This window comes from Streptomyces sp. NPDC048196 (assembly GCF_040652715.1).
In the GTDB taxonomy this organism is placed as follows: domain Bacteria; phylum Actinomycetota; class Actinomycetes; order Streptomycetales; family Streptomycetaceae; genus Streptomyces; species Streptomyces siderophoricus.
On the sequence record NZ_JBEZMM010000061.1, the window covers coordinates 1 to 40,454 of the forward strand.

Here is a 40,454-nt window from a genome sequence, read left to right on the forward strand (position 1 = left end):
CCTCCACACCTACAACCACCACCGCAGCCACACCGCACTCGGCGGCAAGCCACCCATCAGCCGCGTGAACAACGCTCCAGGTCAATACACCTAGGTGCCCCGGCCCCGCCCCCTCAGGGCCCGCCGTCCCCCGGCCCCGACCGGCCATCCCGCCCCGGCCGGCCCCGCCCCTCACCTCCGCTTCAGCAGCAGCTCGACATTGCGGTCGCGGGCCGTGCCTGCCAGGTCCGTGCGGGCTTCCGGGGCGTTGAAGGACAGTTCGCGGTAGAGGGCGGCCAGGCCGGTCTGGGAGAGGTCGGTGAAGTCCGTGCGGTGCGGGGCGGCCGACTCGACGAGGGTGGCGATCAGCGACAGCGTGCCGTCGTGGTTGTCGACCAGCTCGATGACCCGGGCCAGCTGCGGGAAGTCGATGTGCGAGGCGGTGGAGACCTCCCAGAAGGTGCCGTGCGCGACGATCTCGTTCTTGTGGCTGTGGCCGTTGATCCAGCCGACGACCCGGGGGTGCGCGGCCAGCAGCTCGACCAGTTCGGCGCCGCCGTGCCGCTTCTCGTGCGGGTGGGCCGGGTCGGGCCGGGTGTTGGTCATGGTCTTGCCGGTGTGGTGGCTGAAGACCAGGACGTGCGCCTTCTCGCCCCGGTCGTTCGCCTTCAGGGTCCGCTCCAGCCAGCGCAGTTGGGTCTCGCCGATCGAGCCGGTGTAGTGGCCGCCCGGGTCCGTGGTGTCCAGGCTGATGCCCAGTACGTCGTCGGAGACCCGGAAGGTGTAGTAGAGGCGGTTCTCCTCCAGGGCCGCGGCGGTGTAGCCGTGGCCGTGCGGGCCGTGGCCGGTGTGCGCCGGGTCGAGGTGGGCGCGGAGGTACTCGGCACGGGTGAAGGGGGCGCGGCGCTCGTCGGGGGTGACCGTCCTGGCCTGCTTCGCGTGCGCCTTCAGCAGCCGCTTGAAGTCCGCGCCCTTGGGGTCGAGGCCGTCCTTGACGGCCTTCCAGACCTTGGCGGCCTCGGCGGCGGGCAGCGTCTCCAGTTTGCGGTGCCCGGTGGCGATCTCCGTCCAGAACGGGTCGCCGGGGGCGTAGCAGCCGCCGGGCAGCGAGTCGTGGTTGCCGACCGTGGAGTACCACGGCAGCCGCAGCCCGGGGCTGTGGACGGTGCGGATCGCCGCGTCGAGGAAGCCGTGCAGGCGCGGGAAGCCGAGCTTCTTGTCGGCGTCGTGCAGCGGGCTGTCCGGCTGCCAGTAGAGGGTGAGCCCGCTGTCCTGGACGCCTTCGTAGCGGCGCGGGTCGCCGGAGTTGGGGGTGATCCGGCCGCCGCTCATCGCGGTGAGGAACCACTCCAGTTCCAGCTTGGAGTTGTTGTCGGTGTTGTCGCCGGTGGTCATCACGAACGCCAGCGGCGCGCCGGTGGCCGGCCCGCCCGGCAGGGCGTTGACCCGCTCGATCAGCGAGACGACCCCGGCCACGGACAGCGCCTCCTGCGGCCGCCAGGCGCTGGCCGTCTGGGCGCGCAGGTACTCGTAGCGCAGCGGGTTCTGGACGTCGACCAGGTGGAGGTCGGTGAGCTGTACGAACGACGCCAGGGCGGTCCGGCGCCGCTCGCGTCCGCCGTGGGCGCCGGCCAGCTCGGTGCGGACCACCCGGCCCCAGCCGGGCCCGTCGGCCAGCCGCCGGTACCCTCCCCTCCCGCGCGGGGTGGCCACGCCGCCGAGGGTGGTGCCCTTGGTGTACGGGACGCGCGGGACGGCCGGGGCCTCCACGGCGATCGGTGCGGCCGGGGCCGGCCCCGGGGTGACGGTGGTGGCGGCCTGGGCGGCCCGGTCGGGGCCGATGCCGAGGGTGAGGCCGAGTCCGGTCGCGGCGCCGGCGGCTCCGGTGGCGGCGAGGAACGTGCGGCGGTCGATACTGGCGGTGGCGGACCGGATGCGGGACATGCGCGGGCTCCCCGGGTGCGAACGCGAAGGCGGCCGGGACCGGTGACCGGCGGGGTGGGACTCCCCGCGGCCCTCCGGCGGCACAACTGCCCTGTCACCAGGGATGGTTGGCAGCGGGAATGACCTGCGCGTGAACGCCACCGCAACGCCGGGAACGCATCACCGCACAGGGATCTGCCGGTCACGGAACCGCCACGGGCCCCTGTCCGGGGGTGCGACCGCCGGCCACCGCGCGTTCACCGCGCGGGGTATCACCGTCCGGCGCCGCCACGCAGCGCAGGTGATCGTCACCGTGCGTGAGCACCGGACCCGCCCCGCGTGCCGCACGCTGGGTAGTCGCATACGCACCGCGCGGTGCGTATGCGTTCCGTCACGCTCCCCGTCCCTCCACCGCCACAGAATGGAATGGATTGGACAAGGCGACGGGTGTCACACACATGATGGAGGCACTACTGAGCAGGTGTTCCGAACAGACACCTAAGTCAGGTCAGAAAGAAGGAGTCCCATGAGGGTCGGAATCGTCGGAGCCACCGGACAGGTCGGCGGCGTGATGCGGGGCATTCTCGCCGAGCGGAACTTCCCGGTCGAGCAGCTGCGGCTGTTCGCTTCGGCCCGGTCCGCCGGACGGACGCTGCCGTGGCAGGACACCGAGATCACGATCGAGGACGCGGCGACCGCCGACTACTCGGGGCTGGACATCGTCCTCTTCTCGGCCGGCGGTGCGACGTCCAAGGCGCTGGCGGAGAAGGTCGCCGCCGCCGGTCCCGTGGTGATCGACAACTCCTCGGCCTGGCGTCGTGACCCCGAGGTGCCGCTGGTCGTCTCCGAGGTCAACCCGCAGGCGATCACCGACCGCCCCAAGGGCATCATCGCCAACCCGAACTGCACGACGATGGCCGCCATGCCCGTGCTGCGCCCGCTGCACGACGAGGCCGGCCTGGTCTCGCTGGTCGTCGCGACGTACCAGGCGGTGTCCGGCAGCGGCCTGGCGGGTGTGGAGGAGCTGGACGGGCAGGTCCGCAAGGTCATCGACCAGGACGCCACCAAGCTCACCCACGACGGCTCGGCGGTGGAGTTCCCCGAGCCGGACAAGTACGTCCGTCCGATCGCCTTCAACGTGCTGCCGATGGCCGGCTCGATCGTCGACGACGGTCTGGGCGAGACCGACGAGGAGCAGAAGCTCCGCAACGAGAGCCGCAAGATCCTGGAGATCCCGGACCTGAAGGTGTCCGGCACCTGCGTCCGCGTCCCGGTCTTCACCGGCCATTCGCTGCAGATCAACGCCCGTTTCGCGCGGCCGCTCAGCCCGGCCCGGGCGCAGGAGCTGCTGGCCGGCGCCCCCGGTGTGACCCTCTCCGAGGTCCCCACCCCGCTCCAGGCCGCCGGACAGGACGCGTCCTTCGTGGGCCGGATCCGCGCCGACGAGACCGTCGAGAACGGCCTGGCGCTGTTCGTCTCCAACGACAACCTCCGCAAGGGCGCGGCGCTGAACGCCGTGCAGATCGCGGAGCTGGTCGCCGCGGAGCTGCGCGGCTGACCCGCCTGCTCGCGGGCCGGGGCCCGTACGGAGTTCTCACCCTCCGTACGGGCCCCGGCCCGTTGCGTTGCCCGGGTCGCTTCGCCCCCGGGGCGGGTCAGCCGCGCCGCACCTCGAACTGGAAGCACCCGTACTCCACGGCCCGGACGTGCACCAGCGCCACTTCCGGGTCGGCGAACGCCTCGGCCAGGGCGGCGTCGAAGCCCGCCGTGGCGTCCTCGGGGATCTCGAAGAGCCGCCCGCCGACGATCCGCCCGGCCTGGTCGTAGCGGCGCAGGGTGCGCAGGGCGCCGGGCCGGTCGAAGGGGTACCGGTCCGCGCCGGGGTCCGGGCCCTGGCACTCCTCCGCGTGCAGAAACACCGGCCCCTGCTCGTCGTACGCCCCGGGCCGGGCCCCGGTCTCCGCGGCCCACCGCCGCAACGGCGCGTACGACACCAGCGCCACCCGCTCCCCGGCCCGGATCCCGCGCAGACAGCACCGCAGCGGACTGCCGACACAGTCCACGGGGACGCCGTCCTCCCGGGCGGTGTACGGCTCGACGGCCCGCCCGGCGTCATCGGTCACGCGGAGTTCCTTCAGCGCGGCGGGCGGGACGGGCAGCAGGGTGTAGGTCGTCATGCGTCCACGGTCCCCCGCCGCATGCGCCCGGCACTGGCGGGTATCGGACGACGTGGTCCGCGGCGGCCGGAGCGGACGTGGTGCGGAGCGGACGCGGTCCGCCGCGGTCAGAGCGCCAGATGCCGCCGGAGCGCGACGTCGATCTCCGCCATGCGCCGGCGGGGCACCGAGCCGATGTGGCGGAGCAGCCGGGCCACGGGCTCGTGGTCGACCAGGTAGATGTCACCACGCCTCATCGGAGATGCCGTCCCCCGCAAACCGATCCCAGAACGCGGCGTCCTCGCTCGCCTCCCATTCGGCGAATGCGGCGTCATAGTCGGCCGCCAGCCAGGAGGCGCGAAGCAGCTCGATGGCGGCGTGTAGCGCGGCCGACCGGGACCCCGCCTCCGTCCGGGCGGCGTACTCGTCGACGAAGGCGACGTCCTCCGGCGGAAGACTCACACTGACCTCCCCACCCTCGACGCTACCGAGCGTAGCCACACCCTCGCCACCCCGATGCATACCCATCCGGCACCTCAGCCCCACGTGGAAGGATGGCCGAAGAGTCCGATGCGTTGATCAATGCGAAGGAGATGAACGGGTGCCTGGCACGAATCTGACCCGCGACGAGGCGCAGCAGCGGGCGCAGCTGCTGAGTGTGGACGGGTACGAGATCGATCTCGATCTCTCCGGCGCGCAGGAGGGTGGTACGTACCGGTCCACGACCACGGTGCGGTTCGACGTCGCCCGGGCGGGCGCGGACTCGTTCATCGATCTGGTGGCGCCGACCGTGCACAAGGTGGCGCTCAACGGCGAGCTGCTGGACCCGGCCTCGGTGTTCGAGGACTCGCGGATCGTGCTGCCGGGGCTGCGGGCCGGCCGCAACGAGCTGACCGTGGTCGCGGACTGCGCCTACACCAACACGGGCGAGGGCCTGCACCGGTTCGTCGACCCGGTGGACCAGCAGGCGTACCTGTACACGCAGTTCGAGGTGCCGGACGCCCGGCGGGTGTTCGCCTCGTTCGAGCAACCGGACCTGAAGGCCACGTTCCAGTTCACCGTGAAGGCCCCGGAGGGCTGGACGGTGATCTCGAACTCGCCGACGCCGGAACCGGCCGACAACATCTGGCGGTTCGAGCCGACGCCGCGGATCTCGACGTACGTCACCGCGCTGATCGTGGGCCCGTACCACAGCGTGCACAGCACGTACCAGAAGGACGGGCGGACCGTGCCGCTGGGCATCTACTGCCGTCCGTCGCTGGCCGAGCACCTCGACGCGGACGCGATCTTCGAGGTCACCCGGCAGGGCTTCGACTGGTTCCAGGAGAAGTTCGACTACGCGTACCCGTTCGCGAAGTACGACCAGCTCTTCGTGCCGGAGTTCAACGCCGGCGCGATGGAGAACGCGGGCGCGGTGACCATCCGCGACCAGTACGTCTTCCGCTCGAAGGTGACCGACGCGGCCTACGAGGTGCGCGCCGAGACGATTCTGCACGAGCTGGCGCACATGTGGTTCGGCGACCTGGTCACCATGGAGTGGTGGAACGACCTGTGGCTGAACGAGTCGTTCGCCACCTACACGTCGATCGCCTGCCAGGCGTACGCACCGGGCTCGAAGTGGCCGCACTCGTGGACCACGTTCGCCAACTCCATGAAGACCTGGGCGTACCGGCAGGACCAGCTGCCGTCCACCCACCCGATCATGGCCGAGATCCGTGATCTGGACGACGTGCTGGTGAACTTCGACGGGATCACGTACGCGAAGGGCGCCTCGGTCCTGAAGCAGCTGGTCGCGTACGTCGGGATGGAGGAGTTCTTCAAGGGCGTACAGGCCTACTTCAAGCGGCACGCCTACGGCAACACCCGGCTGAGCGATCTGCTGGGCGCGCTGGAGGAGACCTCCGGCCGGGACCTCGCGACCTGGTCGAAGAAGTGGCTGGAGACCGCGGGGATCAACATCCTGCGGCCGGAGATCGAGGTGGGCGCGGACGGCGTGATCACCTCGTTCGCGGTCCGCCAGGAGGCCCCGGCGCTGCCGACCGGCGCCAAGGGCGAGCCGGTGCTCCGGCCGCACCGGATCGCGATCGGCGCCTACGAGCTGGACGGCTCCGGCAAGCTGGTCCGCACCGAGCGGATCGAGCTGGACGTGGACGGCGAACTGACCGCCGTCCCGCAGCTGGTGGGCAAGCGGCGCCCGGCCGTGGTCCTGCTCAACGACGACGACCTGTCGTACGCGAAGGTGCGGCTCGACGAGGAGTCGCTGAAGGTGGTCACCGAGCACCTCGGGGACTTCACCGAGTCGCTGCCGCGGGCGCTGTCGTGGGCGTCGGCGTGGGACATGACGCGGGACGGCGAACTGGCCACCCGTGACTATCTGTCGCTGGTCCTGTCGGGCGTCGGCAAGGAGTCCGACATCGGCGTGGTGCAGTCGCTGCACCGCCAGGTGAAGCTGGCGCTGGACCTGTACGCGGCGCCGGAGTGGCGCGAGACGGGTCTGGCGGCCTGGACCGAGGCGGCGCTCGCTCACCTGCGGGCGGCCGAGCCGGGCAGCGACCACCAGCTGGCGTGGGCCCGGGCGTTCGCCGCGGCGGCGCGCACGGACGAGCAGCTCGCCCTGTTGCAGGGTCTGCTGGACGGTAGCGAGGAGGTCCCCGGGCTGGCCGTGGACACCGAGCTGCGCTGGTCGCTGCTGCACCGGCTGGCGGCGACCGGCCGGGCGGACGAGAAGGCGATCGCGGCGGAGCTGGAGCGGGACCGGACGTCGGCGGGCGAGCGGTACGCCGCTTCGGCGCGCGCGGCGCGGCCGACGGCGGAGGCGAAGGCCGAGGCCTGGGCGTCGGTCGTGGAGTCGGACAAGCTGCCCAACGCCGTGCAGGAGGCCGTCATCGGCGGCTTCGTGCAGACTGACCAGCGGGAGCTGCTGGCGCCGTACACCATGAAGTACTTCGCCGCGGTGAAGGAGATCTGGGAGGCCCGCAGCCACGAGATGGCCCAGCAGATCGCGGTCGGCCTCTACCCGTCGCTGCACGTCTCGCAGGAGACGCTGGACGCCACGGACGCCTGGCTGGACGCGGCCGAGCCGAGCCCGGCGCTGCGCCGGCTGGTCACCGAGTCCCGGGCCGGGATCGAGCGGGCGCTGAAGGCCCAGGCGGCGGACGCGGCGGCCGGCGCGGCGTAACCGGCCGGAGCCACCAACCGATGCCTCCAACTCCCCCTAGTGTGCGGGAGTTGGAGGCACAGCGGTGGGAACGCCCGGTGGACGGCGCCCGTTTGCGCTGCCGTCCGCCGGGCGGGCCGTGGCCACCGGGCCCGTTCCCCTCCTGCGGGCCCGGTGGGCGGAAGAGGTGCGGCTCAGCCGTTGAGCGCGTCGAAGCGGCGGCCGAGCTCGGCGCGGCCGGCCTCGGTGAGGCTGCCGTGCACGCGCATGCGGGCGAGGCCGCCGTCGGGGAAGACGTCCAGGCGGATGTGGGTGGCCGTCACCGTCTGCGGCAGCTTGAAGCGGTGCGGGGTGTCCGGCTGGAGCTTGGTCTTCGGCAGGATCTCGAACCAGGAGGACTCGTCGGCCGGGTCGCCGTCGCAGCCCGACAGGGCGGCCCAGCCCGCGGAGTTGCCCTTGAGGTACGCGGTGTCGATCTCCACCGCGCGTATCTCGCCCTGTGCGGCGAGGCGGAAGCGCACCCAGTCGTTGGTGCCCTTGACCCGGCGGCGGCGGTTCTCCCAGCCGTCGTCCATCTTGCGGGACAGGTCGGGCTGGATGATCTGGGTGGGCGAGGAGTAGAAGCGGTCCGAGGCGTCCTCGACGGTGCCGCCGTGCATCACGGAGGCCAGATCGAGCGTGCCGAGCACGTCCAGCCACTCCGGGTCCGGTACGACCTCGCCGTGGACCCGGAGGCGGGCTATGCCGCCGTCGGGGTGCTGCTTGAGGCGGAGGTGGGTGAAGCGGCGCTCGACGCCGACCTCGAAGCCGTTGGCGGCGTGCCCGCGGACGGGGGTGCGCGGGACGAGCTCCTCCCACTTCACGTCGGGGGCGAGCAGGTCCTCGGGGCCGGGGCTGCCGGGGAGCGAGGTGGCCTCGACGGTGACCTGCTGGGGGTAGTTGCCGCGGAAGTGGGCGGTGTCGACGATGATGCCGCGGATCACGCCGGGGGCGGCGAGGCGGATCAGCGCCCAGTCGTGCTCGTCGTCGGTCGGGAAGGGGTGGTCGCCGTCGGCTCCGCGCCGGCGCCGGGTCTCCCAGCCGTCCATGATCTTGCCCTTGTGGCCGAAGTGCTCGGGGTCGAAGACCGCCGGGGTGGATTTCAGCAGGTTCTCGCGCTCGGCGAAGAACTCGTCGTTCGCGGCGATCACGCCGGCGCCGAAGCGGCGGTCGGCGAGGTCGACGAGCGAGGTGAAGGCGAAGTCGCCGCCGCGGTAGTCGGCGTACGGGTCGCCGCCGGCGTACGGCTGGGCGTCGTTGGCGTGCGGATCAGTGGAGTGGGCGGCCGGGGTGGCGGTCATCATTGCCCTTCGTGGTCGTCAAGGTGCGGACCACTCCACGGTCGCAGCGGCCACTCCACAGGTCCATCGAAAGTTTTTGAGGAATATATTCAGCTCGGCTGAATGGTCTGGGTGTGCCATCCGGAACCATGGCCGCCCGCCTCGCCCGGTGCCTGGTCGACCGCCGCCTGGCGCAGCGCGGCCAGCACCCGGGCCAGCCCCGGCGCCCCTTCGGAGCCGCGCCGGACGGCGGCGACGACATGGCGGCGCGGCTGGTCCCCGGAGAGCACCCGCAGCGCGACCCCGGGGCCGGGCCCGCCCCCTTCCCGTTCACCGGGGCCGCCCCGCTCCAGGGCGCCAATGCCGCCCGCCATCGCCATCCGGGGCACCAGCGCGACCCCCATCCCTGCCGCGACCATCGCCCAGATCGCGTTCCAGTCGGCCGCGGCGTGCGCCCGCTCGGGCACGAATCCGGCGTTCTCGCAGGCGGTGGTGGTGATCTGGGACCAGGGCCCGCTGCTGCCGAAGATCCACGGCTCGCCCGCCAGGTCGGCGAGGCGCAGCCCGGGCTCGCCGGCCAGCGGATGCCCGGCCGGCAGCGCCACGTCCAGCGGGTCGGCGAGCAGCGCGACCCGGCTGAACTTGGGATCGCGCGGGGTGGGCGCGTGCGCCGCCAGTGAGAGCGCCAGGTCGACGCTGCCCTCCGCCAGCAGCTCGTACGCGGCCTCGGCCTCCGCCTCCCGTACGACGACCGACAGTCCCGGATGCGTACGGCGCAGCTCCTGGACGGCGGGGACCACCAGCGCGGGGATGGCGGTGGAGAAGGCCCCGACCCGCACCTGTCCGGCGTCGCCCTGGAGGTAGCCGAGCAACTCCGCGTCGGCGCGCTCCAGTTGGGCGAAGACCGCTTCGGCGTGCCGCAGCACCAGCTGGGCGGCGCCGGTCAGCCGCACCCGTCGGCCGTGCGCCTCCAGGAGCGTCACTCCGAGCGCCTTGGCCAGCCCGGTCAGCTGCTGGGAGACCGCCGAGGGCGTCATGTGCAGCGCCTCGGCGGTCGCGGTGACCGTGCCCTGCTCCTGGAGGGTCCGCAGGATCCGCAGCTTCTTGATGTCCCAGTCGGCCATGCCGGCAGCGTACGCAGTCAGCGGCGGCCGCCGGCACCGAGCGCGACGCCCGCGACGATCAGGACCATGCAGAGCAGTTGCACGGGCGTCACGGCCTCACTCAGAACGGCGAACGACAGCAGCGCGACGCAGACCGGCTGGAGGTAGTAGACGACCCCGGCCCGCGCGGCGCCTATCAGGGCGATGGCCTTGTTCCAGGTGAAGTAGGCGACGGCGGACGAGAAGACGCCTATGTAGAGCAGCGGTCCGACGGTCTGCGCGGTGGGTGCGAAGCCGCCCTCCGCGGCGAGGCTGACGCCGTACGCGGGCAGCAGCATCGCGGCGCCGAGCGCGAACGTCATGAAGAGGAACGACATCCCGCCGATCCCCTCGGCGCGGCGGCGCAGCAGGACGCTGTAGCCGGCGAAGGTGGCCGTCGCGGCGAGCATCCACAGGTCGCCGCCGGCGAAGTCGAGACCGAGGACGGCGGCCGGCGAGCCCTTGCCGACCAGCGTCACCACGCCGGCCAGCGCGAGGGCCATCCCGGCGGCCCGCCGCCCGCCGAGCCGTTCCCCGCCGCGGGCGAACAGGGCGATCAGCACCGGCGAGGCGGCCGCGATCATGGCCATGTTGGTGGCCGAGGTGGAGCGTCCCGCTTGGTAGATGAGGGTGTTGAAGAGGGTGACTCCGAGCAGCGCGGCCAGCGTGAGGAAGCCGAGGTGGCGGCGGATGACCGGCCACTCGCGGCGGACCCGGCCGGCGGCGAACGGCGCGACCGCGAGCAGCGCGATGACCCACCGCCAGAAGGCGGTCTGGACGGGCGGGACGGTGTCGTGCAGGGCGCGGGCGATGACGAAGTTGCCGGACCAGACGACGGTCGCCGTCAGGGCGAGCGCCAGCCCGGCTCCCTGCGCGGACAGCGGCGTGCGACGGTCGCGGACCCGTTCCAGAACTGCCACGGTTTCCTCTCCTCGGGGGTGGTGGATCTCCACCGTGACAGCCCCAGAACCATCAGGTCCATCGAATATTTCCCAGCACTCCTTGCAGAAAATCTGAAAGGTTTGCCTCGCCCAGGGCCCCGGCCCTCGTCCCTCGACCGGCTCGCCTCAGCGGCGGGCCTCGCGGCGGGCGCGGATGGCCGCCTGCCGCTCCTCGAACTTGCGGGCCTGGCCGTCGAGGCCGTCCATGAAGAGCCCCAGCTCCTCCTGGGCCGCCAGACCGGCCGGCCCCAGGCCGCCGATCTCCAGCACCTTCAGGAAGCGCAGGACGGGCTGCAGCACGTCGTCGTGGTGGATCCGGAGGTTGTAGATCCCGCCGAGGGCCATCCGGGCGGCGGCCCGCTCGAAGCCGGGGATGCCGTGGCCGGGCATCCGGAAGCCGGTGACCACGTCCCGTACCGCGCACATGGTCTGGTCGGGGGCCATCTCGAAGGCCGCCCCGAGCAGGTTGCGGTAGAAGAGCATGTGCAGGTTCTCGTCGGCGGCGATCCGGGCCAGCATCCGGTCGCAGACCGGGTCACCGGAGTGGTGGCCGGTGTTGCGGTGCGAGATCCGGGTGGCCAGCTCCTGGAAGGCGACGTAGGCCACCGAGTGCAGCATGCTGTGCGAGTTGTCGGCCTCGAAGCCCTCCGACATGTGGGCCATGCGGAACCGCTCCAGCTCGTCCGGGTCGACGGCCCGGCTGGTGAGCAGGTAGTCGCGCATCACGATGCCGTGCCGGCCCTCCTCGGCGGTCCAGCGGTGCACCCAGGTGCCCCAGGCGCCGTCGCGCCCGAAGAGGGTGGCGATCTCGTGGTGGTAGCTGGGGAGGTTGTCCTCGGTGAGGAGGTTGACCACCAGGGCGGTCCGGCCGATGTCGCTGACCTTGGACTGCTCGGGCGCCCATGCCTCGCCGTCCTCCAGCACACCGGGGAAGTTCCGGCCGTCGCTCCAGGGGACGTACTGGTGGGGCATCCACTCCTTGGCGACCTTCAGGTGCCGGTTGAGCTCCTTCTCGACGACCTCTTCGAGTGCGTAGAGAAGCTTGGCGTCGCTCCACGCGGCCTGGCCGAGCTCTCCGTTGTGGGCGGGGGCAATGGTCACGGGGAACTCCTGGGGACGATGAGCTACGGGACCGTAGGTTGAACCTACGGCTGCGTAGGTTACGTCATCGTAGGTGTGCTCCGGTTAAGTGATCCGTTCGCGCAAATCGGCCGAAAATTGCGCGATAGCCGCCTCGCAACCCGTTTTTCACCTGCGGAAATAGCCGGGTACGACAAAGGGCGCCACTCGGTTGTTGTCACCGAGCGGCGCCCTGGAAGGTCGCCGGGGCCCGTGCGGGCCCGGGGGTACGGCCGGGGCTCAGCCCTGGGACTTCGTCTTGCGGGACTTGTCGGTCAGCATGACCAGTCCGGCGATGACGAGGAAGATCACGATGGGGGCAGCGACATAAAGGCCGAGCGTCTGGGCGACGTTCAGACCGGGACCCGGGTCGTCACCATCGTCGCGGGTGAGCGCAAACGCGGGGGACGACATCAGCAGCATCAGCGCGGTGCCGGCAGTGACGGTTCCGGCGCGCAGGGCATTCTTCTTGACCTTGTTGCTCACGAACATCAACGTATCGGACGCCCCGCCGCCCCGCGCGCCCGGGGTGGGCATCGGCAACGCAGCGGCTCCCCCGGCCCCGGCTGCGGCGCCGGGTGACGGCGGCGACGGCAACGGCAACGGCAACGGCAACGGCCCGGCGGCAACCCGGCTACCGCTTGCCGTCGGCCAGTTCGCGCATCAAGGCGTGCAGCCGTGGGGAGGCGGCCAGCTCCTCCAGGGTCTGCGGCCGTCCGTCCGGACCGGCCACCGGCAGCCGCCAGTTCGGGTATTCCTCCCAGGTGCCCGGGAGGTTCTGCGGGCGCCGGTCCCCCACCGCGTCCGGCAGCCAGACCCCGACCAGCTGCGCCGGGGTGCGCAGCAGGAAGCGGTGCACGGCCTTGACGACCGCCTCCTCGTCGCCGGTGCCCTCGGGCAGCAGGCCGCGGCGGGTCAGCTCCCCGAACCAGGCGGCGAGCTCGCACTTCGCGCGGGACCGTTCGCGCTCCGGGGGCCCGGCGAGCAGGCCGAGCCGTTCGCGCAGGGCGAGGTCGTCGCCGGTCAGCCGGGCCGCGGTGCTGGGCAGGTCGTGGGTGGTGACGGTGGCGAGGCAGTCGCCGCGCCACTCGTCGGGGGCCAGGATGCGGGCCTCGCCGCCGGTCGCCGGGTCCACACCGGCGTAGTCCCGCTCGAACCACAGGACCGAGGTGCCGAGGACGCCCCGCTCGGCGAGCGCCTCGCGCACGCCCGGTTCGACGGTGCCCAGGTCCTCGCCGATCACCGCGGCGCCGGCCCGGTGCGCCTCCAGGGCCAGTACCGAGAGCATCGCCTCCCCGTCGTAGCGCACGTAGGCGCCCTCGGTCGGCGGCCGGCCCTCGGGGACCCACCACAGCCGGAACAGTCCCATGACGTGGTCGATGCGCAGGGCGCCGGCGTGCCGCAGCAGTCCGCGCAGCAGCTCGCGGTAGGGGGCGTAGCCGGTGGCGGCCAGCGCGTCCGGGCGCCACGGCGGCAGGCCCCAGTCCTGCCCGCGGGCGTTGAAGGCGTCCGGCGGCGCCCCGATGGACATCCCGGCGGCGAACGCGTCCTGCTGGGCCCAGGTGTCGGCGCCGGAGGGGTGCACGCCGACGGCGAGGTCGTGCACCAGCCCGACGGGCATCCCGGCCTCCTCGGCGGCCCGTTGGGCGGCGGCGAGCTGCTGGTCGGTGAACCAGGCGAGCCGGCAGTGGAAGTCGATCCGGTCCATCAGCCGCGGCCGCAGCCGGGCGGTGTCGGCGGACCGGGGGTCGCGCAGCCCGGCCGGCCAGGTCCGCCAGTCGGGGCCGTGCCGCTCGGCGAGCGCGTACCAGGTGGCGTGGTCCTCCAGCGCCCGGCCCTGCTCGGCGAGGAAGTCGCAGTACGCGGCCCGCCGGCCCGGTGAGAGCGGGAGGGCACAGAGCAGCTCCAGGGCCTCGCGCTTGAGCTCCCAGACCGCGTCCCGGTCGATCAGCGCGCCCCGTTCCAGTACGCCGTCGCGCAGTGCGTGGGCCCGCGCGGCCAGCTCGTCGGCGCGTAACCGGGCGGCGCCGGTCAGCTGGGCGTACTCCGGGATCTGCTCGATCCGCAGGTGGACCGGGTCGGGGAAGCGGCGCGAGGAGGGGCGGTAGGGCGAGGGGTCGGTGGGTGGGCCGGGGACGGCCGCGTGCAGCGGGTTGAGCTGGACGAATCCGCTGCCCAGGGCGCGGCCGGACCAGGCGGCGAGATCGGCGAGGTCGCCGAGGTCGCCCATGCCCCAGGAGTGCCGGGACAGCAGGGAGTACAGCTGCACCAGGAAACCGTGACTACGGGCGGGTGGTGCGGGCACCCGATCGGGAGCGACGATCAGCCGGGCGCGGGCGGCGCGGCCGTCGGGCGCCTCGGCGTGCAGGGTGTGCAGGCCCAGCGGCAGCCGGGCGAGCGCCGGTCCGGCGCCCTCGTGCGGCCCGCCGTGGGGCTGGTGCGGTACGTCGTGGAACTGCCCGTCCTCGGCCTCCACCCGCAGGGCGGTGCCTTCGGGGAGGCCGGTGAGGTCGGGCGGCCGGCCCGGGCGGGCGACGACGGAAGGGGGGAGCAGGGCGCGGCCCGCGGTGTCCTCGTACGCGGCGAGTGCGGCGCGTACGGCGTGCGGGGTCGAGGCGTCGACCCCCAGTGCGGCGAGCACGGCGACGACGGTGTCGTCGGTGATCTGGACGCTTCTGCCCGGTGCCGGTTCGTACGACGTGGCGACGCCGTGCAACCGGGCGAGCCGCGCGCGGCCCATGGGTCGTCAGACCTCCATGGACTCCGTCCCCAGGCCGGCGGCTGTCGGCTCGCTGGTCAGCGGCAGCTCGGCGGCGATCGGGACCTCGCTGGTCAGGGGCGCGGCGTCGGCGAGCGGCGGCTCGCTGGTGAGGGGCGGCTCGGCGAAGCTGTAGGAGCCGGAGCCGTCGAGGCCGGAATCGGGGTCGGAGACCCCGGCGAACAGATCGCGCTCCACGGTCGCACCTCCCGGTTTGGAGGACAGGGCGTCGAGGAGCAGCTGAGCGGATGCGGCCACGAGGGCCTCCCGTTCATCGGTAGTGGGACACGTGGGCCCTACCCAGTCGGCACGATCGCAGACGCAATCTCCCACGAAACGTGACTCACGTCACAGTATGCCGTACGCAGGCGATTTCCCCGCGCACGCCGCCGCGGTGCGCGAAGAACGCGGTGCGAGCGGGCCCGGCGCAGGAAGTTCTGCGGACCGGCGACCCTTGCGGATCCGTCCCGCGGCAGCCGCCGTGACCGGCCCGGAGCCGCCCGTCCCAGGCCCCCGCCATCGCCCGGTTGACACCCTCACCGCCACAATGGTGGGCTCACGGCCGAAGGTCTGTCCGAACGGACCTCGGCGGGGGAGACCAGCGGATTGTTCAGGGGACATACGGGGGGCCGGCGCGAGCCGGCGAGCAGCGGACGCGGACGAGGAGCAGCCGTGCGAGGCCGGGGCGTGTGGGGCGTCGGAAGAATCGGTAGGAACGGCAGGGGGAGCGGCGCGGGCACCCGGGCACGGGTGGCGGGGACCACCGCACTGGCCGCCGCCGTCATCGGGGGCCTGCTCGGCGGGGTGCCCAGCGCCCAGGCGGCGCCGGCCGACCCGGCCGTCGGCAGTCCCGACCAGCCGGACCGGCCGGCCGGGGCGGGGCAGCTGCCCGCCGTCTGGCCGCGCCCGCAGTCGCTGCGCGAGCTCGGCGACCCGGTCCCGCTCGGCGACGCGGCCGTGGTGGTCGCCGCCCCCGGCACCGACCCCTACGCACTGGACGTGGTGCGCGGTCTGCTGCGGGACGCCGGGGTGCGCACGGTGCACCAGGTCGCGCCCGGTGAGCGGCTGCCCGCGGCCGGGCCGGTGATCCGGATCGGCGGCGCCCAGGCCGAGGACGCCCTGCGGGCCCTGCGCGCACCGGCCCGCGGCGACCTACCCGCCGGCGGCTACCGCCTCGCCGTGGGCCAGGTCGACGGCCGCGACACGGTGGCGCTGGACGGCGTCGCCCCGGACGGCCTCTTCCACGCCGCGCAGACCCTCCGGCAGCTCGTCACGGACGGTACGGGCGGCCACCGGCAGCTGGCGTCCGTGGTCGTGCGGGACTGGCCCGGCACGGCCGTGCGCGGCACCACGGAGGGCTTCTTCGGGCAGCCGTGGAGCCAGGCGCAGCGCCTGGCCCAGCTGGACTTCATGGGCCGCACCAAACAGAACCGCTATCTGTACGCGCCCGGCGACGACCCGTACCGCCAGGCGCGCTGGCGCGACCCGTACCCGGCGGAGGAGCGCGCCGCGTTCCGGACGCTGGCCGAGCGGGCCCGCGCCAACCACGTCACGCTCGGCTGGGCCCTCGCCCCCGGGCAGGCGCTGTGCTTCTCCTCACAGGAGGACCTGCGGGCGCTGCGCCGCAAGGTGGACGCGATGTGGGCACTGGGCGTGCGTTCCTTCCAGCTCCAGTTCCAGGACGTCGCCTACGACGAATGGCACTGCGGCGCCGACGAGGACGCCTTCGGCACCGGGCCGGGGGCCGCCGCCCGGGCCCAGGCCAAGGTCGCGAACGCGCTCGCCGACCACCTCCACGAACGGCACCCGGACGCCGCGCCGCTGTCGCTGATGCCGACGGAGTACTACCAGAACGGCTCGACGGCGTACCGCGACGCGCTCGCCGAGGCGCTCGGCGGCCGGGTCGAGGTGGCCTGGACCGGCGTCGGCGTGGTCCCGCGGACCATCACCGGCGGGGAGCTGGTGACCGCCCGCCAGGCGTTCGGCCACCCCCTGGTGACCATGGACAACTACCCGGTCAACGACTACGCCCAGGACCGGATCTTCCTCGGCCCGTACCGGGGCCGCGAACCGGCCGTGGCCACCGGGTCGGCGGCGCTGCTCGCCAACGCGATGGAACAGCCGCTGGCGTCCCGCATCCCGCTGTTCACCGCCGCCGACTACGCCTGGAACCCGCGCGCCTACCAGCCGGCGGAATCCTGGGACGCGGCCATCGACGACCTGGCGGGCGGCGCCCCGCGGGGCCGGGCGGCGCTGCGCGCCCTGGCCGGGAACGCCGCGTCCTCGCTGCTGAACACGAGCGAGTCCGGCTATCTGCGGCCGCTGATCGACCGCTTCTGGGAGACCCGCGAGACCGCGGTCAACACCGGCCGGCCGGGCGACGACGCGGACTACGCCAAGGCGGCGAAGGCGCTGCGGGCGGCCTTCCACACCATGAGCACCGCACCCGACGACCTCCGTTCCGACCTGGCCGCCGAAGTCCGGCCCTGGGCCGCACAGTTGGCCCGCTACGGACAGGCCGGCGAGCAGGCCGTGGACACGCTCCTGGCGCAGGCCCGGGACGACGGGGACGCCGCCTGGTCGGCACAGCGGGAGGTGCAGCGACTGCGCAAGGAGATCGCGCACAGCCCGGCGACCGTCGGCAAGGGGGTGCTCGCCCCGTTCCTGGACCGGGCGATGACCGAGGCCGACGCCTGGACCGGCGCCCGGCGCGACACCCCGCGCCCCGATGAGGGCGCCGACCCGACCGCGCTGACCGTGCCGTTCGGCCGGGTCCGCCCGCTGGCCGCGGTCACCGCACTGACCGAGCCCGGCCCGGCCGCGGGCGCCGTCTCCCTGGAGGCCCATGTCCCCGGCGAGGGCTGGCGCCGCCTCGGCCGGCTCTCCGCGACCGGCTGGACGGAGTCCGCCACGCCCCGGCTGCGGGCCGACGGGGTCCGGCTGACCTGGGCGAACGGCGCCGAGGCACCGTCCGTGCACGCCCTGACCCCGTGGTTCGCGGACACTCCGGCAGCCGGTCTGGAACTGTCCCGTACGGAATCGGACGCGCAGACCGGCGGCAGTGCCCGGGTGGACGCCCGGATCTTCTCCCGGCGCCCCGGCGACGTCCGCGGCAGGCTGACGGTCAAGGCTCCCAAGGGCTTCACCGTGCACGCGCCCAAGGAGGTCACCGCGCCGCGCGGCGGCACCACGACGGTCCCGCTCACCGTCGACGTCCCCGAGGGCACGCCCTCCGGCACGTACCGGATCCCGGTGGAGTTCGACGGCGCCGAGCAGACCCTGACCGTACGGGCCTATCCGCGCACCGGCGGGAAGGACCTGGCGCGCGGCACGGTCGCCACGTCCTCCGGCGACGAGACCCCCGACTTCCCGGCGTCCGCGGCCACCGACGGCAATCCCGGGACCCGCTGGTCCTCCCCCGCCGAGGACGGCGCCTGGCTGCAGTTCGCGCTGGCCCACCCGACGCGCCTGGGCCGGCTCGTCCTCCACTGGCAGGACGCCTACGCCGCCCGCTACCGCATCCAGGTCTCACCGGACGGCCGCAGCTGGCGTACGGCCGCGACCGTACGGGACGGCAAGGGCGGCCGGGAGTCGATCAGGATGGACGCGAAGGATGCCCGCTTCGTCCGCATCCAGGGCGACAAGCGGGCGACCCGGTTCGGGTACTCGCTGTGGTCGGTGGAGGCTTACGCGGTCGAAGACCGCAGATGACTGTCGAAGACCGCACATAGCTGTCGAAGACCGCACGTAACTGCCGAAGCCCGCAGACCGCACATAGCTGCCGAAGACCGTAGATGACTGCCGAAGCCCGCGGGTGACGGCCGAGGCCCGCGGCCGGCTGCTCGTCGTGTCCGGGCGGACGGAACCAGGTTCCTCCCGCCCGGACACGACAAAGGCCCGGTCTATGCCGACACGGCATCGATCCGGGCCAAGGCGTCGTCCGCGCCGTACGGCTGCAAATACGGCAGCCAGCGCGGATCACGATGCCCCGTGCCGATGATCCGCCACGCCAGCCCTGACGGCGGGGCGGGCTGATGGCGCAGCCGCCAGCCGATCTCGGCGACATGGCGGTCCGCCTTGACGTGGTTGCAGCGCCGGCAGGCGGCGACGACGTTCTCCCAGGTGTGCTGACCTCCGCGGCTGCGCGGGATGACGTGGTCGACGCTGGTTGCGACGCCACCGCAGTACATACATCGCCCGCCGTCACGCGCGAAGAGCGCCCGGCGGGTCAGTGGCACGGGGCCACGAAAGGGCACCCGCACGAACCGCTTCAGGCGGACCACACTGGGGGCCGGAACAACACGGGTCGCGCTGTGCATCAGGGCGCCGGACTCCTCAAGGCTGACTGCCTTCTCATTGAGGACGAGGATGAGCGCGCGGCGGAGCGGTACGACGCCGAGCGGCTCGTACGACGCATTGAGGACCAGGACATGCGGCACGGGTGCCTCCTTGTACGCCGGCGGCGCGTGGCTCGCGCCGGGACGATCTCTCCACAGTGTCCCCCGGTGCCTGGTCGGAGCGCCACCATGACCGGGTAACGGCCCTGAGGTGTTTTCCACCACACCCCCGCCGGTCCCGTCGGATACGGCTCATTACGGCCTTCCGCGGACGTGACCGGTCGAACACGGGCGCGGGCCACCCAGGTTGCCCCGTTAGTGTGGTTGGCCAGCCCGGTCGCCGGCACCCACACCGGCCCGGGTCTGCTGTCCCATACGGAAGGTTCGACTGTGTTCTGGTCCGCTTCGACGGTTGCCGCCGCGCATCTGCGCGCCGCCCCCGCCGGCTCCACCGGCTCGTCCTCGCTCGACGACGCCACGGAGAAGGCCACCAACGCCGCCGGCTGGGTTCAGGAGAACTGGGGGACGTGGCTCACGTCCGGCCTGCAGATCCTGCTCATCATCGTGATCGCGGTCGTGCTGCGGCATGTGATACGCCGCACGATCACCAAGCTCATCGAGCGGATGAACCGCACCGCGGCCGCCGCCCAGGGCACCGCGCTGGGCGGGCTGCTGGTCAACGCCGAGCGCCGCCGGCAGCGGTCCGAGGCGATCGGCTCGGTGCTGCGCAGCGTCGCCTCCTTCGTGATCATGGGCACGGCCGCGCTGACGGTCCTGTCGGTCCTGAAGATCAACCTGGCGCCGCTGCTCGCGAGCGCGGGTGTGGCGGGCGTCGCGATCGGTTTCGGTGCCCGCAACCTCGTCACGGACTTCCTCTCCGGCGTCTTCATGATCCTGGAGGACCAGTACGGCGTCGGCGACGAGATCGACGCGGGGGTGGCCACCGGTACGGTCATCGAGGTCGGCCTGCGGGTCACCAAGCTGCGCGGCCCGAACGGCGCGATCTGGTACATCCGCAACGGCGAGGTGAAGCGGATCGGCAACCTCAGCCAGGGCTGGTCCACCGCCGCCGTGGACGTCGTCCTCGCCGCCGACCAGGACCTCCAGCGGGCCCGCGACACGATCACCGCGGCCGGTGCGGAGATGTCGAAGTCCGAGCCGTGGAACGAGCAGCTGTGGGAGCCGGTGGAGGTGCTCGGCCTCAGCGAGGTGCACCTCGACACGGTCACCCTCTCGGTCGCCGCCAGGACCATGCCGGGCAAGGCCGCGGGCGTGGAGCGCGAACTGCGCTGGCGCATCAAGCGGGCCCTGGACGCCGCCGGCGTCCACCTCGCCCCGCGTCCGGCCCCCGACGAGGAGGAAGAGCTCCCCGCCGCCGACGCCGCCGCCACCATCGCCGCCCCCTCGGCGCTCAACAACCCCACGTCGCCGCAGGCGCAGGCCGTGGAGCCGCTGACGGCGGCGCCGAAGTCGGTGTAGCAGGCCGCCACTCGCCGTACAGGAAAGGGAGGGGCGTGCCGCCGTTGCGCGGTGCGCCCCTCCCTTCCGTGTACGCCGGCCCCGTTCCGCGTGCGCCGCCCGCTGCCCGCGCGCCCTCCGGTGACGACCTGTGCGCCGGCTGCGTTCGGCCAACTCACCCCGCCGCACCCATTGACGCCGCCCGGTGCGCCGCCTACCTTCCTGTTCATCGATTGGAAGGTTTCCTAACAGATAGGGTGGCCGGGCCGGCCACCGTGAACGGGGTGACGGTCTTGGCCGGTGGGCAGCAGACGCAGGGAACGCCCGGAACGCCGCGGGTGTTGCGCGCCATGAACGACCGGGCGGCGCTCGACCTGCTGGTGTCGCAGGGCCCGCTGACCCGTACCCAGATCGGCGAGCTGACCGGGCTGTCGAAGCCCACCGCCTCCCAGCTGCTGGCCCGGCTGGAGGCGGCCGGACTGGTGCGCACGACCGGCAATGTGACCGGCCGACCGGGGCCCAGCGCCCAGCTGTACGAGGTCGATCCGGCGGCCGCGCAGGTCGCGGCGCTGGCCGTGGACCAGCTGGGGATCACCGCCGCGGTCGCCGACATCACCGGGCAGGTGCTCGGCGAGGAGCGGGTCGGCACCGACGCCGTCGGCGCGGACGTACCCAACCGCACGGCACGGCTCGTCGCCAAGGCCGTCGACGGGGCGCTGGCCAAGGCCGGACTGGACCGCGAGCAGCTGCACGGGACGGTGATCGGCACGCCCGGCGCCCTGGACCCGCAGACCGGCCGGCTGCGCTACGCCCCCCACCTGCCGGACTGGCACTCGCGCGCGCTGAAGGAAGAGCTCGCCGAGGTGCTGGGCACGCCGATCACCATCGAGAACGATGTGAACCTGGCCGCGGTCGCCGAGCAACACGACGGCGTGGCACAGGACTTCGACGACTTCGTGCTGGTGTGGGCCGACGAGGGCGTGGGCGCCGCCATCGTGCTCGGCGGCCGGCTGCTGCGGGGCGCCACCGGAGGCGCGGGCGAGATCGGCTACATGCCGCTGCCGGGCGCACCGCTGTCCCGGGGCGGCGACCGCAGCGCCGCACGGCCGGACGCCGGCGGCGGCTTCCAGCGGCTGGTCGGCTCCCCCAGCGTCATCGAGCTGGCCCATACGTACGGGGCGCCCGAAGTCCGCACCGTCGCCGAGGCGCTGGCCCGGGACGACGTACGGCAGGAGGTCGCGCGGCGGCTCGCCACCGGTCTGGCGGCCGTGGTGGCGGTGGTCGACCCGCGGCTGGTGGTGCTCTCCGGGGAGGTCCCGCAGGCCGGCGGGGAGGCGCTGCGCGCCCTGGTCGAGGACGAATTCGACGGACTCGCGCTGCCCCGCCCGGAATTGCGGCTCAGCGACATCGACGGCAATCCGATTCTCATCGGCGCGCTGCGCACGGCACTCGCACAGGCCCGCGATGCGGTGTTCGACACGACGGGCTGACCCGCCCGGCCGGGCCATTCCCCAGGAAGTCTCCGCCGCAAAGGAAGTCCTCTCGCCGTAAAGGAAGTCCGCCATGCCGCTTTCCCGTCTGCGCAACCGGCTTTCCGTGGCGCTGGCCGGTGCCGGGCTGCTCCTTTCCGGCTGCGCCCACCCGAGCATCGGCAGTGACCGCGACGACCCGACCAAACCGGTCACCCTCACCTTCTGGCACGGCTGGTCGACACCGGGCGAAATGAAGGCCATCAACGATTCGGTCGCCCGGTTCGAGGAACGGCACCGCAACATCACGGTGAAGGTCGTCCCGAACGTCACCGACGAAACGATGAACCAGGCCCTGCGGGCCGGCGGGGACGACGCACCGGACGTGGCCTCCTCCTTCACCACCAACAACGTCGGGCAGTACTGCTCGTCGGGAATGTGGGCGGACCTCGACCCGTTCCTGCAGAAAACCGGAGTGGTGAAGGAGAAGGTCTTCCCGAAAACCCTGCTGGATTACACGAGTTACCGCGGAGAGCAGTGCGCACTGCCGCTGCTCGCCGATTCCTACGGGCTCTACTACAACAAGGACGCCTTCAAGGAAGCGGGCCTCACCCGGCCCCCGCGGACCATGTCCGAACTGAAACGGGACGCCGTCGCACTCACCCGGCGCACCAAGGACGGCTCCTACCGGCGGGTGGGAATCATGCCCGACTTCCGCCTCTACCAGAACAGTCCGGACCGGCTGTTCGCCCAGTGGGAACCCCGCTATTTCGACGCCCACGGGAAGTCCCGGCTGGCGAAGGACCCGGCCACCCGGCAGTTCCTCACCTTCCAGCGGGACCTCATCGAGGCCCAGGGCGGCTACCGGCCGCTGGAGAAATTCCGCACCACCTTCGGCGACGAGATGTCCTCGCAGAACGCCTTCCACACGCAGAAGGTGGCCATGCACATGGACGGGGAATGGCGCGGACTGATGCTGCGGCAGGCCAAGGTCCCGTTCGGCTGGGACACCGCGCCGATGCCGGTGCCCGACAACCAGGCCGACACCTACGGCAAGGGATATCTGACCGGCACCGTGATCGGTATCGCCCACAGCAGCACCCACCAGAACGCCGCCTGGGAACTGGTGAAATTCCTGACCACCGACACCGATCAGGTGGTCCGGTTCGCCAACGCCATCCACAACGTGCCGTCCACGAAAGCGGCCCTGACATCCCCGGAGCTGGACGCCGACCCGACGTTCCGCACCTTCCTCCGCATCGCGCGGAACCCGCACAGCGTCGCCCTTCCGCCGTCCGCCAACGGCGGGCAGTACGTCACCGCCCTGCAGGACTTCAGTTACGACGTCGAGGCCGGAAAGGTCCCCGATCTCGGCAAGGGCCTGCGCGCACTCGACGCCCAGATCGACGCCGACACCCTCCAGTCCGAGAACTGACGGCCGGCACCCTCCGGTCCGCGCAATGACGGCCGGGAACGACGGCCGGTGAACCGACGGAGAACCGCCATGGCACCCACGACCACCGCCCCCGCACCGGCGCCTGCCCTCCGGCGCAGACGCGCCCGCGAACGCCTGCGCATCCTCGGCTTCCTCTCCCCGTGGCTGGTCGGATTCTCGGTGTTCTTCGGCTATCCGCTGCTCGCCACCGGCTATTTCTCCGTCATGCACTACAACCAGATCGAACCGCCCGAATTCGTGGGCCTGCGGAACTGGAAATACGTCCTCACACAGATGCCACTGCTCGGCCCGGCCCTGTGGAACACGCTGTGGCTGGTCGTCGTGATGGTCGCCCTGCGGGTGGTGTTCGGCCTGGGCATCGGCCTGCTCGTCACCAAAATCAAAACCGGCGCCGGATTCTTCCGCACCGCCTTCTACCTGCCCTATCTGGCGCCGCCGGTGGCCGCCACCGTCGCCTTCGTCTTCCTCCTCAATCCCGGCACCGGACCCGTCAACGAGATCCTCGGCACGCTCGGCATTCCCGCACCGTCCTGGTTCAACGATCCCGACTGGGCCAAACCCTCGCTGGTGATGCTGTCGCTGTGGGGCATCGGCGACCTGATGGTGATCTTCATGGCGGCGCTGCTGGACGTGCCGAAGGAGCAGTACGAGGCCGCCGAACTGGACGGCGCGGGCGCCTGGGGGAAGTTCCGGTACGTCACCTGGCCGTCGATCACCCCGATCGTGCTGTTCGCGGTGGTCACCGGCGTCGTCCAGACCATGCAGTACTACACCCAGGCGCTGGTGGCCGGAAAGCTCGCCTCCGGGGTCTCCATCGGGCCCGGCACCGTCATCCAGCCCGGCTACCCCGACCACGCCACCCTCACCGTCCCGCAGCTCGTCTACTCCCTCGGCTTCCAGAACTTCAACACCGGCGCGGCGTGCGTGCTCTCCCTGGTGCTCTTCGTCCTCGCCATGGCCGTCACCACCCTGCTGATGCGCAAGCGCGCCGGCCTGCTCCCGGCGGAGGACTGACCGATGACCACCACCCTCAGCGCCCGCCCCGCCCCGGTCCGGACCGGCCGCACCGGCGACGGCACCGCCCGCACCCGCGCCCGCCGCACCCGGCTGCTGCACTGGATCGCGGTGCACACCGTCGCCGTCGCCGCCGCCCTCTTCTTCGTGCTCCCCTTCGTCTTCGTGTTCCTGACGTCCGTGATGAGCGACGGCCAGGCCATGAGCGGCGAGCTGTGGCCGGACCGCTGGCACTGGTCCAACTACCTGACGGTCTTTGGGACCCCCGGATTCCTGGACTGGTGGAAGAACTCCCTCATCTACGCGGGCCTGGGCACCCTCTTCACGGTCTGCTCGGCCGTGCCCGTCGCCTACGCACTCGCCAAGTTCCGCTTCCGCGGCCGCCGCACCGCGCTCGTCCTCGTCCTCGCCACCATGATGCTGCCGCCACAGGTCGTCGTGATCCCGATGTACCTGGTGTGGGCCCAGCAGTTCCACCTGGCCGGCTCGCTGTGGCCGCTGATCATCCCGATGGCGTTCGGCGACGCGTACTCCATCTTCCTGCTGCGGCAGTTCCTGCTGACCGTCCCGCAGGAGTATCTGGAATCGGCGAAGGTCGACGGCTGCGGGGAACTGCGCACCCTGCTGAGGATCGTCGTACCGATGGCCCGACCGGGCATCGCCGCCATCGCCCTCTTCCAGTTCTTCTTCTGCTGGAACGACTACTTCGGCCCGCAGATCTACGCCGCGCAGAACCCCGCCGCCTGGACGCTCTCCTACGGACTGGAGTCCTTCAAGAGCGCCCACAGCGTCAACTGGAACCTCACCATGGCCGCGACGCTGCTGGTCATGGCGCCCGTGATCCTCGTTTTCTTCTTCGCGCAGAAGGCCTTCGTCGAAGGCGTCACCCTCACCGGAGTAAAGGGCTGAGAACGGATATGAAGCTCGCAGTGGTCGGCGGCGGATCGACCTACACCCCCGAACTCATCGACGGCTTCGCCCGGTTGCGGGACGCGCTGCCGCTGGTCGAACTCGTCCTCGTCGACCCGGCACAGGACCGGCTGGAAAGGGTGGGCGGCCTGGCCCGGCGGATCTTCGCCAGACAGGGCCACCCGGGCCGGATCACCTGGACCGACGACCTGGACGCCGGTATCGACGGTGCCGACGCCGTCCTGCTCCAGCTGCGCATCGGCGGGCAGGCCGCCCGCAACCAGGACGAGACCTGGCCGCTGGAGTGCGGCTGTGTCGGCCAGGAGACCACCGGCGCCGGCGGCCTCGCCAAGGCGCTGCGGACCGTGCCCGTCGTCCTCGACATCGCCGAACGCATCCGCCGCACCAACCCGGACGCCTGGATCGTCGACTTCACCAACCCGGTCGGCATCGTCACCCGCGCACTGCTGCAGGCCGGCCACAAGGCCGTCGGCCTGTGCAACGTGGCGATCGGCTTCCAGCGGAAGTTCGCCACACTGCTGGGCGTCGCCCCCGACGAGGTCGTCCTGGAGCACATCGGGCTCAACCACCTCACCTGGGAGCGGTCGGTCCGCGTCGCCGGCGAGGACGTCCTCCCCAAGCTCCTCACCGAGCACGCCGACGCCCTCGCCGCCGATCTGCGCCTCCCCCGAAACGTCCTGGACCGCCTCGGCACCATCCCCTCCTACTACCTGCGCTACTACTACCAACACGACGCCGTCGTCGAGGAGTTGCGCGGCAAACCGTCCCGGGCCGCCGAGGTCGCCGCCATCGAACAGCAGCTGCTCGCCCACTACGCCGACCCCACGCTCGACGAGAAACCGGAACTGCTGTCCCGGCGCGGCGGCGCCTACTACTCCGAGGCGGCGGTGGCGCTGACCTCGTCCCTGCTGGCGGACACCGGCGACACCCAGGTCGTCAACGCCCTCAACAACGGCACGCTGCCCTTCCTCCCCGACGACGCGGTCATCGAGGTCCCCGCCACCGTGGACGCGACCGGCGCCACCCCCCTCCCCGTACGCCCCCTGGAGCCCCTCTACGCCGGCCTGATCGCCCATGTCACCGCCTACGAGCAACTGGCCCTGGACACCGCGCTGCACGGCGGCCGCGACCGGGTCTTCGCCGCGCTGCTCTCCCACCCCCTCATCGGCCAGATCGACCGCGCCGACCGGCTCACCGACCTGCTGATCGCGCACAACCGGGAGCACCTCACGTGGGCCTGACCGGTACGGCACTCGCCATCGACGCGGGCAACAGCAAGACCGACGTGGCGCTGGTGTCCACCGACGGCCACCTGCTCGGCTCGGCGCGCGGCGGTGGTTTCCAGCCACCGGTGGTCGGCACCGTCCGCGCCGTCGACACCCTCGCCCCCCTGGTGACGGCCGCCCTCGCAGAAGCGGGACTGTCCCCTCCCGTCGACCACCTCTCCGCCTTCCTCGCCAACGCCGACTTCCCGGCGGAGGAGGAGGCCCTGGCCGCGGAGATCACCGCCCGCGGCTGGGCCCGTACGGTGTCCGTCCGCAACGACACCTTCGCGCTGCTGCGGGCCGGACTGCCCGACGACGGGGAGCCGGTGGGGGTGGCGGTGGTGTGCGGGGCCGGCATCAACTGCGCGGGCCTGGGCCGCGGCGGAGCCACCGCCCGCTTCCCCTCCGTCGGGCGGATCTCCGGCGACTGGGGCGGCGGCGCGCACCTCGCCGACGAGGCACTGTGGTCGGCGGCCCGCGCCGAGGACGGCCGCGGCGCCCGCACCGAACTCGCCCGCGCCCTGCCCGCCCACTTCGGCCTGCCCACCATGGCCGAGCTGATCGAGGCCCTCCACCTGGGCGGCATCCCCCCGCACCGCCGCCACGAACTCACTCCGCTGCTGTTCACCGTGGCGGCCGACGGCGACCCGATCGCCCGCACCCTCGTCGCCCGCCAGGCCGAGGAGATCGCCGCCATGGCCACCGTCGCCCTGCACCGCCTGGACCTCCTCGCCGACCCCACCCCCGTCGTCCTGGGCGGCAGCGTCCTGGCCGCCCGCCACCCCCTCCTCCACGACCACCTCACCCACCTCCTGTCCGAACGCGCCCCCAAGGCCGTCCCCCACGTCCTCACCACCCCACCCGTCCTGGGCGCCGCCCTCGCCACCCTGGACCGGACAACGCCCCACCCGGACGCTTACGCCCGCCTGCGGGCGGCGTATGAGCGTGGTGCATGAACGCGGCGTAGGGGCGCGGCGTAGGGGCGAACAGGGCGTGGGCTGGGGGGATGAGCGGCTTGGCGGGCGGGGCCTCCAGCCGCCGGGCCTCCGCGCCGCCGGGCCTCTGCGCCGCCGGGCCTCCGCGCCTCCGCGCCGCCGGGCCTCCGCGCCTCCGCGCCTCCAGGCCGCCGGGCCTCCGCGCCGCCGGGCCTCCGCGCCTCCAGCTCCCCCCCCCCCCGCCCCCCACCGGATACCCGGTTGCCCTCCGCCCCTCCGCCCCCGATCTCAGGTCAGCCCACCCGCACCCCATCCCCCCGGCGGGTCTCCGTGCGTTCGCCCGGGGCCAGGACGAGGGGCGGTGGCAGGTCGTTCGGGGGTGCGGTGGCGGGGTGCGAGGGGTTGCTCTCCGTGAGAATAGTGATGGGGTGGGTGGTGTTGTTGATGACGACGGTCGGGGTGCCGTCCGAGCGGTGGTCGAGGGGGTAGGTGCCGTGTGGGTCGATGTACGTCGTGCTGCCGATGGTCAGGAATCCGCTGGCCAGGGGGCCGGTTAGGGGAGGCGGCGGGTCGGCGTGGAGGGGGTTGGCGAGTGGGGCGAGGAGTGCGCGGATGCGGTTCATGATGAGCTCCCGATCTTGGGGCGCGGTGGTCAGGTCGGCCGATTCCGCGCTCGACTGCTCTTGCGTTCGTTACTGAGAGTAGTCGAGGGAGGGCGGCGGTGGTAGGGGCGCGCGGAGCGAGGAAGGGGCGTGGAGGTGGGACGTATGCGCCCCGCGCCCCCTTGGGGTGACGACCCGACCGTCGAGAGAGGCTCAGTCGTCGACCGGACAGTCGTCGAGAAGGGTTCGGTCGTCGACCGACAGTCGTCGAGGAGGGCCCAGGCGTCGAGGAGGGCCCGGGCATCGAGGAGGGCTCAGTCGTGAGTGCCAGTCGTGAGTGTCAGTCGTCAAGGGGAAGGGCCAGATCGCGTACGTGGCCGGCGAGGAGGAGGACGGCGGCGTCTACGGCGGCCTGGGGGTCCTGGGCGCGGATGGCGTCGGTGAGCCGGGAGTGCGGGTCGGTGGGGGCCGCGGTGGCGGTGTCCAGGCAGGCGGCGCGGCGGAGTTCTTCGCGTAGGGCGGCGCTGAGGGAGCGGTAGATGTCGGCGAGCACCGGGTTGTCGCCGGCCTCCGCGACCAGGACGTGGAACTCCGCGTCGGCCGCGGTGAAGTTCTCGGCGTCCTGGGCGGCGAGCGCGGCGTTTCGGCGTCCCAGTGCGGCCTCGATGCCGGCGAGTTGGGCGTCCGTGCGGTGCTTGGCGGCCTGGCGGGCGGCGACCACGTCGAGGCCCTGGCGGACCTGGGTGACGTGGCTGAGCTCGGCGCGTTCGAGGCGTCGGCGGAGGGCCACCGCGCTGTCGTCGTCGGAGATCACGAAGGTGCCGTCGCCCTGCCGGGGTTCGAGGAGGCCGGAGTGGACCAGTGAGCGGACGGCCTCGCGGACCGAGGCGCGGCTGACACCGAGGGATTCGGAGAGGGCGTTCTCGGGCGGGATGCGGGTGCCCACCGGCCAGGTGCCGTTCACGATCTGGGAGCGGATCTCGTCGGTCGCGGTCTCCACGAGCGACACCCTGCCCTTGCGGACGGGCTGCATGAGATCACTTCCCTTCGGGTGGTGGGCGGTCGGCCCGGTGCGGTGGCGGACGATCTCGGGCGATCGCCCCGGGTGGTGGGCCATTGACCCCGGTAGGGGCCGTCGGCCCGGTGCGGTGGGCCATCGGCCCGGGTGGTGGGCGATCGCCCCGGGTGGTGGGCCATCGGCCCGGGTAGGCGGCGTCGACGGAACGGAACGGTGCGGCATCCGTACCGGTCATGGGGTTGTGCGGGCTCCCGCCGGCACTGCGGGGTCCGGCCGTCACTTTAGTGCGGTGGCGGCGGGCCGGGGTCGTGCGCCGGTCCACCTGTGCCGTCGGCTCGTGGGACCGCTGTGCGCCGGTGGCGAGGGCGTCCGGGGCAAGATCGAGCCAATCGCGGTGTGCGTGTCGGTGGCGGCGGACATACTGCTGCCCATGCACCGGTCCTTGTCGTGAGCGCGTTCGGGCGCCGCGTACGGGCGGGCCGGTGACGTGTCAGCGCCCCAGGGGGAGGATCTGTGTCGTCCGTGCCGACCAGCAGCGTGGCGCCGCCCGCTCCGGCGCGCCGTCCGGCCTGGGCCGAAGGGCTGGACGAGCTGCGCGCCGCGGCGACGACCGAGCCGGGGCGGCTGCGGGTGATCGGGGCGGTGCTGGCGCTGCTGGTGCTGGTCTTCGGGGCGGCCGCGGCGTGGCAGGTCGCGGACCGGGCGGCGGCCGCGGACGACGTGGTGGAGCGCAGCCAGCCGCTGACGGCGGACGCCGCGAGCATCTACCGGTCGCTGGCGGACGCCGACACCACGGCCGCCGGCGGGTTCCTGGCCGGCGGGAAGGGCGATGCGGCGACCCGGCAGCGGTACGGCAAGGACATCGCCACCGCGGCGGAGCTGCTCACGAAGGCGGCGCAGAGTGCCCGGAGTTCGGACGGCGCGGGCGAGCAGATCGCCCGGCTCAACCGCGGGTTGCCGCAGTACACGGGGCTGGTGGAGACGGCGCGGGCGAACAACCGGCAGGGGCTGCCGCTGGGCGGGGCGTATCTGCGGTATGCGAACGAGCGGATGCGGACGGAACTCCTCCCCGCCGCCCGGGCGTTGTACGAGGCGGAATCCGACCGGCTGGCGGCGGACTACGCCGATGCCAAAGCCTGGCCGTGGGCGGCGCTGGTGGCGGGGGTGCTGGCGGTGGCGGCGCTGGGATGGGCGCAGCGGCGGCATTACCGGCGGACGAACCGCGTGTTCAACCGCGGGCTGCTGGCCGCCACGGCCGCTTCCGTGGCGGTGTTGTTGTGGCTGGTGGTGGGGCATGCGGTGGCGCGTGCGGGGCTGACGGAGTCGTACGAGCACGGCGCCCGGTCGTTGCGGGTGCTCAATGAGGCGCGGATCGATGCGTTGCAGGCGCGCGGGGACGAGAATCTGACGCTGGTGGCGCGCGGTGCGGTGCTCACGGGTGATCAGCAGGACTTCTACGAGTCCGGCTTCCGTACCGGGATGACGGATCTCGCGGGGGCGGGTGAGCGGGGTCCGGCGGCGGCCCGGAGCCGGTTGGGGGCGGCGCTGGCGCTGGCGGACGACGAGGCGGGGCGGGCGCCGGTGCGCGCCGCGCTGGTGTCCGTACGCCAGTGGCAGGTGCGGCATGCCGAGGCGCGGGCGGCGGACGAGAAGGGGGATTACGAGCGGGCGCTGGCGAAGGTGGTCGGCGGGGCGGGTTCGACGGGTGAGTCCTTCGACCGGGTGGCGGCGGGGCTTTCCCGGGCGCTGGTGCACGAGCAGGCGGAGTTCCGGACGGCGGCGGACGCCGGGCGGGGGGCGCTGGGCGGAATGCCGGTGGGTGCGGGGGCGTTGACGCTGGTGGGGGCGCTGGGCGCGGTGCTGGGGATCGGGCGCAGGCTGGCGGAGTACCGATGAGCGGCGAACGACCGGCCGGTGGCAGGGGGCCGGTGGGCGGCGACCGACCGGCTGGCGGCACAGTACCGGTGAGGGGCGAACGACCGGCTGGCGGCACAGTACCGGTGAGGGGCGAACGACCGGCTGGTGGCAGAGGGCCGGAGAGCGGCGGAGGACCGGTTGGCAGCAAGCGACCGGTGGGCGGAGTACCGGTGGGCGGCGAACGACCGGTGGACAGTGAAATGCCGCTGGGTGGCGGGGCGGCGGGGAGAAGGCGTGGTGAGGGGGGCATGAGCGTGCGCCGGCGGGTGCTGGGCAATCTGCGGGCCGTCCTGGCGCCGGTCGCGGCGGGCATGGGGGTGATGGCGGCCGCGGCGGCGGTGCTGGTGCCGACGCTGGCCGGCGGGTCCGGTGCCGTGGGCGGCGGTGCGGGCCGGGCCTCGACGCCCGTGGTGACGCACCCGGCGTACGGGCCGGGGACGGCGTCGGGCACGTCCCCCGCGGCGGGGTGCACGCCGCGGAACGCCGCGGAGAGCCTGCGGCCGTCGTCGGACGACGGGCCGGCGGTGGCGCGGATCAAGGAGCGGGGCCAGCTGGTCGTCGGGGTCGACCAGAACACCTACCGGTGGGGCTACCGCGATCCGGCGACCGGCAAGCTGGCGGGCTTCGACATCGATCTGGCGCGGGCGATCGCCACGGACATATTGGGGCCGGACGCGAAGGTGGTGTTCAAGGCGGTACCGACCGACCAGCGGATCCCGGCGCTGCAGAAGCGCCGGGTCGACATGGTGGTGCGGACGATGACGATCAACTGCGCGCGCAAGAAGCTGGTGGCGTTCTCGACGTCGTACTTCCAGGGCGGGCAGCAGGTGCTGGCGCCGAAGGCGTCGGCCGTCAAGGCGTTCGACGATTCGCTGCGCGGCAAGCGGGTGTGTACGGCGGCCGGTTCGACGGGTGAGGCGGAGCTGGCGGCGCGGCCGCACGGCGCGAAGGTGCTGAAGGTGCCGAACCAGCTCGACTGCCTGGTGCGGCTCCAGTTGGGCCAGGCGGACGCGGTGGTCACCGACAATGCGCTGGCCGCGGCGCAGGCGGCGCAGGATCCGGCGGTGGAGCTGAAGGGCCGGCCGTTCACGGACGAGCCGTACGGGGTGGCGATGAACGAGGACGACACGGATCTGGTGCGCCGGGTCAACAAGGTCCTGGACGACTACCGGGCCGGCGGGGCGCCCGACGGTCCGTGGATGCGGGCGTACCGCAAGTGGCTGAAGGCCGATCTGCCGGACATATCGGGGCCGCCGTCGCCCGAGTACAGCGACTGATCCCCTGCGCGCCACTACGAAGCGTCGAAGCCGGCCCGTGGCGCGACAACAGCCCGGGGTCTCCCAGGCGCCCCGGAACGTCAACAACGGCCCGACGAAAGTCAAGAGGCCCCCCGGGAGCGGTGTCACCCGGCTGATCGCCCCACGAAGTGCCCGATGCCGTCACTATGGAAAGCGGACAGAACAGGAGGCGGAGGGAGCCGGACCGCAGCAGCCGCGCGGACTCGGTCGCAGCAATCGCCGTGCAGCGTACGCGTATTGGAGAGGTGATCGATGGGGGTCCCTGGACCTGTGCCCGGTGCCGCGGGGAGTTCCGACGCCCCGGTGCTGGGCCTGGAGGAGGTGGACCGCGCCCTGGCGCGGCTCGGCGCCGAGTACGAGGCGATCGAGACCTCACTGCTGGCGCTGCAGGACCATGCCGGGCGCCGGCTGCTGGAGGGCGCGGATCTGTCGGGCACCACGAAGGAGCGCTGGGCCGCCACGGAGCGGTCCATCACGGTGCTGTGGGCGCTGTTCGACGCGTATACGGGGGCGTTGGCGGCGGCGCGGGAGCTGCGGGCGCGGCGGCGCTGGCCGTCCCCGGAGGACCTGGCGGCGCTGACGGAGCTGCTGCACGGCGCCGGGGTGACGGTGCCGGGGGTGAGCGGGCCGGGTGAGCGGTACTGCCTGGAGGAGCTCGTGGCGCGGATGAACGGGCTGTACGCGCGCTCCCTGGACGTGATCGTGGCGGCCGACGCGGTGTGGTCGGCGCTGCCGGCCCGGATAGACCTGCTGTCGGCCGAGTTGCAGCGGACCCGGTCGCTGGCGCATTCGGTGGGCGTGCGGCCCGGTGAGCATCCGGCCGGCGACGACCTGGAGCGGATCACGGGCGAGCTGGCGCGACTGCGGGCGCAGGTGATCGCCGATCCGCTGGCGTTCTGGGTGTCGTCGTCGACGGGGAGTTCGGCGCCGGGCGGCGGCCGGCCGGACACCGCGCGCTACGACCGTGCGGCGCGGGCGCTGGAGGACATCCGGCGGGAGGTGGCGGCGGTGCTGGACGTCCGGCAGGACGCCGAGCAGCGGCTGATGCAGCTGCGGGACGTGCTGTCGCGGGCGGACCGGACGCTGACCGAGGCGCGGCAGGCGCGCGGCGAGGTGCTGGCGAAGATCGCCGCGTCGGAGGTGCCGGCGGTCAGCGGCCCGTCGACGGCGCTGCACGAGCAGCTGGCGGCGGCCGCGGAGTACCGCCGGCGGGCGCAGTGGCACCGACTGTCGCCGCTGCTGGACAGCCTGGAGGAGCGGGCGGAGGACGAACTGCAGCGGGCCCGCGAGTCGTTGACGGCGGTGACCGCGCCGCTGGCCGTGCGGGCGGAGCTGCGCGGCCGGCTGGACGCGTGCCGGGCGCGGGTGGCGCGGCACGGCCTGGCGGAGGATCCGCTGCTGGTGGAGCGGTACGACCTCGCGCGGCGGATGCTGTGGAGCGCGCCGTGCGATCTGCGGGCGGCGGAGCAGGCGGTGTGGCGCTATCAGCAGGCGGCGGCGGAGGTGCTGGCTCCGCAGGCGCCGGAGGGCAGGGGGGATTCGTGACGGAGCGGGCCGGTGAGCGCTGCCAGCGGCGGGACTGTGCGGGCGGCTACGAGGACGTCGGCGGCGGTGAGCGGTACTGCGACGTGTGCGGGCTGCCGCCGGTGGTGTCGCCGGACGGGCTGCTGGCGGCGCCGCCGACGGGCATCACCGGCCGGGCGTTCCTGGCCGGTCCGACGGAACGGGAGGCGGCCGGGGCGCTGCTGACCGTCCCCTCCCCCGGACCGGGTGCCGGTGCGAGGGCGTCCGGCCGGATCCCCGGGTCCCGGCGGCCGGTGTCGCGGCGTTCGGTGTCCGGGCGGCTGCCGCGCGAGGGGTCCGGCGGGGCGGCGCGCGGGGTGGCGGCGGTGTCGGTGCGCGGGTCCGGCGGCGGGGCGTCGTCCGGGTCGGCGCGGGGACGGCTGGGCGCGGGTCTGGTGGCGGTGCCGCAGGTGCCGCGGCCCGATCCGCGGGCGGCGGTGCTGGCGCATCCGGAGGTGCCCGAGCGCAAGCGGTTCTGCAGCCGGGCGGACTGCGGGGCGCCGGTGGGCCGTTCGCGCGAGGGCCGGCCGGGCCGCTCGGAGGGCTTCTGCGGCAAGTGCGGCCATCCGTACAGCTTCGTCCCGAAGTTGCGGCCCGGGGAGCGGGTGCACGGCCAGTACGAGGTCGTGGGCTGTCTGGCGCACGGCGGGCTGGGCTGGATCTATCTGGCCATCGACCGGGCGGTGTCGGACCGCTGGGTGGTGCTCAAGGGCCTGCTGGACACCGGCGACGAGGAGGCGCTGGCGGTCGCGATGTCCGAGCGGCGGTTCCTGGCGGAGATCGAGCACGCCAACATCGTGCGGATCTACAACTTCGTGCAGCACCTCGACCGGGATACGGGCAGCCTCGACGGCTACATCGTCATGGAGTACGTCGGCGGCAAGTCGCTCAAGGACATCGCCAACGACCGGCGGACGCCCGAGGGGAGGCGCGATCCGCTGCCGGTCGCGCAGGCCTGCGCGTACGGCATCGAGGCGCTGGAGGCGCTCGGCCATCTGCACAGCCGCGGCTACCTGTACTGCGACTTCAAGGTCGACAACGCCATCCAGCAGCACGACCAGCTCAAGCTGATCGACATGGGCGCGGTGCGCCGGATGGACGACCACGAGAGCCCGATCTACGGGACGATCGGCTATCAGGCGCCGGAGATGGCCGCGCTGGGCCCGTCGGTCGCCTCCGACCTGTACACCGTCGCGCGCACCCTCGCCGTCCTCACCTTCGACTTCCAGGGCTACACCAACGTCTTCGCCGATTCGCTGCCCGATCCGGACCACATCGAGGTGTTCCGCACCTACGAGTCGTTCTACCGGCTGCTGGTGCGCGCCACGGACCCGGACCGCGACCGCCGGTTCGGCTCGGCCCAGGAGATGGCCGAGCAGCTGACGGGCGTGCTGCGGGAGGTGGTGGCGGTCCGGTCGGGCGAGCCGCGGCCGGCGCTGTCGCAGCTGTTCGGCCCGGAGCTGCGGGCGGCGGACACCGAGCTGCTGGCGCCGCAGGAGGGCGACAGTTCGCTGCTGGGGGCGCGCGGCACGGCCCCGGACCGGGCCGCGGAGGCGGCGGGCGGCGGGCCGGTGCTGCGGCCGCTGGAGGTGGCCGGTGCGGCACTCGCGCTGCCGGTGCCGCGGGTGGACCCGGACGACCCCGGGGCGGGGCTGCTGGCCGGCCTGCCGGCCGCCGCCCCGGCCGAACTTCTGGCCGCGCTGCGCGCCGCGCCCGTCGCCTCCCTGGAGATACGGCTGCGGGAGCTGCGCACCCACCTGGAGAACGGCGACGGCGCGGCCGCGCGGGCCGTACTGGACGAGGTGGCGGACCCGCCCGCCGGACCGTGGGACACCGCCGTACGGTCCGCGGAGGCGTCCGGTGACGGGCCGGGTGACCGGGGCACCGACTGGCGGGTGGTGTGGCATCGGGGTCTGCTGGCGCTGGCGACCGGCGACCGGGAGACCGCGGCGCTGGCCTTCGACGCGGTCTACGACGCGTTCCCGGGCGAGCCGGCACCCAAGCTGGCGCTGGGCCTGTGTGCCGAGCTGCTGGAGCAGTGGGACAACGCGGTGGAGTACTACCGCCTGGTGTGGGCGACCGACCGCAGTTACGTCAGTGCGGCGTTCGGGCTGGCGCGGGTGCGGCTGGCGGCGGGCGACCGGGCGGGCGCGGTCGAGGCCCTGGAGTCCGTCCCCGCGTCGTCCATCCACTACACCGCGGCGCGCATCGCGGCGGTCCGCGCGCGGCTGCGGCAGCGCCCGCCGGACGATCCGCTGTTGCCGGACCTGCGGGCGGCCGCCCAACAGGTCGAGGCACTCGCGGACTTCGGCCTGGACGCCGGACGGCGGGAACAACTCGCCACGGAGGTACTCGGCGCGGCTCTGGACTGGGTACTCTCCGGGAGCCACGGTGCCCGACCGGACGGTACGGCGGCCGGTGCCGGACCGCCGGTGCTGCTCGGCAGCCCGCTGGACGAGCGCGGGCTGCGGGTCGGCCTGGAACGGTCGTACCGCCTGCTGGCGCGGCTGGCGGAACGTGGTGAGAGAAGGATCGAACTGGTGGAACGGGCCAACCGCTTCCGCCCCAGGACATGGGTGTGACATGGGTGTGACTGGGCCGTTCCGGTGTGCGGGCTGCAACGAGCCGTACGAGGCGGCGGACAGGTTCTGCGGACGGTGCGGCGCCGCGCTGCCGGCGGCGGCCGGGACGCAGGCGACACAGGCGACGCCGACGACACAGGCGGCACAGGCGTCTTTGAAGCCGTCGGAGACTCCGGGGTCGCCGGATGTGCCGGAGACTTCGGAGCCGCCGGAGCCGCCGGAGCCGTCGGAGACTTCGGAGCCGTCGGCGTACGAACTGGCACCGCCCGCGCCTCCGGTGCCGCCGCGGCCCCCGGTGCCGCCCGTACCGCCCGCACCGCCCGTACCGCCCGCCGGCGGCTCCCCGGCCGGGCCGCCGCCGCCCGAGCCCGGCACCCGTCTGCCGGGTGCGGACGCGGGTCCGCCGGCCGGTCCGCTGGCCGGTCCGCCGACCGGTCCCCCGGCTGGTCCGCCGACCGGTCCGCCGGCCGATCCGCGGGTCGCCGGGTACGAGGCGGTCGCCGACGCCGCGGCCGGGGCGAACGCGGACGGGCCCGGCGCCGCCCCGGAAGAGCCGCCCTTCGATCCCCCGTCGGAACGGTCGCCGTTCGACCCGCCGTCGGGCGGCTCGCCCTTCGATCCCCCGCCGGCGCCGGCACCGCCCGTCGCCGCGCCCGCCCCGGAGGCGGCCCCGGAGCCCGTCGCCACGGGACCGGAACGGGACCACATGGAGCGGGAACTGGCCGGCATCGCGGCGGTCAGCGACCGGGGCCACCGCCACCACCGCAACGAGGACTTCTTCGCGCTGCGGGCCGCCGCGCTGCCGGACGGCGCGCCCGCCGTGGTGGCCGTGGTCTGCGACGGCGTCTCCTCGGCGACCCGCCCGGACGACGCGTCCCGGGCGGCGTCCGAGGCGGCCGGCGAGGCGCTGGCCGCGGCGCTGCCGCGCGGCACCCACCCCCAGCAGGCCATGCACGAGGCCATCCTGACCGCCTCAGCGGCGGTGGACGCACTCGCCGCCGACCCCTCGGTCGTGCACGACGAACACCGCCAGCAGAACGCCCCGGCCTGCACCTTCGTCGGCGTACTGGTCGGCGGGGAGCTGCTGACCGTCGGCTGGATCGGCGACAGCCGCGCGTACTGGATCCCCAACGACCGTACGGCGCCCCCCGTCCGGCTCACCGAGGACGACTCCTGGGCCGCGCAGATGGTCGCCAACAATCTGATGTCCGAGGAAGAGGCCAACGCCGACCAGCGGGCGCACGCCATCACCGGCTGGCTGGGCGCCGACGCCTACGAGGTCGAGCCGCACACCGCGTCGTTCAAGCCGGACGGCCCGGGCGTCGTGGTGGTCTGCACGGACGGGCTGTGGAACTACGCCGACACCGCGGAGCAGATGGCCGCGGTGCTGCCGTACGACGCGCCGGCCCGGCCGCTGCCGGCGGCCCGGGCGCTGGTCGCCCACGCGCTCGCCGGCGGCGGGCACGACAACGTCACCGTGGCGGTGGTGCCGTTCCCGGCGCCGGCCCCCGACCGGACGGGCTGAACCACCACAAGCCGGTCATCAAGGGAGGGATGACGGCTTATCGGAGGTTCGGCCCGATTCCGGCCGCGGAACGGGGACTTCGGGCGGTGTTGACCGGCCGTCCGGCGTCGCACGGAAGGAGGAGAGTGCGAAACTCCTTGCGAAGGTGGTGGGCGTCGTCAATGCGGCGCCCGGTACTGTGCGACGAAGGCGAAGGGTGCCGGGGCAGGCGGGATGACTCCCGCCGCACACGCCGCGCGCACCGTTCGCGCGAGGAATAAGCGACAGAGAACCACGATCAGTACCGAGCAGTACCAGCAACGCGAAACGGTACGGAGGGGGAAGAACCGACATGCCGACCTGCCCGAACGGCCACCAGTCGGTGGCCGAAGACTGGTGCGAGGTGTGCGGCCAGCGGATGCCGGGTGCTGTCCCCCCGCCGCCCTCCCTGCCTGCCGGCTTCCTGAACACACCACCGCCCGGCCAGCCGACCGGCCAACCCACCGGCCCGCCGCACGGCCAGCCGGGCCCGCCGCCCGGCGCCCCCGGCCCCGGCCCCGGCATCCCTGATCCGCAGGGCGCCCCCGGCGGCTACGGCTTCCCCCCGCCCGCGCCCGGCCCCGGCGGCCCCGGTCCCGGTGGCCCCGGCGCCCAGGGCGGCCAGGGCGGTTACGGCTTCCCGCCGCCGGCACCCGGTCCCGGCGGCCCCGGTCCCGGTGGCCCCGGCACCCAGGGCGGCCAGGGCGGTTACGGCTTCCCGCCGCCCGCACCCGGCCCCGGTGGCCCCGGCCCGGGCCCCGGTGGCCCCGGCCTCGGCCAGCCGATGCCCGGCCCCGGACCCGACCAGTCCGGTCCCGGCGCACCGGGCGAGCCGTGCCCGCAGTGCGGTACGCCGCGGGACGGGGTGGCACCGTTCTGCGCCGAGTGCCGCTACAACTTCCTCACCAACTCCCCCATGTCTTACGCCCCGCCCGGCCAGCCCATGGGCCAGCAGCCCGGCCCGCCGCCCGGCATGCCCGGCCCCGGCGGCCCCGGCCCCGGTGGCCCCGGCACCCAGGGCGGCCAGGGCGGTTACGGCTTCCCGCCGCCCGCACCCGGCCCCGGTGGCTTCGGCCCGGGTCCCGGTGGCCCCGGCCCCGGTCAGCCGATGCCCGGCCCCGGCGGCCAGGACGGTCAGGGCGGTTACGGCTTCCCGCCGCCGCAGCCCCAGCAGCCGCAGGGCATGCCGCCCGGTCCCGGCCAGCCCGGCCCCGGTGGCTTCCCCGGGCAGCCCGGCCCGCCGCCCGGCATGCCCGGCCCCGGCCCGGCCGGGCAGCCCGGCCCGCCCCCGCCGCAGCAGGTCGACGACTGGCCGCTGACCCCGCCCGCCGCCCAGGGCCCGCCGCCGATGGCACCCGCGCCTCCGGGCCCCGGCCCGCAGGCACCGTTCGAGCAGCAGCCGCCCGCACCGTTCCCGCCGCAGCAGCCCGGCCCGTACGACCAGCAGCCCGGTCCGTACGACCAGCAGCCGCCGCCCCCGTTCGAGCAGCAGATGCCGCCGCAGGGGCCCGGGCCGGACCAGCAGTGGAACGGCGGTCCCGCCCAGGGCCCCGCCGCGCCGCCGCAGGGCCCGCCGCCGGTCGTCGGTGACGGCTGGGTGGTGGCGATCGCCCCGGACCGCGAGTACTTCATGGCCATGATGGGCCGCAGCGGCCCGGAGGCGGCGGGGCTCAACCTGCCCTCGTACTCCCCGGAGCAGGTGCTGGCGCTCGCCAACGGCCAGCTCGCGGTGGGCCGCCGCCGCAACAGCACCGGCGAGTCCCCGGACATCGACCTGGGCAGCCCGCCGGAGGACCCGGGCGTCTCGCACCAGCACGCGCTGCTGGTGCAGCAGCAGGACGGCAGCTGGGCGGTGGTGGACCAGAACTCCACCAACGGCACCACGATCAACCTCGCCGAGGACCCGATCCAGCCGTACGTACCGGTGCCGCTCCACGAGGGCGACCGGGTACACGTGGGCGCTTGGACAACCCTCACGGTGCGGCGCGGCTGAGTTCCTTCCCCCTTACCCGTCTCTCCCGCCGCGGGGCGCTGCGCTTTGCGGCGCCTCCCACGTACCCGTCTGCGGCGTCGCGGGTGGTCTCGCCGTTGCGCGCTTTGCGGCGCCCCCTACGTACCCGTCTCTCCCGCCGCGGGGCTTGGTCGCCGTTGCGCCTGCGGCGGGCTGGGTTTGTGGTGGGTGCGGTGACGGACCTCCGGGGCCGTTTGTGTGGACTGCTGACGCTTTACGTCCACACAACCGGCCCCTCCGGCCCGTCCCCTCCCGCTGGAGGGAGTGTGCGGGTAAGTGGGGGCGCGCGTTGTGGCACGTACACCTGACATCGCCAGTGAGCGGGAATAGCTCCGCCCGCGTGTCCGGTTGTGGCCCCGCAGGGGGCCCTCGCGACCCTTACGGGATCTGTTCGACCATCCCCTACGGGTTCCAAGGGCCCCTTGCACCCCTAACGCCCACCCCCACCGACCTCTTCCCACTCCCCTCAACGGGAGGGGACGGGCCGGAGGGGCCGGTGTTTGGGACGTAAAGCGACAGCAGTCCCAAACACCCGCCCCCCAGGCCCGTCACCGCACCCAAC

General features: G+C 73.4%; 30 protein-coding genes and 1 pseudogene. 17 read left to right on the plus strand and 14 right to left on the minus strand.

The features are described 5' to 3' along the window. Nucleotides 1-171 precede the first annotated feature (171 nt). On the minus strand, nt 172-1,923 hold the full coding sequence (locus AB0E02_RS34470) for a TIGR03767 family metallophosphoesterase (RefSeq protein ID WP_362147109.1): 1,752 nt from the start codon (nt 1,921-1,923) through the stop codon (nt 172-174). A gap of 505 nt (nt 1,924-2,428) precedes the next feature. Between AB0E02_RS34470 and AB0E02_RS34475 the strand changes: the two genes are divergently transcribed. Continuing rightward, the gene (locus AB0E02_RS34475; protein WP_362147111.1) at nt 2,429-3,460 is read left to right on the plus strand and encodes an aspartate-semialdehyde dehydrogenase; all 1,032 of its coding nucleotides are present in this window, start codon (nt 2,429-2,431) and stop codon (nt 3,458-3,460) included. 97 nt (nt 3,461-3,557) lie between these two features. Here AB0E02_RS34475 and AB0E02_RS34480 read toward each other — a convergent pair whose 3' ends face one another. The 3 genes from AB0E02_RS34480 to AB0E02_RS34490 form a co-directional block, all read right to left on the minus strand. Continuing rightward, nucleotides 3,558-4,079: a DUF1203 domain-containing protein gene (locus AB0E02_RS34480; RefSeq protein ID WP_362147114.1), complete on the minus strand. Its 522-nt coding sequence runs from the start codon at nt 4,077-4,079 to the stop codon at nt 3,558-3,560. A 107-nt stretch (nt 4,080-4,186) separates the two neighbouring features. Next, nucleotides 4,187-4,315, minus strand: coding sequence for a hypothetical protein (locus AB0E02_RS34485; protein ID WP_362147117.1), 129 nt, complete (start codon nt 4,313-4,315; stop codon nt 4,187-4,189). After that, nucleotides 4,302-4,520, minus strand: a complete 219-nt coding sequence (locus AB0E02_RS34490; RefSeq protein WP_362147119.1) for an antitoxin — start codon at nt 4,518-4,520, stop codon at nt 4,302-4,304. Before AB0E02_RS34490 ends, AB0E02_RS34485 begins: the two co-directional genes overlap by 14 nt. Nucleotides 4,521-4,659: 139 nt before the next feature. On the opposite strand from AB0E02_RS34490, the gene pepN reads away from it, so the two are divergent. After that, entirely contained in the window at nt 4,660-7,236 is a 2,577-nt protein-coding gene (gene pepN, locus AB0E02_RS34495; RefSeq protein WP_362147122.1) for an aminopeptidase N, read from the plus strand. Nucleotides 7,237-7,409: 173 nt separating this feature from the next. On the opposite strand, the gene alc is transcribed toward pepN, so the two are convergent. The 7 genes from alc to AB0E02_RS34530 form a co-directional block, all read right to left on the minus strand. Beyond that, the gene (alc, locus tag AB0E02_RS34500; RefSeq protein WP_362147124.1) at nt 7,410-8,555 is read right to left on the minus strand and encodes an allantoicase; all 1,146 of its coding nucleotides are present in this window, start codon (nt 8,553-8,555) and stop codon (nt 7,410-7,412) included. 89 nt (nt 8,556-8,644) lie between these two features. Beyond that, nucleotides 8,645-9,658 (minus strand): LysR family transcriptional regulator, encoded by a 1,014-nt coding sequence (locus AB0E02_RS34505; RefSeq protein WP_362147127.1) that lies wholly within the window; start codon nt 9,656-9,658, stop codon nt 8,645-8,647. 17 nt (nt 9,659-9,675) lie between these two features. After that, a complete protein-coding gene (locus AB0E02_RS34510; RefSeq protein WP_362147180.1) occupies nt 9,676-10,587 on the minus strand; it encodes a DMT family transporter in 912 nt (303 codons plus the stop codon). A gap of 156 nt (nt 10,588-10,743) precedes the next feature. After that, nucleotides 10,744-11,718: an acyl-ACP desaturase gene (locus tag AB0E02_RS34515; protein ID WP_362147130.1), complete on the minus strand. Its 975-nt coding sequence runs from the start codon at nt 11,716-11,718 to the stop codon at nt 10,744-10,746. Between the two features lie 258 nt (nt 11,719-11,976). Then, on the minus strand, nt 11,977-12,222 hold the full coding sequence (locus AB0E02_RS34520) for a hypothetical protein (RefSeq protein ID WP_362147133.1): 246 nt from the start codon (nt 12,220-12,222) through the stop codon (nt 11,977-11,979). A gap of 148 nt (nt 12,223-12,370) precedes the next feature. Further along, complete coding sequence (malQ, locus tag AB0E02_RS34525) at nt 12,371-14,476, minus strand: 4-alpha-glucanotransferase (protein ID WP_362147135.1); 2,106 nt, start codon at nt 14,474-14,476, stop codon at nt 12,371-12,373. A gap of 6 nt (nt 14,477-14,482) precedes the next feature. Further along, on the minus strand, nt 14,483-14,752 hold the full coding sequence (locus tag AB0E02_RS34530; RefSeq protein WP_030415544.1) for a hypothetical protein: 270 nt from the start codon (nt 14,750-14,752) through the stop codon (nt 14,483-14,485). A 492-nt stretch (nt 14,753-15,244) separates the two neighbouring features. Here AB0E02_RS34530 and AB0E02_RS34535 point away from each other — a divergent pair, with 492 nt between their 5' ends. Beyond that, nucleotides 15,245-18,205 (plus strand): beta-N-acetylglucosaminidase domain-containing protein, encoded by a 2,961-nt coding sequence (locus AB0E02_RS34535; RefSeq protein WP_362147139.1) that lies wholly within the window; start codon nt 15,245-15,247, stop codon nt 18,203-18,205. A gap of 191 nt (nt 18,206-18,396) precedes the next feature. Here AB0E02_RS34535 and AB0E02_RS34540 read toward each other — a convergent pair whose 3' ends face one another. Further along, a complete protein-coding gene (locus AB0E02_RS34540; RefSeq protein ID WP_018538909.1) occupies nt 18,397-18,933 on the minus strand; it encodes an HNH endonuclease in 537 nt (178 codons plus the stop codon). A gap of 288 nt (nt 18,934-19,221) precedes the next feature. Between AB0E02_RS34540 and AB0E02_RS34545 the strand changes: the two genes are divergently transcribed. The 7 genes from AB0E02_RS34545 (at nt 19,222) to AB0E02_RS34575 (ending at nt 27,379) form a co-directional block, all read left to right on the plus strand. Then, on the plus strand, nt 19,222-20,310 hold the full coding sequence (locus AB0E02_RS34545) for a mechanosensitive ion channel family protein (protein WP_362147142.1): 1,089 nt from the start codon (nt 19,222-19,224) through the stop codon (nt 20,308-20,310). A 329-nt stretch (nt 20,311-20,639) separates the two neighbouring features. Continuing rightward, nucleotides 20,640-21,779 (plus strand): ROK family transcriptional regulator, encoded by a 1,140-nt coding sequence (locus tag AB0E02_RS34550; RefSeq protein ID WP_362147183.1) that lies wholly within the window; start codon nt 20,640-20,642, stop codon nt 21,777-21,779. Between the two features lie 73 nt (nt 21,780-21,852). Beyond that, complete coding sequence (locus AB0E02_RS34555) at nt 21,853-23,193, plus strand: ABC transporter substrate-binding protein (protein WP_362147145.1); 1,341 nt, start codon at nt 21,853-21,855, stop codon at nt 23,191-23,193. A gap of 69 nt (nt 23,194-23,262) precedes the next feature. Continuing rightward, nucleotides 23,263-24,228, plus strand: coding sequence for a sugar ABC transporter permease (locus tag AB0E02_RS34560; RefSeq protein ID WP_362147147.1), 966 nt, complete (start codon nt 23,263-23,265; stop codon nt 24,226-24,228). A 3-nt stretch (nt 24,229-24,231) separates the two neighbouring features. After that, complete coding sequence (locus tag AB0E02_RS34565) at nt 24,232-25,137, plus strand: carbohydrate ABC transporter permease (RefSeq protein WP_362147150.1); 906 nt, start codon at nt 24,232-24,234, stop codon at nt 25,135-25,137. A gap of 8 nt (nt 25,138-25,145) precedes the next feature. Continuing rightward, complete coding sequence (locus tag AB0E02_RS34570; protein ID WP_362147152.1) at nt 25,146-26,399, plus strand: 6-phospho-beta-glucosidase; 1,254 nt, start codon at nt 25,146-25,148, stop codon at nt 26,397-26,399. Beyond that, on the plus strand, nt 26,390-27,379 hold the full coding sequence (locus AB0E02_RS34575) for a BadF/BadG/BcrA/BcrD ATPase family protein (protein ID WP_362147155.1): 990 nt from the start codon (nt 26,390-26,392) through the stop codon (nt 27,377-27,379). Before AB0E02_RS34570 ends, AB0E02_RS34575 begins: the two co-directional genes overlap by 10 nt. A gap of 272 nt (nt 27,380-27,651) precedes the next feature. Here AB0E02_RS34575 and AB0E02_RS34580 read toward each other — a convergent pair whose 3' ends face one another. Both AB0E02_RS34580 and AB0E02_RS34585 read right to left on the minus strand, forming a co-directional pair. Next, nucleotides 27,652-27,981 carry a hypothetical protein gene (locus AB0E02_RS34580; protein WP_362147158.1) on the minus strand — a complete coding sequence of 110 codons (330 nt, stop codon included), beginning with the start codon at nt 27,979-27,981 and terminating at the stop codon, nt 27,652-27,654. Between the two features lie 319 nt (nt 27,982-28,300). Further along, nucleotides 28,301-28,993 (minus strand): FadR/GntR family transcriptional regulator, encoded by a 693-nt coding sequence (locus AB0E02_RS34585; RefSeq protein ID WP_362147161.1) that lies wholly within the window; start codon nt 28,991-28,993, stop codon nt 28,301-28,303. A gap of 507 nt (nt 28,994-29,500) precedes the next feature. Between AB0E02_RS34585 and AB0E02_RS34590 the strand changes: the two genes are divergently transcribed. The 7 genes and pseudogenes from AB0E02_RS34590 (at nt 29,501) to AB0E02_RS34620 (ending at nt 39,874) form a co-directional block, all read left to right on the plus strand. Next, the gene (locus AB0E02_RS34590) at nt 29,501-30,874 is read left to right on the plus strand and encodes a hypothetical protein (protein ID WP_362147163.1); all 1,374 of its coding nucleotides are present in this window, start codon (nt 29,501-29,503) and stop codon (nt 30,872-30,874) included. A gap of 269 nt (nt 30,875-31,143) precedes the next feature. Next, nucleotides 31,144-32,172, plus strand: coding sequence for a glutamate ABC transporter substrate-binding protein (locus AB0E02_RS34595; protein WP_362147166.1), 1,029 nt, complete (start codon nt 31,144-31,146; stop codon nt 32,170-32,172). Nucleotides 32,173-32,445: 273 nt separating this feature from the next. Then, entirely contained in the window at nt 32,446-33,738 is a 1,293-nt protein-coding gene (locus AB0E02_RS34600; RefSeq protein ID WP_362147169.1) for a hypothetical protein, read from the plus strand. Then, entirely contained in the window at nt 33,735-36,338 is a 2,604-nt protein-coding gene (locus AB0E02_RS34605) for a tetratricopeptide repeat protein (protein ID WP_362147172.1), read from the plus strand. The genes AB0E02_RS34600 and AB0E02_RS34605 overlap by 4 nt, the downstream gene beginning before the upstream one ends. A 1-nt stretch (nt 36,339) precedes the next feature. Next, nucleotides 36,340-37,863, plus strand: coding sequence for a PP2C family protein-serine/threonine phosphatase (locus AB0E02_RS34610; RefSeq protein WP_362147174.1), 1,524 nt, complete (start codon nt 36,340-36,342; stop codon nt 37,861-37,863). Nucleotides 37,864-37,990: 127 nt separating this feature from the next. Continuing rightward, a pseudogene (locus AB0E02_RS34615) lies at nt 37,991-38,080 on the plus strand (hypothetical protein); the annotation flags it as partial. Nucleotides 38,081-38,194: 114 nt separating this feature from the next. Then, nucleotides 38,195-39,874 carry an FHA domain-containing protein gene (locus AB0E02_RS34620; protein ID WP_362147177.1) on the plus strand — a complete coding sequence of 560 codons (1,680 nt, stop codon included), beginning with the start codon at nt 38,195-38,197 and terminating at the stop codon, nt 39,872-39,874. Nucleotides 39,875-40,454: the final 580 nt, after the last annotated feature.

What these genes read in the sequence shown, in the direction of transcription:
- AB0E02_RS34570 (WP_362147152.1), top strand. Translation starts at nt 25,146, where the DNA reads ATGAAGCTCGCAGTGGTCGGCGGCGGATCGACCTACACCCCCGAACTC.
- AB0E02_RS34585 (WP_362147161.1), bottom strand. Translation starts at nt 28,993, where the DNA reads ATGCAGCCCGTCCGCAAGGGCAGGGTGTCGCTCGTGGAGACCGCGACC.
- AB0E02_RS34470 (WP_362147109.1), bottom strand. Translation starts at nt 1,923, where the DNA reads ATGTCCCGCATCCGGTCCGCCACCGCCAGTATCGACCGCCGCACGTTC.
- AB0E02_RS34560 (WP_362147147.1), top strand. Translation starts at nt 23,263, where the DNA reads ATGGCACCCACGACCACCGCCCCCGCACCGGCGCCTGCCCTCCGGCGC.
- AB0E02_RS34550 (WP_362147183.1), top strand. Translation starts at nt 20,640, where the DNA reads ATGAACGACCGGGCGGCGCTCGACCTGCTGGTGTCGCAGGGCCCGCTG.
- AB0E02_RS34475 (WP_362147111.1), top strand. Translation starts at nt 2,429, where the DNA reads ATGAGGGTCGGAATCGTCGGAGCCACCGGACAGGTCGGCGGCGTGATG.
- AB0E02_RS34555 (WP_362147145.1), top strand. Translation starts at nt 21,853, where the DNA reads ATGCCGCTTTCCCGTCTGCGCAACCGGCTTTCCGTGGCGCTGGCCGGT.
- AB0E02_RS34620 (WP_362147177.1), top strand. Translation starts at nt 38,195, where the DNA reads ATGCCGACCTGCCCGAACGGCCACCAGTCGGTGGCCGAAGACTGGTGC.
- AB0E02_RS34580 (WP_362147158.1), bottom strand. Translation starts at nt 27,981, where the DNA reads ATGAACCGCATCCGCGCACTCCTCGCCCCACTCGCCAACCCCCTCCAC.
- AB0E02_RS34595 (WP_362147166.1), top strand. Translation starts at nt 31,144, where the DNA reads ATGAGCGTGCGCCGGCGGGTGCTGGGCAATCTGCGGGCCGTCCTGGCG.
- alc (WP_362147124.1), bottom strand. Translation starts at nt 8,555, where the DNA reads ATGACCGCCACCCCGGCCGCCCACTCCACTGATCCGCACGCCAACGAC.
- AB0E02_RS34485 (WP_362147117.1), bottom strand. Translation starts at nt 4,315, where the DNA reads ATGAGGCGTGGTGACATCTACCTGGTCGACCACGAGCCCGTGGCCCGG.
- AB0E02_RS34480 (WP_362147114.1), bottom strand. Translation starts at nt 4,079, where the DNA reads ATGACGACCTACACCCTGCTGCCCGTCCCGCCCGCCGCGCTGAAGGAA.
- AB0E02_RS34505 (WP_362147127.1), bottom strand. Translation starts at nt 9,658, where the DNA reads ATGGCCGACTGGGACATCAAGAAGCTGCGGATCCTGCGGACCCTCCAG.
- AB0E02_RS34600 (WP_362147169.1), top strand. Translation starts at nt 32,446, where the DNA reads ATGGGGGTCCCTGGACCTGTGCCCGGTGCCGCGGGGAGTTCCGACGCC.
- malQ (WP_362147135.1), bottom strand. Translation starts at nt 14,476, where the DNA reads ATGGGCCGCGCGCGGCTCGCCCGGTTGCACGGCGTCGCCACGTCGTAC.
- AB0E02_RS34610 (WP_362147174.1), top strand. Translation starts at nt 36,340, where the DNA reads ATGGGTGTGACTGGGCCGTTCCGGTGTGCGGGCTGCAACGAGCCGTAC.
- AB0E02_RS34565 (WP_362147150.1), top strand. Translation starts at nt 24,232, where the DNA reads ATGACCACCACCCTCAGCGCCCGCCCCGCCCCGGTCCGGACCGGCCGC.